Consider the following 42,394-nt stretch of genomic DNA (forward strand, 5'->3'; position numbering starts at 1 on the left):
GTCCGGGCACGGACCGCAGTAGCCGGCGCGGCGTCCTCACCCGAGACGGTGGGCCGCGGCTGCGGCCAGCGCGCCCAGGCTGTTCGTGGCCAGGTGGAGCAGGACGGGAGCCAACAGGCTGCCGCTGCGGAGCCGCAGCCAGGCGAAGAGGATCCCGGCCGCCGCCGTGAAGGCGCAGCCCAGGAAGACGGCGGTGAGCAGCCCCGCCGACCCGCCGGCCACCGTGTTGGCCGCCGCCGCGCTCAGGGTCGGGCGGATGTGCCAGATGCCGAAGAGCACCGCCGACACCGCGACGGCCGCGCGCGGCGGGAGCAGCCGCATCAGCGCCGCCAGCAGGACGCCGCGGAAGGCCGTCTCCTCCCACACGACGGTGCCGAGCGGGATCCGGACCAGCGCCTGGTAGGCGACCTCGGCGGAGCCGGCGTCCGCGAGCCGTGCGTCCGCCAGCAGGGGGCGGATCGCCGGTACCGCGAGTCCGACCGCGTACCCGGCGGTGACCACGGCGACGCACGCCCCGCCCCACCGCAGCCCGGCCCGGGCACGACGCGGGTCGAACCCCAGTTCCTGCCAGGTGAGGCCGGCGAACCGCGCTCCCGCGAGGAGCAGGCCCGTCGCCGCCAGGTTCACCGCGACGTAGGACTGCGGGTAGCCCGGCATCCGGGTGATGACGACGTTGTTCCAGGCGCCGAGGAGCACGGCGACGGAGGCGGCGAACAGGAGCCCGCCCCGGCGGCCTGCTGCGCGAGCATGCACGCGTGAGGTCTTCCCCGTCCGCGCGCCGGCTCACCTCCGGGGCCATAGCGCTGTCCTGCGCCGCCGCGGTCATGGCCTGGGGCGAGCTGTCGGTGGGTGCGCTCCTCGCGATCGGCACCGCAGGCACCGCCGTGGTCGTCGTGGGGCTGCTCCGGCAGTCCGGCGCGGCCGCTCCGCCGGTGGGGCGGCGAGGGCTGCCGTGGCTCGCCCTCGTGCTCGCCGCCCTGTCCTGGGAGCTGGTGACGCTCGCCGACGACGGGCTGCCGACGGCGAGCGATCTCGCGGACCCCCTCCTCGCCGAGCCGCTGCTGCGCGGCGCCGCCACCGTGTGCTGGCTGGCCGCCGGGGCCTGGCTGATCGGTCGTGAGCGGCGCGGGCCCCAGCGATGACGCACGGCGATCTCACGAGCTCGGCCGGCTTCCTGGGGCTGCTCCTCGTCGCTCTGGCCCTCGAGGTCTCCGCCCGCCTCGGACTCGGTCCGGCCCGAGCGAGCGAGGCCGTCCGCGCCGCGATGCGGACGACGCCCGGCCGTGCCGTCGTCCTGCTCACCTGGCTCTGGCTCGGCGTCCACTTCCTGGCCCGTTGATGCGGTTGCAGCGGCCGGCCCCGGGCGGCAGTTCCCGAAGCCGGGAAGGGCCGACGATGCCGGCCTGGACGACGGGAGACGATGCTGCCCGCATCGCCGGCCTCGTCGCCGACGACTGGGGGATGCTCGTCGAGTCCGGCGAGCTGACCCGCGCGGCCAAGAGTCCGGTCGGCCCCCCGCCGCTCCGCGTCGACACCGCGTTGGGGAACCGGACGAGTGTCCCCGGCGCGGGTGCCGCCAGAGATGGCTGGTATCCCGTCTGCGCATCGTGCTCGTGATCCGGGGGTCGGTGCGGCATGCTCCGTTGCGGCCGTGCGCCGTCAGAGGGGAGCGACCTGTGCCGTGGAGGTGGTCGGCCGGACCGGCTCTGGCCCTGTCCGGCGGTGCGATCTGGACCCTCCACGCCCTGTGGTTGAGTGCTCGTCCGGAGGGTTGCGTGGGAGCGGACTGCCGTATCCCGGGGAGCTCGAACCGGCCGAGCGAGGACCTCGCCTGGCTCTTCCTCCTGTCCGTCGTGGCGCTCGCGGTGGCGGTGAGCCACCTCGCGGGCGGCCCCGAGGCCCCGGGACGGGGAGCACTTCGTGCCGGCGCTGCCCTGCTGTGGGCCGGCGCCGTGCTGCTCGCGGCGGGCATCGCCGTCCATGCCGCTCTGCCAGGGGACTCACCGCTGTGGTGGCTGCACGACACCGACTCGCTCGGCCGGCTCGTCCCGGTCGCCGGCGCCCTGCTGACGGGGGTGGGCGGACTACGGGCCGGCGGCGCGTTGCGCTGGTCGGGCTGGGCCTTGATCATCTCGGCCGTCGTGTCTCTCCCGTTCAACGCGCAGGACGACCGGGTGCTCCTGTCGGTTCCCCTGGGGGTGGCCTGGCTCGCCCTCGGGATCTCGTGCGCCGCGCAGGAGGAGAACCTGCAGACGGCGTGAGCAGCCGGCTGGCCGCTGCCCAGGTGTCGTCCTCGGCGAGGCCGACGACTCACCTCGCCTCCGGGTGGCGCCAGGACCGCAGGAGGGGTCGTGATCACACGTACCGCAGCCGAGGCCCTTTCCTCCCTTTCACGTCCGTGGTCGACTGCGGTCCGGCGCCCCTTCCGGCGGCGCCAGCAGCCACTCTGGGGGCAGCGATGTCTTTGGATCAGGACGTAGCCGCGGCTCGTCAAGCCGTGGAAGGCCTGGAAACGGCCTGTCTCAGGGTCACGAGGCACTTCGGGGACACCGTGGACGCGCGCCGGCTGCGGCTCGACGTCGCGCGGCTGCGCGACGACCTCAACCTGCTGTGCGGTGCGCGAACCCGCACCACGTACGACCCCGTCGCGGCCGTCTACGGGGACGGGGACGACGACGGCCTCGGCGGGTCGGGCCGCATCCGCCGGTGACCGCCACAGCGCCCCGCAGGTCCGGGGCCGTGTCCCCGGGGCACGGGAACGGGATGCCGGCACCGCGTCGTGCCGCGATCGCCGAGCGGACCTTGCGCACCGACCGGTGGTGGCTGCAGCCGCTGATCACCGTCGTGGTCCTGGTGCTGTTCATCGCGTACTCGACGTTCCGGGCCTTCCAGAACGCGTACTACTACGCCTCGCCCTACATCTCGCCGTTCTACTCGCCGTGCGTCACCACCCGCTGCGAGGGCGACAGCTTCCCGGAGCTCTTCACCGGGCCGGCCTGGATCTCCCCGGCCCTCTACATCCTCGTCCTGCCGTTGGGCATCCGGCTGACCTGCTACTACTACCGGAAGGCCTACTACCGGTCGTTCTGGCTGTCCCCGCCGGCGTGCGCGGTCGCCGAGCCGCACCGCAGGTACACCGGTGAGACGCGGTTCCCGCTGATCGGGCAGAACGTGCACCGGTACTTCCTCTACGCGGCGCTGCTGTTCAACCTCATCCTGTTCTACGAGGCCTTCCGCGGGTTCCAGGACGAGACCGGCGAGTGGGGCCACATGGGCCTGGGCACGCTGATCCTGCTGGTCAACGCGGTGATGCTGTTCCTGTACTCGCTCTCGTGCCACTCCTGCCGGCACATCGTCGGCGGGAAGCTGAACTCCTTCTCGAAGCACCCGCTGCGGTACAAGGCGTGGGGCCTGGTGTCGAAGCTCAACGCCCGCCACATGCAGTACGCCTGGATCTCTCTGTTCACCGTCGCCTTCGCCGACTTCTACGTCTTCCTCCTGGCCACCGGCACGATCACGGACCTGAGGTTCTTCTGATGGAGCTCGAGCAGCACGAGTACGACGTCGTCGTCGTCGGGGCGGGGGGTGCGGGTCTGCGGGCCGCCATCGAGGCCCACGAGTCCGGCGCGCGGACCGCCGTCGTCTGCAAGTCCCTGCTGGGGAAGGCGCACACGGTCATGGCCGAGGGCGGGATCGCCGCGGCCATGGCGAACCTCTACCCGGAGGACAACTGGCGGGTGCACTTCCGCGACACCATGCGCGGCGGGAAGATGCTCAACCACTGGCGGATGGCGCAGCTGCACGCGCAGGAGGCGCCCGACCGGGTCCGCGAGCTCGAGGACTGGGGCGCGCTGTTCGACCGCACGCCGGACGGGCTCATCAGCCAGCGGGATTTCGGCGGTCACCGCTACGCCCGCCTGGCCCACGTCGGCGACCGCACCGGGCTCGAGCTCATCCGCACCCTGCAGCAGCGCACCGTGGCGCTCGGCATCGACGTCTACATGGAGTGCACGGTCACCCGGCTGCTCACGGAGGGCCGGGGCGGTGGGGCGGGTGGTCACGGGGCCATCACCGGGGCGTTCGGGTACTGGCGGGAGTCCGGGCGGTTCGTCGCCTGGCAGGCGCCGTCGGTGGTGCTCGCCACCGGCGGGATCGGCAAGAGCTACAAGGTGACGTCGAACTCGTGGGAGTACACCGGCGACGGTCACTCGCTGGCGCTGCAGGCCGGCGCGACGCTCGTGAACATGGAGTTCGTCCAGTTCCACCCGACCGGCATGGTCTGGCCGCCGTCGGTACGCGGCATCCTCGTGACCGAGAGCGTGCGGGGGGACGGCGGCGTCCTGAAGAACTCCGCCGGCAACCGCTTCATGTTCGACTACATCCCGGACTTCTTCCGCAAGGAGACGGCGGAGACCGAGGAGGAGGCCGACCGCTGGTACGAGGACAAGAAGAACAACCGGCGCCCGCCCGAACTCCTCCCCCGCGACGAGGTGGCCCGTGCCATCAACAGCGAGGTCAAGGCCGGGCGCGGCACGCCGCACGGCGGCGTCTACCTCGACATCGCCTCGCGGCGGTCGGCCGAGTACATCCGCAAGCGGCTGCCCTCGATGTACCACCAGTTCAAGGAGCTCGCCGAGGTCGACATCACCGCCGAGGCGATGGAGGTGGGGCCGACCTGCCACTACGTCATGGGCGGTGTCGAGGTCGACCCGGACACGGAGGCCGCGCGCGTCCCCGGGCTCTTCGCGGCCGGTGAGGTCGCCGGGGGCATGCACGGGTCGAACCGGCTGGGCGGCAACTCGCTCTCGGACCTGCTCGTGTTCGGCCGGCGCGCCGGGGCGGCCGCCGCGGAGCACGCCCACCGCCGCACGGACCGGAGGGAGCTGCCGGACGAGGTGCTGACCGACGCCGGGCGGGCGGCGCTCGCCCCGTTCGAGCGGGAGGGCGGCGAGAACCCGTACACGGTGCAGCACGACCTGCAGCAGACGATGCACGACCTGGTCGGGATCATCCGTACGGCGCCCGAGATGGAGCAGGCGCTGGAGCGCATCGCGGCGCTCAAGGACCGGGTGGCGAACCTGTCGGTCGAGGGGCACCGGCAGTACAACCCGGGCTGGCACCTCGCGCTCGACCTGCCGCACATGCTCGTCGTCAGCGAGTGCATCGCGCGGGCCGCGCTGGAGCGGCAGGAGAGCCGGGGAGGGCACACCCGGGACGACTTCCCGGCCGCCGACGCCGAGTGGGCGACGACCAACCTCGTCTGCTCGCGGGCACCCGACGGCTCGGTGGCGCTCACCCGGCAGCCGCTCCCGCAGATGCCCTCCGAGCTCGCCGAGATCTTCGAGGAGATCCCGGCATGAGCTACGACGCGACCTTCCGGGTGTGGCGGGGGGACGCCGCCGGCGGTGACCTCCAGACGTTCACGGTGGCGGTGAACGAGGGCGAGGTGGTCCTCGACGTCATCCACCGCCTGCAGGCCACCCAGGCCGGTGACCTCGCCGTCCGCTGGAACTGCAAGGCCGGCAAGTGCGGGTCGTGCAGCGCCGAGATCAACGGCCGCCCGCGGCTGATGTGCATGACGCGGATGAGCACGTTCGACGAGGGCGAGACGGTGACCGTCACCCCGATGCGGACGTTCCCCGTCATCCGTGACCTGGTCACCGACGTGTCCTTCAACTACGAGAAGGCCGCCCAGATCCCGGCGTTCGCGCCTCGGCCGCGCGAGGCGGACGGCAGCCACCGGATGCAGCAGGTCGACGTCGAACGCTCGCAGGAGTTCCGCAAGTGCATCGAGTGCTTCCTCTGCCAGGACACCTGCCACGTCATCCGCGACCACGAGGAGAACAAGCGGAGCTTCGCCGGGCCCCGCTTCCTCATCCGGCTCGCCGAGCTGGACATGCACCCGCTGGACGAGCGGGACCGCCGCGACGCCGCCCAGGACGAGTTCGGCCTCGGCTACTGCAACATCACCAAGTGCTGCAGCGAGGTCTGCCCGGAGGGCATCCACCTGACCGACAACGGCATCATCCCGCTGAAGGAGCGGGTGGTGGACCGGCGGTTCGACCCGCTCACCTGGCTGGGGTCGAAGATCGGGCGGCGACCGCCGCAGTGAGCCCCCGGCGATCGGCGGGGTGTGGTCAGCCGGGAGGGACGGGCCCCCTGCGGCAGGACGTCGTGGCCGGGCGGTCGTAGGGAGAACACCGGATGTACCGGTCCGGTCTCCTCCCTAGCGTTCGGGATGCCGCCGAACAGGCGGCGCGAGCTCCCCGAGACGCCCCCGAGCGGACAGGAGAAGGCCATGAGCGGGAAAGCCGTGATCAGCCTGAGCACCGGGCTGGAGGACAGCGAGAAGGTGACGGTCGCGTTCCTCGTCGCGGTGGGGGCCGCGGAGTCCGGGCGGCCGACCCTGATGTTCCTCACCAAGGAAGCCGTCCGGCTCGCCGTCGAGGGTGTCGCCGTCGCCGTCGCCTGCGACGGTTGCCCGCCGCTGACCGACCTCATGAAGCGCTACGAGGCCGCCGGCGGCCGCTACTACGTCTGCCCGGTCTGCCTGAACGCCAAGCGGCTCGACCAGGCGGCGCTGATCGGCGGCGCCGAGGTCCAGGGGACGGTGCCGATGTGGGCGTGGATCGGGGACGACGGCGCCACGACGTTCAGCTACTGAGCGGCTACCGTCCCGCGCGGCACACGCTGCCGGGTCGTGCGGTGGCAGCGGGGCGCGCCACCTCTCCTCCCCGCCACCCGCCTCCCCGGTCACGATGGCGGCGTGCGGCAGGACGGTGTCCGTCCCCTCGATCGCGGGACCCCGGACCAGGCACGCCTCGTCGGGCGTACCGCCCTGACCGATGTCTCCTTCGGGGCGGCCACGATCACCCGCGAGGTGATGCAACCCGGCTGGCGGTGGTCGGACGACGTCAGACCGGTGGTCGGCACCGATCTCTGCCGGGCCGGCCACCGGCTCTACATCGTCTCCGGACGGATGCAGGTCGTGATGGAGGACGGCGACCTCGAGGTCGGTGAGGGCGATGCCGTGGTGATCCCCCCGGGCCACGACGCCTGGACCGTGGGCGAGGACCCGTGCGAGCTCGTCGACTTCTCCCCCGACTACAGCCGCCTCATGGCGGCCGGCGACGCCTACCGGCGGAGGACCGATCCGGCACGGCAGGACGGCGGCCACCGCTGCACGCCGACGGCCGCCGCCGCCGAACTGCGGGCCGACGCCCGCGCCGGGCGGCTCGACGGTGGCGCCGTGGAGATCGTGCTCAGCGCGGTCAGCCGGAGGTCGAGGCGGGTGTGCGGACCGGCGGGCCTGACTGCGCGGGAGACCCAGGTGCTGGCGCTGATCGCCACCGGCGCATCGGCGAAGCAGGTGGCCCACCTGCTCGGCATCTCACCCAAGACCGCAGCGACGCACATCGAGCGCATCTACGTGAAGACCGCGGTCACCAGCCGTGCTGGGGCCACCCGCTTCGCCATCCACCACGGCGTCATCGATCCCGTCTGCTGAGGAAGAGCTCCCGACTCGCCGCCTCGAACGCCACCGAGCGGGCCGGTGGCACCGTCGCGGCCGTGTGCGCACCCGCTCGGCGTCGACCCTGCGCCGGTGACCGTCGAGGTCGTAGGTCTCCTGCGTCGTGGATGACACGATCACCGTGGGGGGCGCCGACCGCTCGCCCCGCGAAACCGGCTGGTCAGTGAGGAAGGCGCCATGACGAAGGACGCAGGACGCACGATCTACATCGACGGGCAGTGGCGTCCGGCCGACGGGGGTGCGACCTTCGCCGTCACGGATCCGGCCACGGGAGAGGTCATCGGCCAGGCGGCGGACGGTGGCCGGGCCGACACCGAGGCGGCGATCGCCGCTGCCGATCGTGCGCTGCCGGCCTGGTCGGGCGCGACGGCCTACGAGCGCGCGGCCGTCCTCGCGAAGGCGGACACGCTGATGCGGGAGCGCCGCAAGGACCTGGCTGCGCTGATGACGCGGGAACAGGGCAAGCCGCTCAAGGCCTCGATGAACGAGGTCGCGTACGCGGCGGACTTCCTGGCGTGGTTCGCCGAGGAGGCCAAGCGCATCGGCGGTGTCACGATCCCCTCGGCGCGGGCTGATCAGCGGTTCGTGACGATGCGCCAACCGGTCGGCGTGGTCGCCGCCATCACCCCGTGGAACTACCCGATCTCCATGCTGACCCGCAAGCTCGCGCCGGCCATCGCCTCCGGGTGCACGTCGGTGCTCAAGCCCGCCGACCAGACCCCGCTGTGCGCCGTCGCCACCGTGCAGCTGCTGGCCGACGCCGGCCTCCCCGCCGGGGTGGTCAACCTGGTCACCACCACGCGCGCGGCCGAGGTCGGGGACGCGCTCCTGGAGTCCCCGGTGGTCCGGAAACTGACGTTCACCGGTTCGACCGCGGTCGGGAAGATGCTGGTGCAGAAGGCCGGCGCCACTCTCAAGCGGGTGTCTGTGGAGCTGGGGGGCCACGCACCGTTCATCGTCTTCCCCGACGCCGATCCCGTGCGTGCTGCCAAGGGTGCCGCGCTGGTGAAGTTCCTCAACACCGGGCAGGCGTGCATCAGCCCCAACCGCATCTACGTCCACCGCTCGATCTACGACACGTTCGTGGCGACCCTCGACCAGCGCATCGCGGCGCTGCGCGTGGGCAAGGGGGACGCCGACGGGGTGTCGATCGGGCCGCTGATCGACGATCGCGCCGTGGCCAAGATGGAGGCCCAGGTGCTCGACGCCCGCAGCAAGGGGGCGCGGGTCGTGGCCGGTGGTGAGCGGGTGCAGGTCGACGGACTCGACGGCACGACCTTCTTCGCGCCGACGCTGCTGGCCGACGTCACGCCGGACATGCTCATCTCGTGCGAGGAGACCTTCGGGCCCATCGCCGCGGTCACGCCGTTCGACGACGAGGACGAGGTCATCGCCCGGGCGAACGACACCGAGTACGGCCTCGCGGCCTACGTCTACACCAACGACCTGTCGACGGCGATCCGGGTGACCGAGAAGCTGCGCTTCGGGATGATCGGCGTCAACGACATCAACCCGACGTCCGCAGCCGCCCCCTTCGGCGGGGTGAAGGCCAGCGGCCTGGGGCGCGAGGGCGGGTACGAGGGCATCGACGAGTACCTCGACACCAAGCTCATCGGCATCTCGGTGTGAACCGGTTCGAGCGGCCGACCGCCGCTGTGCCACGCTCCGGGTGCCGTCCTCCCGGGACCATGCGTGCCGCGCTCGTCGCCTCGCCCCCGGCGGAGACGCCCCTGCCGCCGCACGGACCAGCTGAGAGGGACACCTGATGCAGACCGCTGAGCCAACGGAGCTGTTCGACCTGCGCATGAGCGAGGAGGCCCGGCCCCTCTACGACCGCGTCGTCCAGTTCCTCGAGGACGTGGTCGCGCCGATGCAGGAGGAGTACTTCCGGCTCGGCGCAGGACGCACCGACCCGTGGTCGTACGCGCCGGGGCAGCTCGAGGTGCTGGAAGCGGCCAAGGACAAGGCCAAGGCGGCCGGCCTGTGGAACTTCTTCCTCCCCGACTCGGAGGTCGGCGGGCTGACCAACCTCGACTACGCCTACATCGCCGTCGAGCTCGGCAAGTACCCGCTCGGCTCCGAGTCCCTCAACTGCTCGGCCCCCGACACCGGCAACATGGAGGTCCTCGAGCGCGTGGGGACCCCCGAGCAGAAGGCCCGGTGGCTGGAGCCGCTCCTCAACGGCGAGATCCGCTCCGCCTACGCCATGACCGAGCCCGACGTCGCCAGTTCCGACGCCAAGAACGTGCGGCTCCGGGCGGTGCGCGACGGCGACGAGTACGTCCTCAACGGGGAGAAGTACTACATCTCCGGCGCCGGCGACCCCCGCTGCACGATCATGATCGTGATGTGCCAGACGAACCCGGACGCGCCGGCGCACATGCAGCAGTCGCAGATCCTCGTGCCGATGGACACGCCCGGCGTCGACGTGCTGGGCCCGATGACCGTGTTCGGCCGCGACGACGCCCCGCACGGCCACATGCACATCCGGTTCACCGACGTGCGCGTGCCCGCCTCCAACATGCTCCTCGGCGAGGGCCGCGGCTTCGAGATCAGCCAGGTGCGCCTGGGGCCCGGGCGCATCCACCACTGCATGCGTGCCATCGGCCAGGGCGAGAAGGCGCTCGAACTGATGATCCGCCGGGGCAAGTTCCGGGAGGCGTTCGGCAAGCCCATCCTGGACCTCGGCAAGAACATGGAGACGGTGTCCCGGGCGCGCATCGAGCTCGATGCCTGCCGGCTCATGGTGCTGAAGGCCGCCAAGGCGATGGACGTGCTCGGCAACTCCCAGGCCCGGGTCTACGTCTCGGCGGTGAAGGCGATGGTGCCGGAGAAGGTCTGCCAGATCATCGACCAGGCCATCCAGATCCACGGCGCCACCGGGGTGTCGCAGTGGACGCCGCTGGCCGACATGTACACCAGCCAGCGCACCCTGCGCCTGGCCGACGGGCCCGACGAGGTGCACCACTTCGTCGTCGCCCGCAACGAGGCGGGTCGCTACGCCGAGCCCGCCCCCGGTCGCGCCGAGTCCCGCGGCCACGGCGTCTTCGCCGGCCCCTGAGCCAGCGGCTGCCCGGGAGCGGAGCCTCCCGGGCAGCCGGCCACGGCGTGGCGCTCGCCACCCACCGGCACACCGGTCGCGGCACGGCCGCCGCTGCCGCCGAGCGGTTCAGCGACCCAGGTGGGCCTCCTTGGGTGCGAGCCCGCGCGCCGCCTCGGCCGCCACCCGGTCCCGGTCGGCTCCGCCCGCGGCGATCACCGCCGCACCGACCAGGCCCTCGACCAGCGGCGCCGCGCTGAGCACCACCCGCGCCCGGACGTCGTCGTCCAGGAGCTCCAGCGCCGTCTCGGCCGACATCACCGCGCTGCCCAGATCCATCAGCACCACCACGCCGTCGCCGGTGTCGGCGGCCGCGATCGCCGTGGAGACGGCGACCGCGTCGGTGCCCAGCCCGCCGTCGTCGGTGCCGGCGGCCACCTCGATCGCCACGGTCGAGTTCGGCAGCATCTGCCGGGCCAGCTCGACCGCGGCCTCGGCCAGCGGCCGGCTGTGCGAGACGACGACGATCCCCACCGCCGCCACGGTCAGCTCCTCGCCAGGGTGGTCGCGGCGGCCTCGACCAGCAGGACCGCCGAGGCGGCTCCCGGGTCGACGTGACCCGCGCTGCGTTCGCCCAGGTAGCTCGCCCGGCCCTTGCGGGCGACCAGCGGCGTGACCGCGTCGCGCCCCGCCGCCGCGGCGTCCGCGGCCGCGCGCAGGGCGGCGCCCAGGTCCTGCCCGGCGCCGACGGCCGCGGTGAGGGCCTCGGCCGCCGGAAGGAGGGCGTCCACCATCGTCTTGTCCTGCAGCTCGGCCTTGCCGCGCGCGACGACGCCGTCGACCCCGGCCCGGAAGGCGGCGGCGAAGGCGGCCGGAGAGCCGTCGTCCAGGGCTCCGGACATCCGGAGGAAGAGCGTCCCGTACAGCGGTCCGCTGGTGCCCCCGACCTTGCTGATCATGGTCATGGCGACCGTCTTCAGCAGCGCCGCACCGTCGGCCGGCGGGGTCGCGTCGAGGGCGGCGACGGCGGCGGTCATCCCGCGGTGCATGTTCGTGCCGTGGTCGGCGTCGCCGATGGCCGAGTCCAGCTCGGTCAGCTCGTCCCGGTGCTCGGTGATGGCGCGGGCGTACTCGCGCACCCACGCCGCGAGCGCGTCCACGTCCACGGGGTCGGCCACGCTCAGACCCCCCACCGCAGGGCGGGGGTGTTCACCGGCGCGTCCCAGAGCCGGATCAGCTCGTCGTCGACCTTCAGCAGGGTCACCGAGCAGCCGGCCATCTCCAGGCTGGTCATGTAGGAGCCGACCAGCGAACGGGCCACCGTCACCCCGGCCTCGGCCAGCACGGCCTGCACCTCCGCGTAGACCACGTAGAGCTCGATCAGCGGCGTGCCGCCCATCCCGTTGACGAAGGCGAGCACCCCGTCCCCGCCGGTGAAGTCCAGGTCGGCGAGCACCGGCTCCAGCAGCATCTCGGCGACCTCGCGGGCCGGGGCCACCGGGACCCGGCGGCGGCCGGGCTCCCCGTGGATGCCGATGCCCAGCTCCATCTCCCCCGCGGGCAGGTCGAAGGTCGGCTTGCCTGCGGCCGGCACGGTGCAGGAGGTGAGCGCCATGCCCATGCTGCGGCCGTGCCCGTTGACCCGGCGGGCCACCTCGGCGACCTCGGCCAGCGGGCGGCCCTGCTCGGCGGCGGCGCCGGCCAGCTTCTCCACCAGCACGGTGACGCCCACCCCGCGGCGGCCGGCGGTGTAGAGGCTGTCCGTGACGGCGACGTCGTCGTCGGTGACCACGGCGACCACCTCGGTGCCGGACTCGGCGGCCACCAGCTCGGCGGCCATCTCGAAGTTCATGACGTCGCCGGTGTAGTTCTTCACGATGTGCAGCACGCCGGCGCCGGCATCGACCCCCTGGGTCGCCGCGACCATCTGGTCCGGCACGGGCGAGGTGAACACCTCACCGGCGCACGCGGCGTCGAGCATGCCGAGGCCCACGAAACCGCCGTGCATCGGCTCGTGGCCGGAGCCACCTCCGGAGACCAACCCGACCTTGCCCGGCACCGGGGCGTCGCCGCGGAAGACGACGCGGTGCTCGGGGTCGATCCGCAGCTCCGGGTGGGCTGCGGCCATGCCGCGCAGCGCGTCGTCGACGACGTCTGCCGGGTCGTTGATGAGCTTCTTCATCGCGCGGCTCCTGATCGAGAGGTGGCCAGCGCACGGTAGGAGTGAGCCAGGTCTCAGGGCAACGGGGGCCGGTCCGCATCGTCGTACGGGCGGCGCGCCGGACGCGACCCGGGGGCCGCTCCCGGGTGGGCGCCGGGGTGGCTCACGTGCCCGGTCTGGTGCTCGGGGTGCTCCTCCCAGCGATGGTCGTCGCGGGTGGCGTGGAGGCTGGTGAAGGTGACCAGCGCGAGGATGCCCACGATGACCCCCAGCGACAGGAGGGTCGGGATCTCCGGGACCCCCGGCCACACCCCGTGGGCCCAGTGGAGGACCAGCTTGGTGCCGATGAACGCGAGGATGGCGGCCAGGCCGTAGCCCAGGTGCACCAGCTTGCTCAGCGCGCCGGCGAGGACGAAGTAGAGCGCCCGGAGCCCGAGGAGCGCAAAGGCGTTGGTGGCGAACACCAGGTACGGGTCGCTGGTGATGCCGTACACGGCGGGCACCGAGTCGACGGCGAAGACGACGTCCGTGGCGAGGACCGCCAGCACCACCAGCGCCATGGGGGTCGCCGCGCGGCGGCCGGCCTCCCGCACGAACAGCCGGGGACCGTGGTACTCCTCGGTGACCGGCATGAAGCGGCGGATGAGCTTGACCGTCCGCATCGAGGAGATGTCGACCTCGTTGCCGTGACCCGAGCGCTGGTCGCGCAGCACCTTCACCGCGGTGACCAGCAGGATCCCGCCGAACAGCAGGAACGCCCAGCTGAAGTTCGCCAGCACCGCGGCGCCGAGCGCGATGAAGATCCCTCGGAGGACCAGGGCGCCGACGATGCCGAAGAGCAGCACCCGCTGCTGCAGCTCCGCCGGCACGGCGAAGGCCGAGAGCAGGAGCATGAAGACGAACAGGTTGTCCACCGACAGCGACTTCTCGACCAGGTACCCGGTCAGGTACTCCAGGCCCGTCTGGGAGCCGTACTGGAGCCACACGAAGACGGCGAAGGCCAGGGGCAGCGCGACGTAGAAGATGGACCAGCCGACCGCCTCCCGCATCGACACGGCGTGCGGCCGGCGGGTGATCACGAAGTCCAGCGCCAGCAGGAGGACGACGGCGAGGAGGGTCACGGTCCAGAGGAACGGCGTCCCGATCGTCTGCAGCGCCGACACCGGCGCCTCCGGGAGTGCCGCGAACACCTCGTGGTCCGGCGAGGTCGCCGTCATGCTCCGCTCCGTTCTGCCGTGTCCTCGCGCGTCCGGCGACAGGAAGAGGCGGGTGCGCGGCACCGCCCTCAGGACGCCTGCCACGGCCTACCCAGCGGAGCCGGACCCATCCCGGGGTCCGCCCGTCGTCACCGGACCGCAACATGACGTCCGGGTCCGCTGCCGGCTGGGCATAGGTTGCCGCCGTGGACGTCGTCGTGGAGGTGGGTGGCTGGGAGCACGAGTGCTGCGGCGATGCCATCGAGCGGGGCCAGCTGGTGGACCTCCGCTGCATCCGCCACGAGGGGCCGGACGGCCGGATGAGGCTGGTCGTCAGCCACCACGGCGGGCTCGACGTCCCGGCCGACGAGCGCGTCCGGGGGCGGGTGACCGACATCCGGGTGGTCCGGGACGGCGGACCGGCGCAGGCGGTCCTCCGCGTCCCGAGCGGCCAGGCGCTGCGGGGCTTCGGCGAGGACGACGACGGCCACCTGGAGGACCCGTGGACCGGTGAGGTGGTCTCACCCGCGGGCTCGGAGTTCCTCGTGACGGTCGCCGTCGTCCTCCCCGGGCGCCGGTGACCGCTCCTCGGCGAGCCGGTCGGCGAACAGCGGCGGCAGGTAGCGCAGCATGAGCGCCGACCACACGACGTGGGTGAGCACCGGCGCCTGGATGCCTCCGGTGATCCGGCGCTGCTGCGCGAACAGCAGCCCCATCGGAACGCTGGCCAGCACGAGCGCCGGGTTGCGGGTGGCCGTCGTGGCCAGCCCGTACACGGCCGTCGAGACGGCCACCGGCCGCCGTGCCCCCGCGGCCGCGTAGAGGGCGCCGCGGAAGAACACCTCCTCCGCGACGCCGTTGGCCAGCGTCGTCGTCGCCACGAGCGCGGTCGACCCCTGGTCGGCGTAGCGGAGCACCGAGCCGATGGCGCGCTCCAGGACGGGGATCCGCCGGGCCACCAGCGCCGCGGCGTAGAACGCCCCGAAGGCGCCCACCCCCGAGGCGACCGGCGTGAGCACCGGCCGGCGCAGCCGGTCCCCCGGCCCGAACATCCGCCCCAGGTGCAGCGGCCCGGACGCCAGCCCCCCGACCACCCAGGTGCCGGCGACCCCGAGGGTCAACCCGTAGAACCGCGGCGAGCCCGGCGGCGTCGACAGGGACACCCCCAGGAGCGAGGCGCCCGCGACCGCGACGGCGCCGGTGACCCGCCGGCGTCGCCGGAAGGCCGCGTCGCTCTCCCGGTGGTCCCGCGGGACGCTCCGCAGCAGCGGATGGGCAGCCCGGAGCACGCTGTTCCGCAGGGGCCCGCGGCGGCTCACCGCCGCGCTCCGCGGCTCAGCCACCCGCCGCGCCGCTCCCCCACCTGCTGCCGGCGTTCCCGCGCCCGCTCGATGAGCGCGGTCAGCACCATCTCGTCGTAGTCCATCGGCTCGAACGGGACGACGGACCGGATGGCGTCGTCGGTGACGACCACCTCGATGGTCATCGAGTCGATGAGCGACCGGCCCGTGGCGACGTCCACGTCGGTGACGAGGGCCAGCCAGCGCGAGGACAGCTGCGGGCTGAGCAGCGGCACCGGGACGACGAAGAGGTGCCGGTTCTGGATGTCGGCGACCCGGGTGAGCATCTGCAGGTAGGTGAGCACCTCCGGGCCGCCCACCTCGAACACCCGCCCCTCGGTGCCCGGTGCCTCCAGGACGCCGACCAGGTACCGGACGACGTCGGCGACCGCGATCGGCTGCGTCCGCGTGCTGACCCACCGGGGCGTGACCATGCAGGGCAGGTGGGCGACGAGCTGGCGGGTCATCTCCCAGGAGACCCCGCCGTGGCCCACCACGATGCCGGCGCGCAGCACGGTGACCGGCACGCCGGTGCCGCCCAGCAGCCGCTCGACCTCGCGGCGGCTGCGCAGGTGCGGGGAGAGCCGGTCGTCGTCGCGGCCGAGGCCCCCGAGGTAGACGATCCGGGCGACCCCCGCCGCGGCCGCCGCCCGGGCGAAGGCGCGCGCCGCGTCGGCGTCCTTCCGCTCGAAGTCCCGGTCGCCGAGGGAGTGCACCAGGTAGTAGGCGGCCTCGCAGCCCTCGAGCGCCGTCCGCAGCGACTCCTCGTCACCGACGTCGCCCGCCACCGGGGTACCGGCGCCCTGGTAACTCTCCGGCCGCCGGGTCATCGCCCGGACGTCGTGGCCGGCGTCGGCCAGCGCGGTGGCCAGCCGGCTGCCCACGAACCCCGACGCGCCGGTGACCAGGATTCTCACCGGGACAGCCTCACCCGGAGGGGCGGTGGGCGCGACCCGTAGGCGGCCGGCTGCAGCCCTGGTCGACGACCTGACGACGCTCGCGGCTCCCGCGAGGTGACCACTGCGTACCGGTCCTGCCGGCAGCGGGCTCAGGCGGCGGCCCGCTCGAGGGCGCGCCTCGTGAGGAGCCGGGCCAGGTGCCGCCGGTACTCGGCGTCGGCGTGCATGTCGGCTCCCGGCGACGTCCCCTGGTCGGCGAGCTCGGCGGCCTCGGCGATCGACGCCCCGCGGGCGAGCGCCTCCTCGGTCGCCGTCGCGCGGAGCACCGTGCCCGCCATGCTGGCCAGCGCCACCCGTCCGTCGACGGCGGCGGCGGCCACGATCGGCCAGTCGTTCTCCCGCCGGGTGAACTTCTCGTAGCCCCACCCGGCGGAGCCGGTGCGCGGCACCCGCAGCTCGACGACCATCTCGTCGGGCGACATGGCCGTCTCGAAGAAGCCGGTCCAGAAGTCGGTCACCGGGACCTCGCGGCGTCCACCGGGTCCCTGCAGGACCACGGTCCCGCCGAGGGCGAGCAGGGCGGTGGGCAGGTCGGACGCCGGGTCGCTGTGCGCGGTCGTGCCGCCGATCGTGCCGCGGTGCCGGACCTGCGGGTCGCCCACCCGGCCGGCCACGTGCGGCAGGATCGGCACCTCGGCACGGGCGACGTCGTCGCGCTCCAGCTCGTGGTGGCGGGTGCACGCACCGATCGCCACCTCGTCGCCCTCGACCCGGACGTAGGACAGGTCGGCGATCCCGCCGATGTCGATCAGCACGCTCGGCACGGCGAGCCGCAGCTTCATGATGGGCAGCAGCGAGTGGCCGCCGGCGAGCAGCTTCGCGTCCTCACCGTGCTCGGCGAGGGCCGCCAGCGCCTCGTCGACCGAGCGCACCCGCACGTAGTCGAACGGCGACGGGATCATGCCTGCACCTCCTGCGCCTTCGGGACCTGGCCGGCGGCCGGACCGGCCTGTGCCGCCGCCCGGACGGCGCGGACGATGTTGTGGTAGCCGGTGCAGCGGCAGAGGTTGCCCTCCAGCCCCTCCCGGACCTCCCGGTCGGTCGGGTCAGGGTTGTCGGCCAGCACGCCGACGGCGGCCATCACCATTCCCGAGGTGCAGAAGCCGCACTGCAGCCCGTGCTCGGCCTGGAACGCCGCCTGCACGGGGTGGAGCTCGCCGTCCGGACCGGCCAGGCCCTCCAACGTCGTGACCTGCGCCCCGTCGGCCTGGGCGGTCAGCACGGTACAGCTCTTCACGGACAGCCCGTCGACCATGACGGTGCAGGCACCGCAGGACGTGGTGTCGCAGCCGATGTTGGTGGCGGTCAGGCCGCAGGTCTCGCGGAGGTAGTGGGCGAGCAGCAACCGCGGCTCGACCTCGTCGGTGCGCTGCGTGCCGTTGACGGTGATCGAGACCTGCATCAGCTGCCTCCCTGCTGCGCCTGCTGGATCGCCCGGAACACCCGCATGGGGGTGGTGGGCATGTCGATGTGCCGGACGCCCAGATGGGACACGGCGTCGATGACGGCGTTCTGCACCGCCGGGGTGGCTCCGATGGTTCCCGCCTCGCCGATGCCCTTGGCTCCCAGCGGGTTCATCGGCGTCGGGGTGGCCATGTCGACCAGCTCGAAGCTGGGCAGCTCGGTGGCGGAGATGAAGGGGTAGTCGGCCAGCGTCGAGGTGGTCGGGTTGCCGTCCTCGTCGTAGAGCACCTCCTCCAGCAGCGCCTGGGCGACCCCCTGGGCGTAGCCGCCGTGCCGCTGGCCCTCGGCGAGCAGCGGGTTGAGTATCGTGCCGGCGTCGTCGACGGCGATCAGCCGCTGGACTTCGGCCTTGCCGCTCTCGACGTCCACCTCGGCCACCACCACGTGGGCCCCGAACGGGAACGTGGGGGCGGCGGCGGTGAACCTGGTCTGCACCAGCAGCTGCTCGTCGGCGGCCAGCTCGGCGAAGGTGACCGCCGCTCCCGGGGTGCCCCGGACGGCGAGGCCGGCCAGACCCAGGTCGACGACGAGGTCCGCGGGGTCGACCTCCAGCCTCTGCGCTGCCCGCGCCCGGGCCAGCTCGATCAGCTCACCGGCTGCCTGGTGCACCGCCGCCCCGCCCTGCTGCAGGCTGCGGGACCCCATGGTGCCGCCGCCCTGCGGCACCCGGTCGGTGTCCCCGTGCACCACGGTGATCTTCTCGACGGCGATGCCGAGCTGGTCGCTGGCGATCATGGCCCACGCGGTGGCGTGCCCCTGGCCGTGCGGCGAGGTGCCGGTGAGGACCGTGGCCGTGCCGTCCTCGTGGACCTCGAGCGCGGCGGCCTCTCCGGTGCCGGCACCGTTGTCGGCCCCGGTGATCTCGACGTACACCGAGATCCCGATGCCGAGCTGACGGACGTCGCCGCGCTCGCGCCGCCGGGCCTGCTCGGCCCGCAGCTCGGCGTAGCCGGCCGCCTCCAGCGCCTTGTCCAGCGCCCCGACGTAGTCGCCGTTGTCGTAGGTGGCACCCGTCGGCGTGGTGTGCGGCTCGTCGAACGCCGGCAGCAGGTTCTTCCGGCGCACCTCGGCGGGGTCCATCCCGATCTCGGCGGCGAACCGGTCGACCGCCCGCTCCAGGGCCGCCGTCGCCTCGGGTCGGCCGGCGCCCCGGTAGGCGCCGATGGACGTCGTCGTGGTCGCCAGGGCGCGGGCCTGGGCGTGCACCCGGGGAAAGCCGTAGACACCGGGTGCCATGAGCATGGTCAGCGTGGGGAGGACCGTGCCGATCCGCGGATAGGCGCCGCAGTCCTGGTCGGCCACCAGGCTGTAGGCCTCGATGGTGCCGTCCCGGCGCCCGCCGATCGTGACCACCTGGTCCTGCGCCCGCCCGTGCAGCATGCCGATCAGGTTCTCCGACCGGCTCTCCGACCAGCGGACGGGCCGGCCGACGTGCCGGGCCATCCAGGCGACGAGGGCGTACTCCGGGTCGGCACCGATCTTGGCCCCGAAACCGCCGCCGACGTCGGGGGTGATCAGGTGGATCAGGTCCGGGTCCATCTTCAGCCAGTCGCCGAACTGCCCTCGGGCCTGCTGGGCGCCCTGGTTGGTGCACCAGACGGTGACCCGGCCGTCCTCCCCCCAGGCGGCCGCGGCGGCACGGGTCTCCAGCGGCACCGGGGCCACCCGTTGGTTGACCATCGGCTGGGTGACGACGACCTCGCAGCCGTCGAAGAAGTCCTCCGGCGCCGGTCCGCCGAAGCTGGCCATCACGTTGGTGCCCGCCTCGGGGAAGAGCAGCACCTCGTCCCTGGCCGCCTCGGCCGTGCCGATCACCGCGGGCAGGGGGTCGATGTCGACCACGACCAGCTCGGCGGCGTCCTCCCCCTGGTACCGCTCCTCGGTGAGGACGACGGCGATGGGGTCGCCGACGAACCTGACCCGGTCCGACGCGAGCCACGGGCGCGTCATGGCCGGATTGACGAAGGGGAACGGCGGTGGCAGCGGGATGAGGTCGGCGACGTCCTGCGCCGTCACGACCGCCACCACACCGGGCGCCTCCAGGGCCGCGGAGCTGTCGACCGACAGCAACCGGCCGTGCGCGACGGTGGATCGCACGAACGTGGCGTGCAGCGCTCCGGCGAGCCGCTCGTCGACGAGGTCGTCGGTGTAGATCGCGCCCCGGGTGAGGAAGAGCGGATCCTCGGTGCGGACCACCCGGGTCCCCAGAATGCTCATGCGCCAGCCTTCCGTCGTCGCCAACGAGCACACTCAACCAGACCCTGTGACCGCGGCCACACATCTCCGCGCGGCGGAAGTCGGACCGGGGTACGGCCGGGGCAGGTGGGGGGCCCGGCCGCACGACGAGCGGTCTGCCACGCCGTCCCTCCCGGCGGCCGGCCGGTGCGACCGTGGCCTACGACTACGGCGGTTCCGTGCCCCGGTGCCGCTCCTGCTCGACCACGGCCTCGAGGTCCTTCAGCCGGTCGAGGCCCTGCAGTGGCCGGCGCATGCGGTGGTTGCCGGCCAGCCGGTCGCGGGTGCGGTCGAGGAAGGTCCAGTAGCCCGCGGTGTAGGGGCAGGCGTCCTCCCCGAGCCGCTTCTTCGGGTCGTACCGGCAGCCGCCGCAGTAGTCGCTCATCCGGTCGATGTAGGCGCCGCCGGAGGCGTAGGGCTTGGTGGCGAGCACGCCGCCGTCGGCGTGCTGGCTCATGCCGACGACGTTGGCGACCATCACCCACTCGTAGCCGTCGACGAAGCTCTCGTGGAACCAGTCGGTCATCGCCGAGGGGTCGATGCCCCGCTGCAGCGCGTAGTTCCCGAGCACCATCAGCCGCGGGATGTGGTGCACCCAGCCGTCCCGGCGCAGGTCGCCCAGCACGTCGGAGAGGCACGCGGCCTCGACGGCGGCGGCGTCGAGGCCGGCCAGCCAGGACGGCACCTCCGCGTGCGCCCCCAGGACGTTGGCTCTCCGGAAGTCGCGCCCGAGGTGCCAGTACATGTGCCAGATGTAGTCGCGCCACCCCATGACCTGCCGGACGAAGCCCTCCACGCTGTTCAGCGGCAGCGGGTCCCCGGCGGCCACCGAGTCGCGGTAGCACTGCTCGGCCCGGGAGACGACGTCGGCGGGGTCCAGGAGCCCCAGGTTCAGCGCCGGCGAGAGCAGCGAGTGGGCCAGCCACCGCTCGCCGGCGAGCATCGCGTCCTCGTGCGGGCCGAAGGCGCCCAGCCGGTTCTCCAGGAAGTCCTCCAGCCGGTGCAGCGCCTCCCGCCGGGTCGCCGGGAACAGCCGCGGACCGTCGTCACCGACGAAGGAGACGTCACCGGCGGACTCCCAGCGGTCGAGGTCCGCGCGCACCTCCTCGTCGATCTCGTCCTCCTCCGGCCACCACGGCTGCGGCGCCGGGGAGCGGCCGTCGGCCGGGGGCGGCTGCCGGTTCTCCTCGTCGAGGTTCCACCGGCCACCGACCGGGCGGGCGCCGTCCATGAGGACGTCGTGCCGCCGCCGGGCGTCGCGGTAGAAGTCCTCCATGAGCAGCCGCTGCCGCCCCCGCCCGTCGGCCCAGGCCGCGAACTCGGCCTGGGAGCTCACGAACCCGCGCGCGGCGAGCACCTGCACGCCCGGCCGGCCCAGGACGAAGTCGCGGCTGCGCCACGAGGTGGGCGCGCAGACGCTCAGCGGCTCCCCGACCCGGTCGAGGGCCTCGGCGTAGGTGCCGACCTGGTGGAACTCGGCGCGCTCACCGAGCTCGGCGGCGCGGTGCCGGAGGGTCGAGAGCACCAGGTGCGCCTTCTGGCGGTGGAACCGCCGGCGGGCGAGGACCGATCGGGCCTCGATGAGCAGGACGGGCTGCTGCGGCCCGTCGAGGAAGTGCGGGCCGAGCTGGTCGGCGAAGCACCAGCGCCGCGTCGCCGGTGCCCGGACCGGGAAGTCGGCCAGGGCGGGGTCGTCGCCGCGCCCGTCCGCCCCTCCCCCACGACCGTCCGCGCTCGCCGCCACCGGCTCCACCTCCGCGGACATCGTGAGGCGACCGGCGGTCCGAGCGCTACTCGTCGCGGTGCCGCGGTCACGGCGGCTCTGGACCCCTCACGGCCGCGGACGACGGCCCCAGGACGCGCTCGTCCCGAGGTGCGCGGGAGCCCGGTCATGGGACCATCGCGGGAGTGTCGAACGGAGCGGGACAGGACGACGCCGTCGTCGTCGAGGACCTGCGGGTCGCCTTCGGGCGCACCCGCGCACTGGACGGCATGAGCTTCCGCGTCGCCCGCGGCACCGTCCTCGGGCTGCTGGGACCCAACGGCTCGGGCAAGACGACCTCCGTGCGGGTGCTGACCACGCTGCTGCGGCCGGACGCCGGGCGGGCCATGGTCCTGGGCGAGGACGTGGTGGCCCATCCGCGCCGGGTCCGGCGGCGCATCGGGCTGGCCGGCCAGTACGCCGCGGTCGACGAGAACCTCACCGGCCGGGAGAACCTCCGCCTCTTCGGCGAGCTGTACCGGCTCCGCCGCGGGGCCGCCGCCCGCGCCGACGAACTGCTCGAGCGGTTCGACCTCGTGGACGCCGCCGACCGCGTCGCCCGCACCTACTCCGGCGGCATGCGGCGGCGGCTGGACCTGGCGGCGAGCCTGGTCAACCGGCCGGAGGTGCTCTTCCTCGACGAGCCGACGACGGGGCTGGACCCGCGCAGCCGGCTGGCGCTGTGGGAGGTGATCGAGGACCTGGTCGGCGGCGGCACCAGCCTCCTGCTGACGACCCAGTACCTCGACGAGGCCGATCGGCTCGCCGACCGCATCGCCGTCATCGACCACGGCCGGGTCATCGCCGAGGGGACCGCGGACGAGCTCAAGACCCAGGTGGGCGGACAGGTGCTCCAGGTGCGCGTCCCGCGGGAGCGCGGCGACGACGCCCGGCGGGTCCTGACGTCCCTGACCGATGCCGAGGGGGTCAGCGAGCCGGAGCCGGGGACGCTGACGCTCGGCGCCCCGGACGGCGGGCCGTTCGTCGTCCGGGTGGCAGCGGCTCTCGGCGACGCCGGTGTGCCGATCGAGGAGATCTCCCTGCGCCGCCCGAGCCTCGACGACGTCTTCCTCACCCTGACCGGCCGGGCGGCTCCAGACGAGACGCCCGAGGGAGATCCCGCGGCAGCAGGACCGCAGGTGGAGGTCGGCACGCGATGACCACGACGGACGCCGGCCGGCACCGCGCGAGCGGAACGGCGGCAGCGGACGACGGGGAGGGCGTCTCCCTGACGTGGGCCCTGCGGGACAGCTGGGCGATGACCCGCCGGAACCTCCGGACCGCCGCGCGCCAGCCCCAGCTGCTGGTCTTCGCGACGGTCCAGCCGGTGATCTTCATCCTGCTGTTCCGCTACGTCTTCGGAGGCGCCATCGCCGTCCCGGGGCCGATCGACTACGTCAACTACCTGCTCACCGGCATCTTCGTGCAGACCATCACCTTCGGGGCGATCCAGACCGGGATCGGGCTGTCCGAGGACGTGTCCCGAGGCCTGATCGACCGGCTCAAGTCCATGCCGATCTCGCGGGCCGCCGTGCTGGCCGGGCGCACCGGCGCCGACCTCGTGCGCAACACCGTCGTCATCGCCGTCATGGTCGCGGTCGGCTACCTGGTCGGCTTCCGCTTCACCAACGGCGCGGTCGGTGCGGTGCTCGCCGTGCTCGTGCTGCTGCTGTGGGGCTTCGTCTTCTCGTGGGTCGGGGCCTTCCTGGGCCTGACGCTCAGGAGCCCCGAGACCGTGCAGGCCGCCTCGTTCCCGATCATCTTCCCGCTGGTGTTCGCCTCCTCGATCTTCGTGCCCGTGGAGTCGATGCCGGGCTGGCTGCAGGCTTTCGTCACGGTGAACCCGATCACCCTGGTCACGGACACGGTGCGCGCCCTGGCGCTCGGGGAGCCGTTCGAGCTGATGCCCGACCTGGCGTGGGCGGCGCTGTCGATGGCGCTCGTCCTCGTCGTCTTCGCACCCCTGGCCATCGCCCGGTACCGCCGGAGCTGACGGCGACCCCGGGCGCGTTCCGGGGGCGATCGCGGGCCGCCAGGGGTGCGTCCGCCCGCCGTCCGCCCTCCCCCCGGGTGCCACCTCCGCCCTGGTCGGCATGATGGCGCTGTGTACGCGCCGCCCTGCGGGGTAAGCGCGCCCGACGAGGGTGGCGCACGAGGACGGCGGCCGCCCGCCGCACCTCACGAGTGGACCTGATGACCGGCAACGCCACACATCGATTCAGCAACACCGCGATCCTCGCCGTGCAGACGGCGGACGCGCCTCAGATCATCACGTCGACCGCGCTCGACGAGCAGCTGGGTGACACCTACCAGCGGGTCGGGCTGCGCCCCGGGCTGCTGGAGCGGCTCGCGGGCATCCGGGAACGCCGCTGGTGGGCCGACGGCGCCTCGTTCGTCGACGGCGCCGCCACCGCGGGCGCGAAGGCGATCAGCGAGAGCGGCGTGGACCCGGCCCACATCGGCCTGATGGTCAACACGTCGGTCAGCCGCAAGCACCTCGAGCCGTCCACGGCCGTGGCGGTGCACGACGCCCTCGGCCTGCCGAGCTCCTGCCAGAACTTCGACGTGACCAATGCCTGCCTGGGGTTCATCAACGGCATGGAGCTGGCCGCCGCGATGATCGACGTCGGGATGGTCCAGTACGCCCTGGTGGTCAACGGCGAGGACTCGCGGCCCGTCCAGGAGCGCACCATCGACCTGCTCAACCGCCCCGACACCGTCGCGAAGGACGTCATGGGGCACTTCGCCACGCTGACACTCGGCTCCGGGGCCGTGGCCATGGTCCTCGGCCGGGCCGACGAGCACCCCGAGGGTCACCGGCTGGTCGGGTCGGTCAGCCGGGCCGCCACCCAGCACCACGGGCTGTGCACCGGCGACAACGACGGGATGCAGACCGACCTCAAGGGCCTGCTCGACGCTGGCCTCGCCCTGTCCGGGGAGCTCTGGGCGGACGCCGGGGCGGAGTTCGACTGGGCGGCAGGGATGGACCGCTACGTCATCCACCAGGTCTCCAAGGTCCACACCGGGGCGCTGTGCGACCGGTTCGGCATCGACCGGGCGCGGGTGCCGACGACCTTCCCGACCCGCGGCAACCTCGGCCCCGCGTCGGTGCCGTTCACCCTGGCGGGCGAGGTGGACGGGCTCGCCGACGGCGACCGCGTGCTGCTGATGGGGATCGGCTCCGGCCTGAACGCCTGCTGCCTCGAGATCGCCTGGTGACGGCGGGCTCGCCGGTCGAGCTGCCGGGGCTGGACCCGTCCTGGTCGCGGTGGGTCACCGTGACCGGCGGGGACGGCGAGAAGCAGCGCTGGCACGTCCTGGACAACGGCGTGACCGACCCGGTCGGGACCCTGCTCTGCGTCCACGGCAACCCGACCTGGTCCTACCTGTGGCGCCGCCTCGTCGCCGCCGCCCCGCCGGGGTGGCGCGTCGTCGCCCCCGACCAGCTCGGCATGGGCTGGTCCGACCGCCCCGCCGCACCGCGGACCCTGACCCAGCGGGTGGCCGACCTGGGCGGGCTCACCGCCGAGCTGGGCGTCCGCGGCCCGGTCGTGACGGTGGCCCACGACTGGGGCGGCATCATCTCGCTCGGCTGGGCCCTCGAGCACCGGCAGGACGTGCGCGGCGTGGTCCTCGCGAACACCGCCGTCGCCATGCCGGAGGGCGACCTCGGGCCCGCGCTGATCCGGCTGGCGCACGCACCCGTCCTGCGCTCCGCCGTGACCCAGGCCAGCTCGGTGTTCGTCCGCGGGACGACGGCGCTGTCGCGGCCTCCGCTGCCCCGGGAGATCCGCCGGGCGTACGCGCAGCCCTACCGGTCGGCCGAGCGGCGCCGGGCCGTGGGCGAGTTCGTCGCGGACATCCCCTTCGCGCCGGGCCACGTCTCCCGCCCGGCGCAGGAGGCGATCGCCGAGGGGATCCGCACGCTGGACGTCCCGGCGCTCCTCCTGTGGGGGCCCCGGGACCCGGTCTTCGGCGAGAAGTACCTGGCGGACCTGCGCGAGCGGCTGCCGCGGGCGGTCGTGCACCGCTACGAGGGCGCCTCCCACCTCCTCCCCGAGGACGCTCCGCAGTACGCCGAGGCGGTGGCCACGTGGGTGACCGACACGTTCGGAGCCCCGAGGGCACCGGCCCCGGATCCCGGCGGAGCACCCGAGCCGGCCCGGCCCTGGGCCGCCCTGGCCGCCCGCGCGGACGACGACTCCCCGGCGGTCGTGGCGGCCGGCGGGGGTGCCGTCAGCTGGGCGCGGCTGGCCCGCCGGGTCGCCGACCTCGCCGCCGGCCTGGCAGCGGCCGGCGTCGGTCCGGGGGACCGGGTGGCGCTGCTGCTGGAGCCTTCGGCGGACCTGACGGCGGCGGTCTACGCGACCTGGCGCGCCGGAGCGGTCATCGTCGTCGCCGACAAGGGCCTCGGCCTCCGGGGCATGCGGCGCGCGCTCCGCGGCGCGGCACCGGACCACGTCCTCGGCAGCACCGCCGGGCTGGCCGCCGCGCGGGCGATGGGCCTGCCCGGGGCGCGGATCCTGGCCGGCCGGGCGCCGGCGCGGCTCCGCCGGGCGCTCGGCGCCGGCCACGACCTGGCCTCGCTGGAGGCGCTGGGCCGGATGTCGCCCGCACCGGCGGAGGCGCCGCTGGACGCGGACTGCGCGGTCGTCTTCACGTCCGGGGCCACCGGCCCGGCCAAGGGGGTCGTCTACACCCAGCGCCAGGTCGGTGCGCAGCTGGAGCTGGTCCGGACGGCGTACCGGCTCACGCCGGGCGACTCGCTGGTGGCCGCGTTCGCCCCCTTCTCCGTCCTCGGACCAGGCCTCGGGATCGCCTCGTCCGTCCCCGACATCGACGTCACGGCGCCCGCCACCCTCACCGCCGCCAAGCTGGCGGACGCCGCGGCCGCGGTGGACGCGACCGTGGTGTTCGCGGCGCCGGCCGCCCTGCGCCGCGTCGCGGCCACCTCCGCGGAGCTGACCGAGCAGCAGCGGTCTGCGCTGCGCCGCATCCGGCTGCTCATGTCGGCGGGAGCGCCCGTGTCCACCCCCCTGCTGCGGGCTCTCCGCGAGACCTTCCCGGCGGCCGAGCCGCACACGCCGTACGGCATGACCGAGGCGCTGCCCGTCACCGACGTCTCCCTGGACGAGATCGAGGCCGCCGGTGCGGGGAACGGCGTCTGCGTCGGCCGGCCGGTGCCCGGAGTCGAGGTGCGGATCAGCCCGCTCTCCCCCCTCGGCAGCGCCGACGGACCGCTCACGGGCTCCCCCGACGTCCCCGGCGAGGTCTGCGTCCGCGCCCCGCACGTGAAGGACCGCTACGACGCGCTCTGGGCCACCGAGCGGGCCGCCGCCCGCGACCCGGGCTGGCACCGCACCGGGGACGTGGGGCACCTGGACGCCGAGGGACGGCTCTGGATCGAAGGCCGGCTGGCGCACGTCGTCACGACCGCGGAGGGCCCGGTCACCCCGGTCGGCCCGGAGCTCCGCGTCGAGGAGCTGCCCACCGTCTCCGCCGCGGCGGTCGTCGGCGTCGGCCCGGGAGGCGCCCAGGTCGCCGTGGCCGTCGTCGTGCCCCCCGGCCGCGCCCGGCACCGGCTGCCGGGCGCCGGCCGGCTCACCGTGGCGCCGGCCGAGCTCGCGGGGGCGGTGCGCGACGCGGCCGGGATCGACCTCGCCGCCGTGCTCGTGGCCGGCGCGCTGCCGGTCGACATCCGGCACCAGTCGAAGGTGGACCGGGCCGAGCTGGCCCGCCGGGCGACGCGGGTCCTCTCCGGCACCCCGGTCCGGTGGGCCGCCCGGCGGAGCAGGAGACCGTGAGGGTGCTCGTCACCGGCGCGAGCGGCATGCTCGGCCGGGTGACCACCCAGCGCCTGCTGGCGCGGGGGGACGAGGTGACGGTCCTGCAGCGCCGTGCCGCCGGCCTGCCCTGCACCGAGGTGCTCGGGGACGTCGCCGACCCGTCCGCGGTGGCGCGCGCCGTCGCGGGGCAGGACGCCGTCGTCCACCTCGCGGCCAAGGTGGACGTCACGGGCACGTGGGACGAGTACGCGCGGGCCAACGTCCAGGGGACGACGAACGTCGTCGCCGCCTGCGCCGCGGAGGGGGTCGGTCGGCTCGTGCACGTGTCGTCCCCGTCGGTCTCGCACGCCGGGTCGCCCCTGTTCGGGGCCGGCGCCGGCCCCGCCGACCCGGCGGGGGCCCGCGGCTCCTACTCGCGCTCCAAGGCGGTGGCCGAGCAGGTCGCGCTGGACGCGGACTCGGCCGGCCTCGCCGTGCTCGTGCTGCGCCCGCACCTGGTGTGGGGGCCGGGCGACGAGCAGCTCGTCGCCCGGATCGTCGCGCGGGCCGGCGCCGGCCGCCTCCCGCTGATCGGCTCGGGCGCCGCCCTGATCGACACCACCTACGTGGACAACGCCGCGGCCGCCCTCGTGGCGGCGGTCGACGCCTGCGGGCCCGTGCACGGTGAGGCGCTGGTGGTCTCCAACGGCGAACCCCGCCCGGTGGCCGAGATCCTCCGACGGCTGTGCTCGGCGGCCGGCGTGGCTCCACCGCGGGGCCGGGTCCCGGCGCACGCCGCCTGGCTGGCGGGCGCCGTGGTGGAGGGGATCTGGTCGGCGACCGGACGGCGCTCGACCCCACCCCTCACCCGGTTCCTCACCGAGCAGCTGACGACGGCGCACTGGTTCGACCAGCGGCGGACCCGGACCGCGCTGGGCTGGCGGCCGGAGGTGGGCCTCGACGAGGGGTTCGCCCGCCTGACGGCCTGGTACCGGGCAGCGGGCACGGCGGCGAACCGCGGGGCCGTCCGCAGCGTCGCGCCGGCAGCGGCGCCCGGGTAGAGCCGCCCCTCCCGGTCGCCGATCGCCAGGGCGCCGGGAGCCCCCCGGACGGCAGTCGGCGGCTACGGTCATCTCCTTGCAGTGATCTGGATCACCTGGGGGCGTCGTGCCGACCACCACCGCAGCGCCGAACCCGACCTCGCCGGATCGCCGGAGCCGAGCTCCCGAGGACCCGGCTCCGAGGAGCGAGTCCGAGGCCCTCGCCTCGGTGGAGGGCGGTGAGCCGGTCGCCCTGCCCACACCGCGAGGCGTCGTCCGCGGACTCGTCGCCACGTTCGCGCGGCCGAGACCGCTGGCACGGGAGGCGGCCCGACTCGGAGGCGCCACCGTCCGCATCCTCCGCGGCACCGACGTGATCGCCCCCTCGCCGAAGGACAAGCGGTTCGCCGACCCCGCCTGGTCGCAGCACCCGGGCTACCGGCGGCTCGCGCAGTCCTACGTGGCGCTGTCCGAGTCGCTGCACCGCCTCGTCGACGACTACGAGACCGGTGGCCCGGACTGGCGCGAGGTGGAGCAGGCCCGCTTCGTGCTCAACGCGTGCATCAGCGCTCTGGCCCCGACGAACACGCTGCTCGGCAATCCGGCGGCGCTGAAGCGCGCCTTCGACACCGGCGGGTGGAGCCTGATCCGGGGCGCCGGCAACATGCTCCACGATCTCCGGCACAACGGGGGGATGCCGAGGCAGGTCGACCGCAACGCCTTCACGGTCGGGAAGGACCTCGGGGTGACCCCGGGTGCCGTGGTCCACCGCGACGAGGTCATCGAGGTCATCCAGTACGCACCGTCGACGGCACGCGTGCGGCAACGGCCGCTGGTGATCGTGCCGCCGCCCATCGGACGCTTCTACTTCCTGGACCTGAGTCCGGGACGCAGCTTCGTCGAGTACGCGGTGAGCCAGGGATTCCAGGTGTTCATGGTCAGCTGGCGGAACCCGACGAAGGAGGAGGCCCACTGGGACCTGGACACCTACTCCGGCGGTGTCCTGACCGCTGTCGACGTCGCGCGGGAGATCACCGGCTCCCCCGACGCCAGCACCATCGGGTTCTGCGCCGGCGGGCAGGTGATGACGACGGCGCTCAACCACCTCGCCGCCACCGGCGACGACCGGGTGCACGCCGCCGGCTACGCGGTGACCCTGCTCGACTTCTCGAGCCGGGCACCGCTGGGGGCGTTCTCCGCGCCGCGCCTGCTCGACCTGGCGCGGCGCAACTCCCGTCGTGGCGGGGTCATCACCGCGCGGCAGATGGGCTCGGTGTTCACCTGGATGCGACCCGACGACCTGATCTTCAACTACCTGGTCAGCGAATGGCTCATGGGTGAGGACCCGCCCGCGTTCGACATCCTCGCCTGGAACGCCGACGGCACCAACCTGCCGGCGCGCCTGCACGAGCAGTTCCTGGAGATCTTCGGGAAGAACACCCTCGTCCACCCGGGCGCGATGCGCGTGCTGGGGACGCCCGTCCACCTGAGCCGGATCACCGTGCCCACCTTCGTCACCGGCGCGCTCACCGACCACCTGACGCCGTGGCACGGCTGCTACCGGACGACGCAGCTGCTCTCCGGGCCGACCACCTTCGTGCTCAGCTCGAGCGGCCACATCCAGAGCCTGGTCAACCCCCCGGGGAACCCCCGGGCCAGCTACTGGACGGGCGGCGAGCCCGGTCCGGACCCGCACGCCTGGCGGGCAGCCGCGACGAAGCACACCGGGAGCTGGTGGGAACCCTGGGCCGAGTGGATGCTCGAACGCTCCGGCGACGAGATCCCCGCACCCACCGCAGTCGGCAGCACGCGCCATCCGGCACGGGAGCCGGCGCCGGGCACCTACGTCGTCGAGCGCCGCCCGGGCTGAGCCCGGCCCCCTCCCAGGGCCCCACCCCGAGGAACGAGGGGTCGGGAGGGAGGGGGTCCTTCGTCAGCCGAACGCCGTCTGCATCTCCTCCGACGCCGGGGCGCGCTCGGGCTGCGCGGGCATGTCCGCCTGGACCTCGCCGGTTCCCCGCTCCCCCGGGCGCTGCACCGCGACCACCGCCGGGTCGACCCGCATCACCGCGTAGCCGGCCACGGCGCCCGCGCCGAACCCCGGTGCGAAGACCCGCATGGGCTCGGTGATCACGCCGTCGCGCACCGCGTCGTGGATGGCCAGCGGGATGCTCGCCGACGACGTGTTGCCCACCGTCTCGATGTTGAAGTAGAGCTGGTCGGCGGTGAGCCCGGCGCGCTCGGCCAGCTGGATCACCATCGTCTTGTTCGCCTGGTGCGGCACGATCAGGTCGATCGCGTCCAGCAGCGACCCGTCCCGGCCCTCCGGCGCGGGCAGCTTCCCGAGCTCGTCGATCATCTGACCCAGGTAGCGCCCGGCCAGCGCCTTCACCTGCGGGCCGAACACCGTGATGTTGTTGTCGAACTCGGGGTTGGGCCAGAGGATCGAGTTCACCTCGCTGGCCGGGCCGCTGGCGTAGGTCTTCATGACGTCGATGTCGCCGTCGCCCCCGTCCGCGGCCGGCCCGACGACCAGCGCCGCCGCGCCGTCCCCGAAGATCATCCGCGAGGTGCGGACGTTGCCGATCTTGTCGGAGAACTTCTCGACGCACACGACCAGGACCGGCCGCTCGACCTCCTGGAGCAGCCGGACGGCGTCCGCGACGCCGTAGGGCATGCCGGCGCAGGCGGCGATGATGTCGTAGGCGGCGTAGACCTGGTGCATCCCCAGCTGCCCGCAGAGGTAGGTGGCCAGCGACGGGATCAGCCGCGAGCTGGTGCAGGTGCAGACCAGCACGCCGCCGATCTCCTCCGGCTGCCGCCCCGCCTTGTCCAGCGCCGCCTCGGCGGCCTGCAGGGCGAGCTCCTCCAGTGGCAGCGAGCTGTACTCGCGCTGCTCGATGCCGGTCTTGGCGGCGATCTCGTCGGCGCTCATCGGGGACCAGTTGTAGGCCGTGTTGCGGATCAGGTCGTCGTTGCCGCACACCTGGTCGCCGTGCACCGCCGCCAGCGCCTCGATCCGCGGCCGCACCGCGAAGCGCTCCCGCACGTCGAGCTCCGGGTACGGACGCACCGGTGGGCGGGACTCCCGCGGCGCGGCGACCTGCCGCGGCTGCGCTCCGGCGCGCAGCCGGCGCAAGAAGGCCCGCACCTCCTTGTCCCGAGGGTGGAAGGCGACCACGTAGTCGTCGTCCCGGAGGTCACCGGCCTCGGCGAGCTCCACCTCCGACCGCTCCCAGGGGTACTGGTTGTGCAGCACCATGGCCCAGCGGTGCAGCGCCTCGAGCTCGGGGACGTCCTCGGAGACGTCGAGGATGTCCGCGTAGTCGTACACCGGGTAGTCCGGGTCGTAGCTCGGCAGCCGGAAGGTCAGGTTCCCCGGCTGCTGCAGGAACTCCGCGACGGTCGGCTTGAGCGCCGGCAGCGTCGACGCGTGGTGCCGGCGGTTGGCGAAGACGTCGAACAGGATGTCGAAGATGCGGTCCTCGCAGCCCTCGCTCCACTTCGCCGGCAGCTGTGGGAAGGCCTGCTGGACGCCGGCGACCTTGGCCTCGCCGTCTTCCCACGGCTCCAGGACCGGGAGGAACACGTCCGGGCGGTTGCGCGGGACGTCGGCCCAGCGGGTGGGCCGCTTGTCGTACATCGTGATGGAGAAGCGGTTGGCCCAGAAGAGGTTCAGCGCGAGGTCCCGCATCAGGTCGTAGCGGGTTCCGTAGGCGCCGGTCCGGACCCGCTCGAGGATCTCGGTGCCGCTCGGCGCCTTGGTCTCGAAGTCCCGGCGGACGACGCTGTCGAGCTGCTCCAGCGTCTCCATGGTGGAGAAGTCCAGCTCGGGCATGATGTTCGAGGGGAACACCATGCGGCCGTGCCGGTTCATGACGAAGGCATTCATGGGACGGGGCCTCTCTCCTGGGATCGACGTCCGGTGGCGCGCTCCATGCCCCGCTCGACGGCGGCGATGAGACGCGGCCGGAGCTCGGCGGCCGGGATGATGTCGTGCACCGAGCCGACGCGGCGCGCTCGTTCGATGTCGTGGACCGCCTCGAACCCCGCGGCCACCTCGCCCAGCTTCTCCGAGCGGACGGCGGCCCTCAGGGTGGCGAGCTCGACCCGCAGGTGCGCCTGCTCCACGCCGTCGGCGGCGTTCACCGCGGCTTCCAGCTCCTGGACGCGCGGATCGGCCGACGTCCGCTTGTCGACCTCGCGGGTGAACACCACGGCGGCCGCGGGGGCGCCGCCGATCACCGACGCGTACGAGCCCTCGACGGCCAGCACCTCCATGTTGTCGTTGAGGACGCCGGAGAAGACGACGAAGGCCCCGCCGTGGTAGCGGGAGACGACGCAGAAGACGATCGGGCCGTCGAAGTTCGTGATGGCGCGGCCGATCTCGGCGCCGTACTCGAGCTGCAGCTTGCGCAGCGACTCCGGTGACCCGTCGAAGCCCGAGAGGTTGGCCAGCACGACGAGCGGCCGGTTGCCGCTGGCCGCGTTGATGGCGCGGGCGGTCTTCCTCGACGAGTGCGGGAACAGGGTCCCCGACGTCCACTGGTCCGGGCCGTCCGCGGGGAAGCTGCCGCGTCGGGGCATCGGCCGTGACTCGACCCCCAGGATCGAGACCGGCTGTCCGCCGAGGTGCGCGTCGTACACCACGACCGTGTCGGCGTCGGCCATGCCGGCCCACCGCTCGAGCACGGGGTGGTCCTGGTCGGTGACCGCACGCATGACCGTCCGGATGTCGAACGGCTTCTTGCGCTCCGGGTTGGTGGTCGGGGAGAAGATGTCGCCCACGGTGGTGAACTCGCTGGCCGGGTGCCGGTGCGGGAAGGAGCGCACGTCCCGGTCGGCGGGGTCGTCGGTGCCGGCGGGCCGCGGCCAGCGCTCACCGGGTGCGACGTAGGCGTGGTCGTAGTGCCGCATCAGGAGCGCCGCGGCGGCGGTCAGGTTCGGCGCCCAGTACTGGGCCTGACCGTTGGGCCCCATGACCCGGTCGTAGCCGCCGATGCCGAAGTTGTCCTCGGCCGACACGCCTCCGGAGTAGTCCAGCGAGTGCTTGCCGGTGAGCACCATCGCGCTGTCGGGGGTCATGACCAGGATGCCCTTGGTGTGCATGAGCATCGTGGCCTCGGCGTTCCAGTACGGCTGGGCCCCGACGTTGATCCCGGCGACGACGACGTTGATCTCGCCGCCGCGCTGGGTGAACTCGATGATCCGGCGCAGGGCCCGGGCGACCCAGTCCATGTTCTCCGTGCCGCTGTCCATCGAGATGCGGGCGCCCGAGGACAGTGCGAACCACTCGACGGGGATGCCGCGCTCCTCCGCCAGGTCGAGCGCGGCGTTCACGCGGGCGCACTCGGGCTCCGCGACGGTGCCCAGCTGCTTCGTCGGGTCGCCGAAGAGGGCCACCCGGGTCACGCCCTCGGGATAGCGCTCCGTGGGCGTGCTGACCACGCCGACGACGATGCCCGCCCGGTTCTGCCCGGCCGGCCGCTCCACGGGGACGAGCCGGCCGTCGCCGTCCAGGTCGTGCTCGACGAACGAGCCGCCGGGTCCGGCCAGCTGCGTGCTCAGCTCGTACGGGTAGACGGCACCCCGCGCACGGGAGCTGAGCACCTTCTCGGTGTAGTCGTCCAGCGGGCGCATCGGTTCGGTCGGCCGGTCCGTCAGCTGCATCTGGACGCCGGTGCCGGGGCGGTACGAGAACCGCAGCGCCACCTCGCGGGGCGCCGCCCCCTCCGCCTGCAGGCGGGCCAGCAGCACGATCTGCTCGATGCCGGCCCCCACCGTCAGCGGCGCGGCCGTCCGGGCGAAGGCCGCCACCTCCGCCAACGGCACCTCGATCGACGGCCAGGCGTAGAGGAACACCCGGTTGTGCTGGAGCGGCCGGCGTGACCGTCGGCGGGACTGCGCCCTGCGCAGGCTGTCGAGGCAGGCGGTCAGCTGCCGTTCCACCGTCGGGAACCCGGCGATCTCGCCGGCGTCGTCCCGGACGGGGGTCAGGTCGCGGACCGCGGCCATGGCGATGAACCGCTCGTCGTTCGGGTTCTCCTTCGCCGTGACGTGGAAGACGTAGGTGTCCTCGGCGGAGGGCACCCGCTCGCCGTCGAAGTTCTTCAGCCGCCACAGGGCGAGCCGCTGTGCGGTCAGCGGGTGCAGACCCCGGATGATGCGGTCCTCCACCAGTTCCCCGGCGTCCGCGCCGTCCGGCGACGGCCGGAAGGTCACGGTCTCCACGTCGCCGTCGGGCGTGGAGACCGTGACGGTCACGCGGCGGACGGTCCGGAACACGGCGGTACCGGCGATCGCCTCCCGCAGCTCCGCCACCATCGCGTCGGCGTCGGCCGGCCGGCCGGGCCAGGAGAGGTAGAGATCCACCAGGACGTGCGACGGGTCCGGGACGTCCGCGATCCACTCCGCCACGGACGCGAGGGCCGACGGGAGACCTGCCGACCGCACCATCACGGCGACGAGCCGGAGCGGGGTCCCGCTGAGCTCGTAACCGGCGGAGACGGCGGAGTGGCCGTCGAGCAGGAAGGACCGGACGTCCTGGAGGTCGCGGCTGCGGTAGTAGCGGCGGGTCAGGACCTCCAGGACGGGATCGGGCTCGGCCGTGTCCCGCTCGAAACGCTGTGCCAGCAGCCGGACCAACGGCTCGGGGCTCGCCACGAGAGCCTCGATGCGGGCCAGGTCCGCGCGCTCCCCGTCCCGCACTCCGGCGTCGAGTTCGTCCAGCAGCCGTCGGGCCTCGTCGAGGACCTGCTGCCGTGCCTGCAGGACCACGGGCTCCTCGAAGTACCGGTAGCGAACGGCGCGGGCCAGGTCGCCCACCGAGGGGTAGCGCAGCTGCGTCGCGACCACGAGCCGGTCGAGCACCTCCCCGACCCGGGCCCGCGCCGGGCCGCTCGGCGGTTCCCCGGCCGTCAGCCAGCGGTCCAGCAGCGCCAGGACGGCGGGCAGCTGGTCGGCCACCCGCTGCTGGGCCAGGAAGATCCGTTCGACCGCCTCCTCGAGCCGGGGACCCGGCTCGAGGTCTGCGACCCCGTAGTGCAGGAGGGCCCGGGAGAGCCGGCCCCGGAAGCTCTCCGGGAGCGCCTCGCGCTCGACGTCGAGCGAGTGCAGGTAGGCGTGGAAGTGCTCCCGCGGGCTGTGCACCTGCGTGTCGGTCTCCTCCTCCTCGCTGACCGGCCGGTTCCGGGAGAGCTCCGAGAGGTCGGCGAAGGTGGTGAGGACGGCGAGCTCGCCGTCCAGCAGCTCGGCGTCGTCCCCGGGGAGCTCGTCGCGGGCGCTGCCGTACTCGGCGACCAGCTGCTGGGCGTACCGGGCGCTGACGTCGTAGCCGGTGATCAGGGCCTGGAGCGCCGCGAGCAGGGACAGCGCCCTGTCCCGGTGGCTGCGTGCCGGAGCGCCGTTCCCGGGGAAGACCACCCGCTCCCCCGATGCCTCCTCGGCGTCGTCGCCGGCCCGCTCGAGGGTGAGCAGCGGTGCGCCCGCGTCCACCTGGGAGTTGGCTGCGGTCAGCAGGTCGCGCACCCGGCCGGCGAACGGGGCCTGCACCGCCGTCTCCATCTTCATGCTCTCGAGGACGGCGACCGTCTGCCCCGCCTCGACGGCCTGCCCCGGCTGCACGCGCAGCGCGACGACCACCGAGGGGGCCGGGGCGCGCACCACTCCCCCGGCGTCCCGCGTGACGCGGTGCGAGACGCCGTCGACCTCGACCAGGTGCGAGCCGGGCGCCTCGACGGCCACGACCGAGAACCGCTGGTCCCCGATGGTGAGGCGGCTCTCGAGGGGCCCGAGCCGGTCCACGTCCACGTCGACGTACCGGTCGTCGAGCTCCACGCGGTACCGGTCCTGGCTGACCTTCGCGACGGTGAGTCGGTAGACCTGGCCGCGGTACCCGAGCTCCACCGCGCGCTCCACCTCGTGCCGCGACCGCGGGCGCCCGCCCCGGGCCGAGGCGAGGAATGCCGCGCGTTCGCGCTGCTCCTCGGCATCGGAGGCGTCGATCGCCACCTGGGCCAGCGCCACGTGGGCCGACGGCGTGGCATCGGGCGCGCCCGCCATCCCGGTGCGGTCCAGCCAGCCGGTGTCCGCCGTCCCGGCCACGACCTCCGGTCGGTCGAGCAGATCGAGCAGGAAGGACTTGGTCGTCGTCCCGCCCCGCAGCACCACGGTGGTCCCCCGGAGCGCGACGCGCAGGCGGGCCAGTGCCTCGGGGCGGTCCCGTCCCCACGCGATGACCTTGGCGATCATCGAGTCGTACTCCGGCGGGATGACGTCGCCGACCCCGATGCCGGTGTCCACCCGCACGCCCGGGCCGGTGGGCAGGCGCATCAGCTCCACCCGGCCGGGGGCGGGGGCGAATCCCTGCTCGGCGTCCTCGGCGTTGAGCCGCGCCTCGACGGCATGGCCCCACTCCGCCGGCGGTTCGCCGGCCAGCCGGCCGCCCCCGGCGACGTGCAGCTGCAGCTTCACGAGATCGAGGCCGGTGGTCTCCTCGGTCACGGGGTGCTCGACCTGCAGCCGGGTGTTCACCTCCAGGAAGGTGAACAGCTGCTCCTCGGGCTGGTACAGGAACTCGACGGTGCCGGCCCCGACGTAGCCGGCGGCCTGCACCAGGGCGATCGCCGAGTCACGCAGCGAGCGGTCCTGCTCGGGCGTGAGGGCCGGCGAGCTCGACTCCTCCAGCACCTTCTGGTTGCGCCGCTGCACCGAGCAGTCCCGGACGCCCGGGGCCCAGACCGTCCCGTGCTGGTCGGCGATGATCTGCACCTCGACGTGCCGGCCGCCCTCGACCAGGCGTTCCATGAAGACGGCGGGGTCGCCGAAGGTGCGTTCGGCCTCGGTCTGCGTGCGGGTGAGCGCCTCCCCGAGCTCGGCCTCGGACCGGACGATCCGGATGCCCCGCCCGCCGCCACCGCTCCGGGACTTGACGATGAGCGGGTAGCCGATCGCGGCCGCGTGCCGGCGCCCGTCCTCGATGCCGTGCACGGGGCCGCCGCTCCACGCCGCCACCGGCACACCGGTCTGCTCGGCGAGCACCTTCGCCTCGATCTTGGCCCCGAGCAACCGCATCGCCTGCGGCGGAGGGCCGACGAACACCACGCGGAGGTCGGCGCACAGCTCGGCGAACGCCGGGTCTTCAGCGACGAAACCCCAGCCGACCCAGGCGGCATCGGCGCGGCTCGTGCGCAGTGCGCGGGCCAGCTCGGCGTGGTCGAGGTAGGGGCTCCCCGCCCCGGTCTCGCGGAGCAGGACGGCCTCGTCGGCGGTGCGCACGAAGGTCGCCCGGCGCTCGGCCTCGGTGTGCAGGGCGATGACCCGGGTCGCGGTCCCGTGCTCCGCGTCGAGCTCGCGCACGGCGCGGATGAGCCGGACGGCCGGCTCACCCCGGTTGACGACGGCGATACGGCTGAACACCGGTGCTCCCCTCCTCGTCATCGGTCGATGTCCGACGGTCGGCGTTCCGCTGCCCGTCTCCGTCACATGTCGAGGCCGCCGTTGACACCCCACACCTGTCCGGTGATGTACCCGGAGGCGTCCGCGGCGAGGAAGTGGACGACGCGGGCGACCTCCTCCGGCTCCCCGAGCCGGCCGAGCGGGATCTTCGCCTTGAGGCCGTCGAGCACCTTCTCGGGCACGGCATCGAGCATCTCGGTGGCGGTGTACCCCGGCGTCACGGCGTTGACGGTGATGCCCGGCCCGTCGGTCTTGCCCGAGCGCTTCACCTGCATCGCCGCCTCCAGCGCCAGCGTCTTGGTCAGGCCCAGCAGCCCCGACTTGGCCGAGGCGTAGTTCGACTGCCCGATGCCGCCCGTCTCCCCGATCACCGAGGAGATCATCACGATCCGCCCGCTGCCCCGTTCGTGCATGTGCCGGAGCGCGGCCTGGGAGAGGTAGAAGGCTCCGGACAGGTTGACGTCGATGACCCGGCGCCAGTCGTCGTCGGTCATCTTCAGCACGGTCCGGTCGGCGGTGATGCCGGCGTTGTTGACCAGGATGTCCAGCCGGCCGTGCCGCTCGATGACCTCGGCGATGGTCCGGCGGCAGTCGTCGGGGTTGGCGATGTCCCCCCGGTGCACGCTCACGTTCCGCTCCGGGTAGGCGCCGGCGAAGTCCTGGGCGAACATCTCCGCCCGTTCCTGGTTGCCGCTGTACCCCGCTGCGACGTCGGCGCCCTGCTTGGCCAGGCTGCGGCAGATGGCGGCGCCGATCCCGCGGGTGCCACCCGTCACGAAGGCCACCCTGCCGAGCAGCTTGTCCCCGGACCTCGTCGAACGTTCCTGCGTAGCTGTCATGGCGTCCTCCCTGGGCGCGGCGCGCCTCACCGTGGCCCGCGGGGCTGGGACGACGGTGATCTGCCGCCTGGTGCCCCGACGCCGGGCACTCGCGCAGCATCCTGGGCGCGGCCGCCGGCGTCAACGGGAGCCGGTGCTGATCCGCGACGCCACCGTCCCCGTTCCCGACGTCGGCACTCGTCCCCGGTGGAGCGCTCCGCACCGGTCGGCGCGGGAGTGTCCGCACCCGGACGACGGGTAGCGGGGGTGGATGCCCCCTTCGCCCCAGCGCTCCTCCCCCGACCGCACCGCCGACCTCGAGGCGGTGCTCGCCGAGGTCGCCGACCGCTCGCGGCACCTGGCCGAGGAGGGCGAGGTCGAGGAGCAGCCCGAGGAGCTGCCCTCGGCCGACGCCGCCCGGTTCGGGCTGGCGCTCGCCGAGCTGGACGGCACGGAGCACGTGACCGGCGACGCCGACGTCGGCTTCGCGGTCCAGAGCGTGGTGAAGGTGTTCGCCCTCACGGCCGCCCTCCAGCTGGTCGGCGAGGAGCTGTTCGAGCGGGTGGGCCGTGAGCCTTCCGGCGACCCGTTCAACTCGCTCATCCAGCTGGAGCACGAGAAGGGCGTCCCGCGGAACCCCTTCATCAACGCCGGGGCGCTGGTCGTCTGCGACGTCCTGCTGGACGCGGCGGACGACCCTTTCGGGGCCGTGGCCGGCCTCGTCGGTGACCTCACCGGCGAGGAGGCGACCCTGGACGGGACCGCGCTGGACGCCGAACGGGAGAGCAGCTCCCTCAACCGGGCCATGGGCCACCTGATGAGCTCGTTCGGGAACGTGCACCACCCGGTCGACGAGGTCGTGGAGCTCTACCTCCGCCTGTGCTCGATCACGGTCACCACGCGCACGCTGGCCCGCGCCGCCCGCTTCCTCGCCAACGACGGCGTCAACCCGCGCACCGGCGCGGCGGTGCTGTCCGAGCCCCTGGCGCGACGGGTCAACGCGCTGATGCTGACGTGCGGCACCTACGACGCCGCCGGGCAGTTCGCCTACGACCTGGGCTTCCCGTGCAAGAGCGGGGTCGCCGGAGCCGTGATGGGTGACGTGACCGGGCGCTTCGGCGTGTGCGCGTGGTCGCCGCCGCTCGACGAGAAGGGCAACTCGCGAGCGGGGCGGGCAGCGCTGCACCTGCTGTCGGAGCGACTGGACCTGTCCCTGCTCTGACCCGGGCCGTGCTCGCGGGGCCGCACGAGCCGGGAGGGGGTGGCCGAGCCCGTCACGACGCGGGGGCCAGCCCCCGCCGCAGCTCGTCCAGGGCCTGCGCGAGGCTCACCCGCGGCGCCCAGCCCCACGCCCGCGCGCGGTCCGTGCGCAGGGCGCCGGTCCACACCGGCTCGTCGGTCCACTGCGGCTCGACGCCGAGCGCGTCGGCCACCGTGCCCAGGTAGTCCCGCCACGTCGCGGGCTCACCCGCGACGACGACCGGCGTGGTGGCGCCGGCCACGGGGCCCCGCTCCGGGTCGTCGGCGGCCGCGATCGCACCGGTGGCGACGTCCGCGATGAGGGCCGCGAGGTCCTCGACGTGCACCCAGGCCCAGGTCTGCTCCGGGTTCGCCCGGCGCTCGCCGTCGCGCAGCTGCTGCGGCCGCAGCGTGTTCCAGACCGACGTCTCGCCCGCGCCGAGGATCGCCGGGGGGCGCACCAGCACGGTCGTGAGCCCGCCGACCTCGGCCAGCGCGGCGTCGGCGGCGTTCTTCGTGTCGGGGTAGGCGCCACTGCCCTCGGGCAGGAGGGCGCCGTCCTCGGCGACGTCGCCGACGCCGGCCGAGCGGTCGTACACCCCGGCGGTGGAGACGTGCACCAGCCGGGCGACGCCGGCGTCCCGGGCGGCCCGGGCGACGGCCTGGGTCCCCTCGACGCCCACCCGGTGCTGCACCTCCCGGGGGGAGCCCATCGGGTGGACCGTGGTGACGACCGCGTCGGCGCCGGTGGTCACCGAGCGGGCGAACTCCTCGTCGGCGAAGTCACCGACGTGCTCGGTGACGCCGTCCAGCGAAGGCGCGCTGCCGGCCCGGCGGACGACGGCACGCACCTGCGCCGACCGCTCGACGAGCGCCCGGCACACCGCGGTGCCCACCAGTCCGTTCGCACCGGTGACCACGACGACGGGAGAGGGAGATGCCATGGCGCCCACCCTGCCAGCGGCCGCACGACTCCGGCCACCGCGCGGCACGCCCGCCTCCGCACCGGGGTCAGGGCAGCGCGGCGAGCTTGCGCCGGAGCAGGCCGCGCTCGCGCTCGTTCCCGCAGAGGGCGACCGCGCGCTCGAGCTCCCGGCGCGCCTCGCCGTGGCGGTGGAGCCGCCGGAGCAGCTCGCCGCGGACGCTCGGCAGCAGGTGGGAGCCGGACAAGGCGCCCGCCGCGACGAGGTCGTCGACCAGGGGCAGCGCGGCCGCCGGGCCGCGGGCCATGGAGAGCGCGACCGCCCGGTTGAGCTGGACCACCGGCGAGGGCGCCAGCCGGGAGAGGACGTCGTAGAGCAGGACGATCCGTTCCCAGTCGGTGCCCTCGACCGACGGCGCGACCGCGTGGCACTCGGCGATCGCGGCCTGGACGCCGTACGCGCCGAGCCCGCGGCCGACCCGCCCGGCCTGGGCGAGCGCCGCCCGCCCGCGCCGGATCGCGGCCCGGTCCCAGCGCCGCCGGTCCTGGTCCTCCAGCAGCACCGGTTCGCCGTCGTCGCCCACCCGGGCCGGGAACCGGGCCGCGGTGAGCTCGAGCAGGGCGAGGAGTCCGTGCACCTCCGGCTGGTCGGGCACCAGCCGCGTCAGGACCCGGGTCAGCCGGATCGCCTCGCGGGCCAGGTCCGGCCGGATCCAGTCCTTCCCGGAGGTGGCCGTCGACCCCTCGGTGAAGACCAGGTACAGCACGCTCAGCACGGAGCCGAGCCGCTCGCGGCGCTCCTCGGCCGGCGGTGCCTCGAAGGGCACCTCGGCCGCGGCGAGCGTCTTCTTGGCCCGGGTGATGCGGGCCTGCACGGTCGCGGTCGGCACGAGGAAGGCCCGGGCGATCTCGTCGCTGCCCAGGCCGCCGAGGACGCGCAGCGTGAGCGCGACCTGGGCCTCCCGCGAGAGCACCGGGTGGCACGCGATGAACATCAGCGCGAGGACGTCGTCGTCCACCTGGTCGGGGTCCCACAGGAGGTCGTCGTCGTCCGTGGTGGGTGACCAGCCGCCGGACGTGGCGCCTCCATCGGTCAGGCCCCGGGCGAGGGTCGCGTACCGCTCGTCGCGGGCGGACCGGCGGCGGAAGGCGTCGATGGCCCGCCGACGCCCCACGGTGAGCAGCCAGCCCGCGGGATCGCGCGGCGGCCCTTCCCGCGGCCACGTGACCAGGGCCTCGGCCAGCGCCTCCTGGGCCAGGTCCTCGGCCAGCGCGAAGTCGCCGGTGTACCGCGCCAGCCGGCCGACGATGCGCGCGGACTCGATGCGCCAGACCGCCTCGACGGCCTCGCGGCCGCTGCCGGCCCGGGGGGGGGGGGCCCCCCCCCCCCCCCCCCCGCCCCCCCCCCGCCCCCCCCCCCCCCCCCCCCCCCCCCCCCCCCGCCTAACACCATGTACCCCCGGTCA

At 73.9% G+C, this 42,394-nt stretch carries 36 protein-coding genes (1 of these 36 running past the window's edge); 20 read left to right on the forward strand and 16 right to left on the reverse strand.

The genetic code is table 11. The annotated features are described in order from the left end of the window. Window position 1, forward strand: partial view of an alpha/beta fold hydrolase gene (locus ACI79P_RS15675; RefSeq protein WP_456581975.1) — a 1-nt sliver only. Its footprint begins 920 nt before the window's first position; a 1-nt sliver of its 921-nt coding sequence is all that appears in the window; its start codon lies beyond the left edge, outside the window; only part of the stop codon is in view: it crosses the left edge, with 1 base visible at window position 1. Window positions 2-36: 35 nt separating this feature from the next. On the opposite strand, the gene ACI79P_RS15680 is transcribed toward ACI79P_RS15675, so the two are convergent. Beyond that, window positions 37-753: a CPBP family intramembrane glutamic endopeptidase gene (locus ACI79P_RS15680; protein ID WP_456581976.1), complete on the reverse strand. Its 717-nt coding sequence runs from the start codon at window positions 751-753 to the stop codon at window positions 37-39. A 2-nt stretch (window positions 754-755) separates the two neighbouring features. On the opposite strand from ACI79P_RS15680, the gene ACI79P_RS15685 reads away from it, so the two are divergent. The 11 genes from ACI79P_RS15685 to ACI79P_RS15735 all read left to right on the forward strand — a co-directional run bounded on the left by ACI79P_RS15685 (window position 756) and on the right by ACI79P_RS15735 (window position 10,592). Continuing rightward, complete coding sequence (locus ACI79P_RS15685; protein ID WP_456581977.1) at window positions 756-1,142, forward strand: hypothetical protein; 387 nt, start codon at window positions 756-758, stop codon at window positions 1,140-1,142. Beyond that, window positions 1,139-1,339 carry a DUF6186 family protein gene (locus tag ACI79P_RS15690; RefSeq protein WP_456581978.1) on the forward strand — a complete coding sequence of 67 codons (201 nt, stop codon included), beginning with the start codon at window positions 1,139-1,141 and terminating at the stop codon, window positions 1,337-1,339. The genes ACI79P_RS15685 and ACI79P_RS15690 overlap by 4 nt, the downstream gene beginning before the upstream one ends. A gap of 436 nt (window positions 1,340-1,775) precedes the next feature. Continuing rightward, window positions 1,776-2,261, forward strand: coding sequence for a hypothetical protein (locus tag ACI79P_RS15695; protein WP_456581979.1), 486 nt, complete (start codon window positions 1,776-1,778; stop codon window positions 2,259-2,261). A 290-nt stretch (window positions 2,262-2,551) separates the two neighbouring features. Continuing rightward, the gene (locus tag ACI79P_RS15700; RefSeq protein WP_456581980.1) at window positions 2,552-2,710 is read left to right on the forward strand and encodes a hypothetical protein; all 159 of its coding nucleotides are present in this window, start codon (window positions 2,552-2,554) and stop codon (window positions 2,708-2,710) included. Between the two features lie 53 nt (window positions 2,711-2,763). Next, window positions 2,764-3,537 (forward strand): hypothetical protein, encoded by a 774-nt coding sequence (locus ACI79P_RS15705; protein ID WP_456581981.1) that lies wholly within the window; start codon window positions 2,764-2,766, stop codon window positions 3,535-3,537. Then, the gene (locus tag ACI79P_RS15710) at window positions 3,537-5,360 is read left to right on the forward strand and encodes a fumarate reductase/succinate dehydrogenase flavoprotein subunit (RefSeq protein WP_456581982.1); all 1,824 of its coding nucleotides are present in this window, start codon (window positions 3,537-3,539) and stop codon (window positions 5,358-5,360) included. The genes ACI79P_RS15705 and ACI79P_RS15710 overlap by 1 nt, the downstream gene beginning before the upstream one ends. Then, a complete protein-coding gene (locus ACI79P_RS15715; protein ID WP_456581983.1) occupies window positions 5,357-6,112 on the forward strand; it encodes a succinate dehydrogenase/fumarate reductase iron-sulfur subunit in 756 nt (251 codons plus the stop codon). The genes ACI79P_RS15710 and ACI79P_RS15715 overlap by 4 nt, the downstream gene beginning before the upstream one ends. 186 nt (window positions 6,113-6,298) lie before the next feature. Continuing rightward, complete coding sequence (locus ACI79P_RS15720; RefSeq protein ID WP_456581984.1) at window positions 6,299-6,664, forward strand: DsrE family protein; 366 nt, start codon at window positions 6,299-6,301, stop codon at window positions 6,662-6,664. 102 nt (window positions 6,665-6,766) lie between these two features. Further along, entirely contained in the window at window positions 6,767-7,507 is a 741-nt protein-coding gene (locus ACI79P_RS15725) for a LuxR C-terminal-related transcriptional regulator (RefSeq protein WP_456581985.1), read from the forward strand. 201 nt (window positions 7,508-7,708) lie between these two features. Further along, window positions 7,709-9,160: an NAD-dependent succinate-semialdehyde dehydrogenase gene (locus tag ACI79P_RS15730; RefSeq protein WP_456581986.1), complete on the forward strand. Its 1,452-nt coding sequence runs from the start codon at window positions 7,709-7,711 to the stop codon at window positions 9,158-9,160. A gap of 136 nt (window positions 9,161-9,296) precedes the next feature. Then, window positions 9,297-10,592: an acyl-CoA dehydrogenase family protein gene (locus ACI79P_RS15735; protein ID WP_456581987.1), complete on the forward strand. Its 1,296-nt coding sequence runs from the start codon at window positions 9,297-9,299 to the stop codon at window positions 10,590-10,592. A gap of 108 nt (window positions 10,593-10,700) precedes the next feature. Here the strand turns inward: ACI79P_RS15735 and dhaM are convergent, their stop codons facing one another. Genes dhaM through ACI79P_RS15755 form a run of 4 tightly spaced genes read right to left on the reverse strand, consistent with a single transcriptional unit; the run spans window position 10,701 to window position 13,949 of the window. After that, on the reverse strand, window positions 10,701-11,114 hold the full coding sequence (dhaM, locus tag ACI79P_RS15740; RefSeq protein ID WP_456581988.1) for a dihydroxyacetone kinase phosphoryl donor subunit DhaM: 414 nt from the start codon (window positions 11,112-11,114) through the stop codon (window positions 10,701-10,703). A 2-nt stretch (window positions 11,115-11,116) separates the two neighbouring features. Further along, the gene (dhaL, locus tag ACI79P_RS15745; protein ID WP_456581989.1) at window positions 11,117-11,749 is read right to left on the reverse strand and encodes a dihydroxyacetone kinase subunit DhaL; all 633 of its coding nucleotides are present in this window, start codon (window positions 11,747-11,749) and stop codon (window positions 11,117-11,119) included. Window positions 11,750-11,751: 2 nt separating this feature from the next. Next, on the reverse strand, window positions 11,752-12,753 hold the full coding sequence (gene dhaK, locus ACI79P_RS15750) for a dihydroxyacetone kinase subunit DhaK (protein WP_456581990.1): 1,002 nt from the start codon (window positions 12,751-12,753) through the stop codon (window positions 11,752-11,754). Between the two features lie 53 nt (window positions 12,754-12,806). Next, window positions 12,807-13,949: a TerC family protein gene (locus ACI79P_RS15755; protein WP_456581991.1), complete on the reverse strand. Its 1,143-nt coding sequence runs from the start codon at window positions 13,947-13,949 to the stop codon at window positions 12,807-12,809. Between the two features lie 185 nt (window positions 13,950-14,134). On the opposite strand from ACI79P_RS15755, the gene ACI79P_RS15760 reads away from it, so the two are divergent. Beyond that, window positions 14,135-14,509 carry a hypothetical protein gene (locus ACI79P_RS15760; protein ID WP_456581992.1) on the forward strand — a complete coding sequence of 125 codons (375 nt, stop codon included), beginning with the start codon at window positions 14,135-14,137 and terminating at the stop codon, window positions 14,507-14,509. Here ACI79P_RS15760 and ACI79P_RS15765 read toward each other — a convergent pair. The 6 genes from ACI79P_RS15765 to ACI79P_RS15790 form a co-directional block, all read right to left on the reverse strand. Beyond that, on the reverse strand, window positions 14,450-15,247 hold the full coding sequence (locus tag ACI79P_RS15765; protein WP_456581993.1) for a CPBP family intramembrane glutamic endopeptidase: 798 nt from the start codon (window positions 15,245-15,247) through the stop codon (window positions 14,450-14,452). The genes ACI79P_RS15760 and ACI79P_RS15765 overlap by 60 nt on opposite strands. Next, on the reverse strand, window positions 15,244-16,185 hold the full coding sequence (locus tag ACI79P_RS15770) for an NAD(P)H-binding protein (protein ID WP_456581994.1): 942 nt from the start codon (window positions 16,183-16,185) through the stop codon (window positions 15,244-15,246). The genes ACI79P_RS15765 and ACI79P_RS15770 overlap by 4 nt, the downstream gene beginning before the upstream one ends. Window positions 16,186-16,316: 131 nt before the next feature. Next, window positions 16,317-17,129 (reverse strand): FAD binding domain-containing protein, encoded by an 813-nt coding sequence (locus ACI79P_RS15775; protein ID WP_456581995.1) that lies wholly within the window; start codon window positions 17,127-17,129, stop codon window positions 16,317-16,319. Next, the gene (locus tag ACI79P_RS15780; RefSeq protein ID WP_456581996.1) at window positions 17,126-17,629 is read right to left on the reverse strand and encodes a (2Fe-2S)-binding protein; all 504 of its coding nucleotides are present in this window, start codon (window positions 17,627-17,629) and stop codon (window positions 17,126-17,128) included. Before ACI79P_RS15780 ends, ACI79P_RS15775 begins: the two co-directional genes overlap by 4 nt. After that, entirely contained in the window at window positions 17,629-19,908 is a 2,280-nt protein-coding gene (locus ACI79P_RS15785; RefSeq protein WP_456581997.1) for a xanthine dehydrogenase family protein molybdopterin-binding subunit, read from the reverse strand. The genes ACI79P_RS15780 and ACI79P_RS15785 overlap by 1 nt, the downstream gene beginning before the upstream one ends. Before the next feature lie 184 nt (window positions 19,909-20,092). After that, window positions 20,093-21,670 carry a cryptochrome/photolyase family protein gene (locus ACI79P_RS15790; RefSeq protein ID WP_456581998.1) on the reverse strand — a complete coding sequence of 526 codons (1,578 nt, stop codon included), beginning with the start codon at window positions 21,668-21,670 and terminating at the stop codon, window positions 20,093-20,095. A 164-nt stretch (window positions 21,671-21,834) separates the two neighbouring features. On the opposite strand from ACI79P_RS15790, the gene ACI79P_RS15795 reads away from it, so the two are divergent. From ACI79P_RS15795 to ACI79P_RS15820, 6 genes are all read left to right on the forward strand, one after another. Further along, window positions 21,835-22,848 carry an ATP-binding cassette domain-containing protein gene (locus tag ACI79P_RS15795; RefSeq protein WP_456581999.1) on the forward strand — a complete coding sequence of 338 codons (1,014 nt, stop codon included), beginning with the start codon at window positions 21,835-21,837 and terminating at the stop codon, window positions 22,846-22,848. Then, a complete protein-coding gene (locus ACI79P_RS15800; protein ID WP_456582000.1) occupies window positions 22,845-23,681 on the forward strand; it encodes an ABC transporter permease in 837 nt (278 codons plus the stop codon). Before ACI79P_RS15795 ends, ACI79P_RS15800 begins: the two co-directional genes overlap by 4 nt. Window positions 23,682-23,881: 200 nt before the next feature. Further along, window positions 23,882-24,907, forward strand: coding sequence for a 3-oxoacyl-ACP synthase III (locus ACI79P_RS15805; RefSeq protein ID WP_456582001.1), 1,026 nt, complete (start codon window positions 23,882-23,884; stop codon window positions 24,905-24,907). Further along, entirely contained in the window at window positions 24,904-27,492 is a 2,589-nt protein-coding gene (locus ACI79P_RS15810; protein ID WP_456582002.1) for an alpha/beta fold hydrolase, read from the forward strand. The genes ACI79P_RS15805 and ACI79P_RS15810 overlap by 4 nt, the downstream gene beginning before the upstream one ends. Next, window positions 27,489-28,514 carry an NAD-dependent epimerase/dehydratase family protein gene (locus tag ACI79P_RS15815; protein ID WP_456582003.1) on the forward strand — a complete coding sequence of 342 codons (1,026 nt, stop codon included), beginning with the start codon at window positions 27,489-27,491 and terminating at the stop codon, window positions 28,512-28,514. The genes ACI79P_RS15810 and ACI79P_RS15815 overlap by 4 nt, the downstream gene beginning before the upstream one ends. A 352-nt stretch (window positions 28,515-28,866) precedes the next feature. Then, entirely contained in the window at window positions 28,867-30,363 is a 1,497-nt protein-coding gene (locus tag ACI79P_RS15820) for a PHA/PHB synthase family protein (protein ID WP_456582004.1), read from the forward strand. A gap of 63 nt (window positions 30,364-30,426) precedes the next feature. On the opposite strand, the gene ACI79P_RS15825 is transcribed toward ACI79P_RS15820, so the two are convergent. The 3 genes from ACI79P_RS15825 to ACI79P_RS15835 form a co-directional block, all read right to left on the reverse strand. Next, window positions 30,427-32,385 carry a 3-oxoacyl-ACP synthase III family protein gene (locus ACI79P_RS15825; RefSeq protein WP_456582005.1) on the reverse strand — a complete coding sequence of 653 codons (1,959 nt, stop codon included), beginning with the start codon at window positions 32,383-32,385 and terminating at the stop codon, window positions 30,427-30,429. Further along, on the reverse strand, window positions 32,382-37,910 hold the full coding sequence (locus ACI79P_RS15830) for an ATP-binding protein (protein ID WP_456582006.1): 5,529 nt from the start codon (window positions 37,908-37,910) through the stop codon (window positions 32,382-32,384). The genes ACI79P_RS15825 and ACI79P_RS15830 overlap by 4 nt, the downstream gene beginning before the upstream one ends. Before the next feature lie 62 nt (window positions 37,911-37,972). Continuing rightward, entirely contained in the window at window positions 37,973-38,788 is an 816-nt protein-coding gene (locus ACI79P_RS15835) for a beta-ketoacyl-ACP reductase (RefSeq protein ID WP_456582007.1), read from the reverse strand. A gap of 250 nt (window positions 38,789-39,038) precedes the next feature. On the opposite strand from ACI79P_RS15835, the gene glsA reads away from it, so the two are divergent. After that, complete coding sequence (gene glsA / locus ACI79P_RS15840; protein WP_456582008.1) at window positions 39,039-39,989, forward strand: glutaminase A; 951 nt, start codon at window positions 39,039-39,041, stop codon at window positions 39,987-39,989. 52 nt (window positions 39,990-40,041) lie between these two features. Here the strand turns inward: glsA and ACI79P_RS15845 are convergent, their stop codons facing one another. After that, a complete protein-coding gene (locus tag ACI79P_RS15845) occupies window positions 40,042-40,950 on the reverse strand; it encodes an NAD-dependent epimerase/dehydratase family protein (RefSeq protein ID WP_456582009.1) in 909 nt (302 codons plus the stop codon). A gap of 67 nt (window positions 40,951-41,017) precedes the next feature. Next, complete coding sequence (locus tag ACI79P_RS15850; protein ID WP_456582012.1) at window positions 41,018-42,253, reverse strand: RNA polymerase sigma factor; 1,236 nt, start codon at window positions 42,251-42,253, stop codon at window positions 41,018-41,020. Between the last annotated feature and the right edge of the window lie 141 nt (window positions 42,254-42,394).

It is taken from the genome of Blastococcus sp. SYSU DS0510 (assembly GCF_054050835.1).

What these genes read in the sequence shown, in the direction of transcription:
- ACI79P_RS15690 (WP_456581978.1), top strand. Translation starts at nt 1,139, where the DNA reads ATGACGCACGGCGATCTCACGAGCTCGGCCGGCTTCCTGGGGCTGCTC.
- ACI79P_RS15805 (WP_456582001.1), top strand. Translation starts at nt 23,882, where the DNA reads ATGACCGGCAACGCCACACATCGATTCAGCAACACCGCGATCCTCGCC.
- ACI79P_RS15845 (WP_456582009.1), bottom strand. Translation starts at nt 40,950, where the DNA reads ATGGCATCTCCCTCTCCCGTCGTCGTGGTCACCGGTGCGAACGGACTG.
- ACI79P_RS15775 (WP_456581995.1), bottom strand. Translation starts at nt 17,129, where the DNA reads ATGATCCCGTCGCCGTTCGACTACGTGCGGGTGCGCTCGGTCGACGAG.
- ACI79P_RS15715 (WP_456581983.1), top strand. Translation starts at nt 5,357, where the DNA reads ATGAGCTACGACGCGACCTTCCGGGTGTGGCGGGGGGACGCCGCCGGC.
- ACI79P_RS15755 (WP_456581991.1), bottom strand. Translation starts at nt 13,949, where the DNA reads ATGACGGCGACCTCGCCGGACCACGAGGTGTTCGCGGCACTCCCGGAG.
- ACI79P_RS15825 (WP_456582005.1), bottom strand. Translation starts at nt 32,385, where the DNA reads ATGAATGCCTTCGTCATGAACCGGCACGGCCGCATGGTGTTCCCCTCG.
- ACI79P_RS15730 (WP_456581986.1), top strand. Translation starts at nt 7,709, where the DNA reads ATGACGAAGGACGCAGGACGCACGATCTACATCGACGGGCAGTGGCGT.
- ACI79P_RS15800 (WP_456582000.1), top strand. Translation starts at nt 22,845, where the DNA reads ATGACCACGACGGACGCCGGCCGGCACCGCGCGAGCGGAACGGCGGCA.
- glsA (WP_456582008.1), top strand. Translation starts at nt 39,039, where the DNA reads ATGCCCCCTTCGCCCCAGCGCTCCTCCCCCGACCGCACCGCCGACCTC.
- ACI79P_RS15780 (WP_456581996.1), bottom strand. Translation starts at nt 17,629, where the DNA reads ATGCAGGTCTCGATCACCGTCAACGGCACGCAGCGCACCGACGAGGTC.
- ACI79P_RS15835 (WP_456582007.1), bottom strand. Translation starts at nt 38,788, where the DNA reads ATGACAGCTACGCAGGAACGTTCGACGAGGTCCGGGGACAAGCTGCTC.
- ACI79P_RS15710 (WP_456581982.1), top strand. Translation starts at nt 3,537, where the DNA reads ATGGAGCTCGAGCAGCACGAGTACGACGTCGTCGTCGTCGGGGCGGGG.
- ACI79P_RS15705 (WP_456581981.1), top strand. Translation starts at nt 2,764, where the DNA reads ATGCCGGCACCGCGTCGTGCCGCGATCGCCGAGCGGACCTTGCGCACC.
- ACI79P_RS15720 (WP_456581984.1), top strand. Translation starts at nt 6,299, where the DNA reads ATGAGCGGGAAAGCCGTGATCAGCCTGAGCACCGGGCTGGAGGACAGC.
- ACI79P_RS15735 (WP_456581987.1), top strand. Translation starts at nt 9,297, where the DNA reads ATGCAGACCGCTGAGCCAACGGAGCTGTTCGACCTGCGCATGAGCGAG.
- dhaK (WP_456581990.1), bottom strand. Translation starts at nt 12,753, where the DNA reads ATGAAGAAGCTCATCAACGACCCGGCAGACGTCGTCGACGACGCGCTG.
- ACI79P_RS15785 (WP_456581997.1), bottom strand. Translation starts at nt 19,908, where the DNA reads ATGAGCATTCTGGGGACCCGGGTGGTCCGCACCGAGGATCCGCTCTTC.